Origin of the sequence: Agriterribacter humi, assembly GCF_009192765.1 — a bacterium.
GTDB lineage: Bacteria > Bacteroidota > Bacteroidia > Chitinophagales > Chitinophagaceae > Agriterribacter > Agriterribacter humi.
Genome location: NZ_VOHQ01000018.1, coordinates 1 through 57,671 on the forward strand (window position 1 = coordinate 1; position 57,671 = coordinate 57,671).

The window sequence follows — 57,671 nt, forward strand, 5'->3', positions numbered from 1 at the left end:
TGTTTTATTTCAAAACAAAACCTGAGCAAGCCTCCTATGCCCGGTCATACTTTTCCAAAGTCGTAGCACTTTCCTTATTCCTATCCGTTCTTTGCTTTTTTCATTTTAGATTTTGGTAATACCGGCTGATGTAATTCTTTCTTTTCTCCGGAGATTGAATCGGCCAGCTTTACCGCTTCATACGCGTTTACTATGCCGGCAGCCCTGCTAAGCTCCGACATGCTTACTTCTTCATCGGTTCCCGGCTTTTGTACTTTAATACCTTCCAGTTGGGTTGAAGACTTTTCAATAACAGACTTAATTTGCTGTACTGTAAGATCCGGATAATAGGACATCAGCAACGCCGCCAGGCCGGCAACTACAGGGCTGGCCATACTGGTTCCCTGTAAATTTCCATATTGATTTCCGCCCGGTAAGGTAGAATATATTTTTACGCCTGGTGCAAAAACATCCACTTTTTCCTTACCATAGTTCGAGAAAGAACCTATAATACCGCCTGCTGCCGGATCGCCGCTGGCGCCTACAGTAATCCAGTTGCTGGCGCTGGCTGTTGTATCGTTTTTGAAATCGGCGCTGGGAAAATTATCATTGTTATCAATATCTTTTGCATCATTTCCTGCAGCATGTACCAGCAGCACACCTTTAGATTCGGCATACCGCACCGCATCATCTACCCATTGTTTCTGGGGTGATATGCTTTTACCAAAGCTCATATTTATTACTTTGGCCCCATTGTCTACGGCATAGCGGATAGCATTCGCTACATCCTTGTCGTGTTCATCACCATCCGGTACGGCTCTTACCGTCATAATGCGCACATTATCAGCAATGCCATTCATTCCAATATTATTATTGCGCGATGCGGCAATAATACCTGATACATGGGTTCCATGCATGGGCGTTCCCGCCATCACATCATTGTTACCATAATCGCGGTCATTGATATCATCATAATTGTCCTGAACAATTTCTCCACGATAATCCTTTGGTTCTTTTACAATGGCTTCGGCCTTTGACTTTTCTCCATTATAAAATTCTTCCGTCATTTCAAGAAGCCTTTTATTGGTCATTTCACTGGCCTGGAAGCCAAGGAACAAAGCCATTATTGTGCTTTTTGCCTTGCTTTCGTCTGCTGATGCCGGTTTAAACGTTTGTAAATCATCGCCATTGTATTCACTCTTTTTTAAACTGATTTGAAGAATGCTGTCGGCCCAGGGCATTTTTTCTACTATATTTTTCAGGAACATTACATTCAGGGAAGCTTCTTTGGCATCGCCTTCTATCAGGTTTCTTACTTTTTTATACATCTTTATTTCATCCAATTCTTCCGGGCTTGCCGTAGCTTCATCGGGCTCTGTATCTCCAAATTTCTTTTTTAATTTATAGTATACCCTTGCAGCTTCATATGAATCCTTATTTACATTTTTCCCATCTTTTCCACCTAAAAAATTCCAGCCATATACATCGTCAATATATCCGTTGTTGTCATCATCAATGCCATTACCCGGAATTTCACCCGGGTTATGCCATAAAACAGGTTTTAAATCTTCGTGGGTGGTATCTACTCCTGAATCTATTACAGCTACTACTACCGGCACACTTTTTTTCCCTTTTAACAATTCGTTGTAAGCTTTTTCCACATCTATACCATAATAACCATCTTTTTGCTTGTCAAGCATATGCCATCCTTTTGGAACATCTTTTACAGCGGTTTGCGCCAATCCGGAATGATATACCATCAATCCCACGAATGCGAGTAAGAAAGTTTTCTTCATGTATTTTGTTTGTTTAGCAAATTTGGACAAAAAATATTAATTATTGCCCCAGTTAACATAATTTAAAAAGACAGAGACGATAAAAAAAAATGTCAGGGTTGCTTTTCCCTGACATTTTAAATGATTCTTAACGATTTAATATCTTATTTGAACTTCCACGCCGGCATTCATCGCATTTCCTCCTGTATCTCTTGCAGTAACATTCATCTGTGAATCCTTAACACCCAGGTCTCTCAAATAGCTTAAAATGGTATTAGCCTGTATTGTGGAACTATTATCAGTTGATTTGAACACATCAACTTTTGCCCCTGGATTATTTATTATTTTATCTGCCAACTGTAAAATGATATTGAAATCATTATTTGACAGAACCTCACTATCCTCTTTAAATTTTACTACCGTTAAATAATCTGCAGCATCCGGGCGGTCATTGCTGAAATTATCCGTAGCTGAAGTATTTACAATGCTTTCGGTTTCAGCACAGCCTCCGTTCAAATCACTGCCTTTCACAAAAGGACACCTGTCCTCTTCATCATTTACACCGTCTGCATCACTATCGGGAACCGGGCAGCCCTCAAAGCGTGCAACACCGCCAATACCAGGACATTTATCTTCAAAATTAAACATACCGTCAGCATCTGTATCGGCAAATTGCATATTACCCTCGTTCAACTGGTCTTTAACCTCAATATTCTCCGAGTTGCTTAATGCAACAAAGGAAGATGAGACACTTGCTACTGACAAAGTTAAAGTCGTTTCTTCATCAGGTGTGGATAAAAGCGTTTCAGAAATAGCAATGTCTGCGGCAAAAGGATCAGGCGTGCTGATGCGAACCGGCGCATTGATATTATTATAGTGTGACTCCGTTGCAACAGTTGCGGCAGCAGAATTGATTTTTGCTAACGCATGATACGAAATATTCTTTTTTACCGTTGCCGATGAAGTGTAGGGATTTAATTCCGTATTCTCCGCTGTAATCACATTTTCATTACTGGCAGGTAAAAACAAAGGATCAGCCAGTTCATCTTCCGCGAAATTATTTTCCTGCAAACCAACCCTTTCAATTACAGAGTTGCCCAGGCTTAAAATGTCACTATCTACCAGGGATTGGGCACTGTAATCATATAGTAGCAGCGCAGACAGAAGTACCGCATCTAACTTTCTCATAAAAATCATTTTTTAGTTTTATAAAGGGCGGATAGGATTTCTGAACTATATAACGAAAAAACACTTAGTCGGATTGTAAAACTACTTAGTTTTTCATCGGGGATATTGTGCGGCTCATCGAAAGTGATTATTGCTGTGTCGAAGGTGAGAAGTGAATCGCTTCTTTTACCCCGTCCGAACGGTGTTCAGCCGGGCGGGCTCTCATTTTTCAGGATAACATACAGACATAATTTGCTTGACTTAACACAAGAAAGAGCTTTTTAAAAAAAGGCCTGGTTTATAAAACATATACAACGAAGCCTGGAGGAAGATCACAGGAGCAATTGGCAATACAAAACTATAATAAGTTGCCGTTAAATGCAACTGGCACACGACGATATTATCACATGATAAAACGATATACTGCCTAAAAAATAAACACCTTTCCGGGATGGAAAGATGTTTATTAAAATAGGTTATATGTTACCGTTAGTATTTTACTTTAAATGCCACACGCCTGTTTTTAGACCTGCCTTTTTCGGTATTGTTATCGGCTATAGGATGCTCGGAACCAAAACCGGATGCAGTTAACCGTTCAGAAGCAATACCTTTTTTAACAAGGTAGGTTTTTATAGCAAGCGCACGGCGTCCTGAAAGCACCTGGTTATGCCGCACAGAGCCGGTATTGTCTGTATGTCCTTCAATATCTAATTTCAGTTCGGCATCGGTGCGCATAATTTCTGCCATCTTATCTAAAGCAGTAAATGAAGAGGTTTTAATATTGTCGCTGTTTACATCAAATAGAATACTGCGCGCGGCTTTATTAATATCGTCAAGCATATCTTTTGCAATATACGGACAGCCCTTGTTTTCTTTTGTTCCGGTTTTAAGCGGGCATTTGTCCGTATCATCATCAATACCATCGCGATCGGTGTCAGGCGCCGGGCAGCCATTGTATTTGACAGTGCCGGCAATACCAGGACAGTTATCGTTATCATCGTCTATGCCATCAGCGTCAGTATCAGGTACAGCACAGCCATTGTATTTGGCAGTTCCGGCTACATCGGGGCATTTATCTGTATCATCGGCAATACCGTCCTTATCCCTATCCGGGGCAGGACATCCTATGAGCTTACTCGTTCCTGCAACGCCAGGACATTTATCTTCATTATCAGGCACACTGTCACCATCTGTATCAGGGCAGCCATTTGTTGCCGCCGTGCCCATTTCAGTTGGGCATTTATCCAGCTGATCGGCTACGCCATCCCCATCACTATCTTTTTGATCTGCTTTAATTTTAGCGGTTTTGGATGGCGTGAGCCATATTACCACAGTACCACCCCAAAGCTCATGTTTGAATGATCCTGTGTATTGAGCAGTATAAAAATCAGACATGCTCCGGCTGTAGTTTGCAGTGAGCATGAGACGATCATTAAAATCAAACCCCGCCAATGCATTTATACCCCAATTTAGCTTTTGGTATTTGTTAACTGCATCGCCGGAAGCGAGCTTGTCGTTGAAACTATTGCGTTCGCCTGAAGCATTCGTAATTTCATATGTGGCTTTACCGTTCAGTTGCAAGGCAATGTATGGTCCGCCACCCACTATAAATCTAACTTTTTGGGTAATGGGCAGGCGGTAAATAAAATTTACCGGGAGTTCGAGGTAGTTGATTTTCCAGGAAGCATTGATAGCAGAAGTATCATTAAGAAAAGATTTTGCAGAATCATAGGATTTTGAAAACTTCCTTCCTTTGTTGGTATATAACAATGCCGGCTGAACAGCCCAGTTTCCATTTTTGTCTAAGTTTATCTCCGAAAAAACACCCGCATGAAAACCACTGAGCGGAGAAAAGTTCTCTTTATATTGTTGATTCCAGCTTTGGAGGTTATTTGTTTCAATAACGGAAACATTGTGCGGTCCGGCACCTACTCCCCATTTGATTTGAGCATACATAAAATTGAAAAACACAAGGTTAAAGGCTAACAGTAAATATGTCTTTTTCATACTGACGGGTTATTTCCAAAGGATGAATTGAATATATGATGATTATAACGTGCAATACACTATAATATTATTGGGATTCAGGCGGTTCCATTTTTTCATGAAGCGGGGGATGCCTGGTTACATTCATCTGTTTTTTCCCTGCGTATCTTAGTTTAAAGGAGAAATTCTAAAAAATGGTTTTGCCATCAGCTTATAAAGAGGATAAATAAAAGTTGTTGATCTTTTCCGCCGGTCAAACAATTTTAAAAATACAGGTAATCTGGTTAATGAATTTTGGCTCCATGATTGTTAACACCTGACCACTGGTCTTCAAATATCAACTAATAAAAAAAATATATTTTTCAAAAAAAAGATATGCACGTTTCACGGGAAACATGTGGATAAGTAGCTCATTTATAATATCTTTAACAGGAAAGCTTAAATATTAAATGTGATTCCCTGAGCCAAAGGAAGAGTTCCGGACCAATTGATGGTATTCGTTTGTCTGCGCATATAATTTTTCCATGCATCGCTGCCACTTTCCCTTCCACCGCCCGTTTCTTTTTCACCTCCAAAAGCTCCCCCAATCTCTGCGCCACTTGTGCCTATGTTTACATTCGCAATACCGCAATCACTACCTGCAACCGACAAAAACAATTCAGCTTCTCTCAGGTTGAGGGTCATAACCGATGATGACAATCCCTGGGGAACGCTGTTTTGAATAGCAATGGCTTCTTCGATGCTTTTGTATTTCATTAAATAAAGAATAGGAGCAAAGGTTTCATGATGAACGATTGCATAGTGGGCAAATACCTCGGCAATACAGGGTTTTACATAGCACCCGCTTTTGTATTCTATGCCTTCTAATACAGCTCCTTCGATAATAAAATTGCCTCCCTCTTTTTTGCAGCTTTCTATGGCTGCCAGGTAATTTTTTACGGCATCGGTATCAATCAGGGGCCCCACATGGTTTTCTTCGTTCATGGGGTCCCCAATTCTTAATTGCTGGTATGCGTTTACCAGTTTATCTTTAAAGATGTCGTAAATATCTTCCTGAACAATCAACCGCCTGCTGCTGGTGCAACGTTGTCCGGCAGTGCCTACCGCCCCAAATACGCTGGCTATTACAGCTATATCAATATCGGCGTCTTTTGATACAATTATAGCATTGTTGCCGCCTAATTCCAATAAGCTTTTCCCTAACCTGGAAGCTACCGCAGAAGCTACTGCTTTTCCCATACGGGTAGATCCGGTTGCGGAAATTAAAGGAATTCTCACATCGTTCGACATTTTTTCTCCTATGTATTTATCGCCAATTAAAATACAACTAACTCCTTCAGGAACATTATTTTGCAGTAGTACATCTGAAATTAAATTTTGACAGGCAATTGCACACAAGGGCGTTTTTTCGGAAGGCTTCCAGATACAGGCATTACCGCATACCCAGGAAAGCATTGCATTCCAGCTCCACACTGCCACGGGGAAATTAAAAGCGGATATAATACCAGTGATACCTAACGGATGCCATTGTTCGTACATGCGGTGACCGGGGCGTTCACTATGCATGGTTAATCCGTATAACTGGCGCGAAAGTCCCACAGCAAAATCGCAGATATCTATCATCTCCTGTACTTCACCCAAACCTTCCTGCAGGCTTTTGCCCATTTCGTAAGAAACCAGTTTTCCAAGAGGTTCTTTAAATTCCCGGAGCTTTTCGCCAATTTGTCTAACCACATCTCCCCTTTTTGGAGCGGGCCAGGTTCTCCATTCTAAAAATGCCTCATTTGCTTTTCTTACCACAGTTTCATAACCATTGTCATCTGCAAGGTATACGCTGGCTATCAGGGCCCCGTCAACCGGGGAATGCGAAGGAAGGATTGCGCCTGATGACCCAATATAGAATTGTCCCGTAGAAACGCCCTGGTTTACAGAACTGATCCGCAGTTTTTCAATAAAATTACTCATTGTCATTTTATTTTGCCACAATATACATATTGCAGACACAGTTTACATCCACTAATGTCAGGTTACAGGAAGTAACCATTTTAACTTTTTGAAAAATGCAGGAATAAGCAAAGCTATTCAAAGCCTGAACCATCCTGTGGCACTGACTTTCGTAAATTTTAAGTCATCCCATGCCATCAGGGCAGGTGATTATCCACTCTTTCCTTTGATCTATGTTATTAAATCGGGTATAGTTATTGATTTAATGGCTAAGAGTTATGAGGTTTCGAAATTATTGATCTTCTTTGCATACTGTTACGCTTTTTTGTATCCGCAATGAGAAACCTGTAAGTGCAGGTTTTTTTTATTTACTGCACTCCCATCCATCCCCATTATCACTTGAAAAGCCTCGCGATTTTAATCGGGTTCCAACTTGTGTGAAACCGTGTATTGTTAACTTGATTAAATCAAACAAAATGGCAAATTCATTCCGTACGCGGTTTGGCAGTTTATGTATTATTTTGACCATGGCAGCGTTATCTGCAAAAGCAAATGACGAATCTGTTCAACCTGAACAATTTAATCTGAACGCCTTTGTAAAAGCATCTGTTAGTATTTTAGACGGAAACGCTGCAAGAGTAGAAGCGTTTTTAAATAAGCTAAAGAATAAGGAGTCAACCAGTATTTGTGTTTGCGAAATACTGGAGCTTCAAAACAACAATTCGAAATATACCAATGTGGCCATCTTTGCCGAGAAAACAAATAAGGGAAACATTGGGAATGGGTATAAAGTTGCGGAGCGGACAATAGCGAAGGAAAAAAAGCAAATGCGGTCAATTTATTTTGACGCGGTAAAGATAAATACAAAGGTGGCGGTAGCGTCTAATTGTTTGAGCTTATATATGAAGTTAAAGGCGGAAGCACCCGGATTGAAACTCTATGATATTTTAGATGCAGATAAACACTATTAGTATACTAATGTATTGATAAAAAGATTATTGCAGCGGATATGTTATATTTTATTTCAACAGCTCGTTTTTAGTATTGCTCATTTTCATTAGGAAAGTCGCCCTCCTTTACATCAGTAATATAATGTTGAACAGCATGTGTTATAGCTTCATTAAGATTAAGATATTGCCGTAAAAAGCGAGGTTTAAATTCACTTGTAATACCCAACATATCATGCATTACCAGTACCTGCCCGTCACAATCCCCTCCCGCTCCAATGCCAATAGTAGGAATATGGAGGCTTGCGCTTACCTGCTTGGCCAGCGCAGCCGGAATTTTTTCCAGCACTATGGAAAAGCACCCGGTTTCTTCCAGAAGCCTGGCATCGCGCTGGAGCTTTTCGGCTTCCGCTTCCTCTTTTGCCCTTACAGTATAGGTGCCGAATTTATAAATAGACTGAGGCGTTAAACCCAAATGACCCATAACCGGAACACCTGCTGATATGATCCTTTTAACTGATTCTATCACTTCCTCGCCGCCTTCAAGCTTTACAGCATGCGCTCCCGTTTCTTTCATAATGCGGATTGTGGAGTTCAGTGCTTCTTTTGAATTACCCTGGTAAGCACCAAAAGGAAGGTCCACCACAACCAGGCAACGTTTAGCTCCTCTTACTACCGATGAGGCGTGATAGATCATTTGATCCAAAGTTACCGGGAGTGTCGTTTCATGTCCAGCCATTACATTGCTGGCAGAGTCGCCCACCAGTAAAATATCTATTCCTGCTGCGTCAAATGTTTTGGCAAACGAATAATCATACGCTGTAAGCATGGCTATTTTTTCACCATTGCTTTTCATTTTCTGGAGGGTATTGGTAGTAATTCTTTTGATTTCTTTATTGATACTCATAAAATGATTATGGGCGTTTAAACCGTTGTTACTTCTTTATATAAATGCTGAATTAATCCGTCTGCAAGTCCTATTCGTGGAACATAAATCTCCTTCGCGTCTGTCCATCGCATTACGTTGATATAAATCAATAGGGCCGGAACAATAACATCAGCCCTGTCTTCCCTGAATTTATATATACGCATGCGCTCCTCCAGCGTAAAAGCGCTCAGCTCTTTATAATAGTCTTTCAGCAATTCAAAAGGCAAAGGCTTGCCATCCTTTTTTTTGGATAATGAAAATATTTTATTAATATTTCCTCCCGAACCAATTGCAATAACAGAGCGGTAGTCTTTCGTTTTGAATTTTATGTAATCTTTCATACTATCCCAATGCGCTTCTGTTACCATATTTTTTAATAATCGTATGGTTCCAATATTAAAAGATTCCTTAAACACCAGTTTTTCGTTACTGAAAAAAGTAAGCTCTGTACTTCCACCGCCTACATCCGTATAAAGATAAGCATCGTCTTTAGACATATTTTCGGCGATATGGTTTTCATATATAAAACTGGCTTCCGCCTCGCCGCTGATTACTTCAATGGTAATACCTGTTTCCAGCTTTATTTTCCTGATAATATCCTGCGCATTCCTGGCATCCCGCATAGCCGAAGTAGCGCAGGCCTTAACGTGGGTAACTCCATAAGCATTTATAAGATGCTTATATGCTTTCATGGTTTGCATAACCATGCCTGTTTTTTCTTTGGATATTTCGTTGTTTTCAAACACATCAAAACCCAATCTTAGCGGTACTCTTATAAGGTTTAGCTTATTGAAAACCGGTTCGCCGTTAGTGTTTATTTTCACTTCACTAAGCAGCAACCGGGCAGCGTTACTTCCAATATCAATAGCGGCTAATCTCAATATGGTATAATTGTATGAATGATTTTAGGCCTCAATATTATTAAATAATTACGGGTGCATAATATATAAAAATCCACAATTGTCAATAATCGCATTTGATATGCTTTAAACGGATGCATGATATTCAGTAAACCCGTCTTTAAACGCACACCTTTACTTATGGGCCCTGTTAAAAAGATAATTGTAGGTTTCTATCTGGGATCTTACTTTTTTCCCCGGAATTTTCACGTAGGTATTGCTTAATTCATTGTCTAACCAGCGGGCCTTCACATTATCTTTTAACTGTATGAGCAAAATATCTTTGAGCTCATTACAAATGGCAGGATCTTTAATGTATACTGCCGCTTCCACCCGGTGATCGAGATTACGCACCATCAGATCGGCCGATGAAATAAGCACTTTTTGTTGGCCACCGTTATGAAATATCATTACCCTTGCATGTTCAAGATACTCATCTACAATGCTAATAGCCTGCACTGCAATTTTGAATCTTTTATTCTCGGTAAGCATACAGCATATGCCTCTTATAACCATACGTATTTCCACCCCGCTTTCCGCGGCTTCATATAATTTATTGATCAGTGCTTCATCTGAGAGTGAATTCAGCTTCAGCAATATGCCGGCCCGTTTACCGTTTTTTGCATTTTTAATTTCGTGGTCAATAAGCGTAGTTATTTGCTTTCGCATAAATAAAGGACTGATCAGTAAATTTTGGCAGGCTTTAAGAAAATGTAAGCCCGTTTTTGGCTGTAGCAAATAATTAAAGATCCGGTTGATATCTGCCATAATACCGCGATCAGAGGTGAGCAGGCAATGGTCGCCATAAAGAGTAGCTGTTTTTTCATTCAGATTGCCGGTGCTTACAAAGCCATATTGAATAGTTTTGTTTCCCTGTCTCTTCTTAATAACGCATAATTTGGCATGTACTTTCATATTGGGCACACCCAGCAACACCAGCACTCCTTCGTCTTCCAAGCGTTCCTTCCATTCTAAATTGGCTTCTTCGTCAAAACGGGCGCGCAGTTCAAGCATAACTGTAACTTTTTTACCATTTCGCTGTGCATTGATCAAAGCGTTGGCGATTTTGGAATTAGACGCCAGCCGGTATGCAGTAATTTTTATTTCAAGTACCTGGGGATCCATTGCTGCTTCTCTTAAGAGGTCAATTACGGCATTGAATGAATGGTACGGAAAATGCAGCATTACATCCCCTTGTATAATAGTGTCGGTAACACGGTTTACATTTTTAAATGCCGGGTGGATGATGGGTTTTTTGCGTAGACTTTTTTGCGCGAAAACAGATTCAGGAAAATCCATGAAATGCCTGAAGTTATGTATTCTTCCGCCCGGTATTATAGCATCTTTACTTTTAAGGTGTAGCCGGCGAATAAGATATTCCAGTAAACCCGCATCAATTTCCTTATCATACAAAAACCGAACGGGTTTTCCTTTTTTTCGTGTTTTTAAACCCTTTTTTATTTTTTGCGTGTAAGGAATACTCATATCAGTATCAAGGTCAAACTCCGCATCACGGGTAACCTTTATTATATGAGCTGAATACTGATCATATCCCAGGAAAGAAAAAATATGCGGAACACAAAAGCGTATCACGTCCTCCAGCAAAATAAGGTGATGCTCTCCGGGTTTTGAGGGAAGACGCACAAACCGGGGCACCACTCTTGTAGGTACTTCAATCAGGGCATATTTTTTTTTGTATGCTGAATCGCTTTTTGATAATACTACGGCAAGCAAAATGGCTTTTTCACGAAGGGAGGGAAAGTTTTCTATGCTTTCTATCATCAATGGAATAATAGAGGACGATACTTCTTCATCATAAAAAGTGCGTACAAATTTTTGCTGCTCCCTGTTCAATTGTTTTTCGGTAACTAAAAAAATTTTCTGTCTTTTCAACTCATTGAAAATTGTTTTCCAGATCCTGTCAAATTCACTCCGCTGTTCCAAAACAGTAAGGTGTATCTGGTCTAATATTTTCTGAGGTTCCTGTTCAAGATGCATGCGGGCCTTTTTCCCCAACTCCTGCATTCTTTTTAAGGCAGCAACCCGTATCCTGAAAAACTCATCCAGGTTATTGGAAAATATACCAAGAAATTTTATTCGCTCTTTAAGCGGAACGGTAGGATCGGCCGCTTCCTGTAATACTCTTGCATTAAATGCCAGCCAACTGATATCCCGGACAATCGTTTTGCCTTTCTCCTTAGTCATATACTTATTTAACTTATTGGTAAAAATAAGTAAACGGGGTATGTAGCATATATTAAGTTTTGCTAAAAATGGTTACAGCTCCTGAATTTTCTGTATGAGTGCGGTGGTGGAATATCCTTTTACCAGCGGGATGATCTTTACTTCGCCTCCATTTTTGATCACATCCTCCGCTCCTACTATTTGTTCTATGGCGTAATCACCTCCTTTAATAAGGGTGTCGGGCTCAATAATCCTGATCAGTTCAAGGGGAGTTTCTTCATCAAACAATACAACAGCGTCTATCATGGTTAATGAGGCAAGCATCTGCGCTCTGAAAGACTCATTATTAACCGGCCTGTTCTCTCCTTTTAGTTTTTTCACGGAGGCGTCTGTGTTAACGCCTACAACCAATATGTCGCCCAAAGCTGCAGCCTGTGATAATATTTCCAGGTGCCCCTGGTGCAAAATATCGAAACAGCCATTTGTAAACGCGACCTTTTTATCCAGGAGCCTCCAGCGTTTTACCTGGTGTTGCATACCATTAAACGTTAGAATTTTATTATTGGTTAACGCTGGGTATTTCATATTTGCTCCGGTTTATGATTGGTAATAAAAGTAAACAAAGTATTCCTGCAAAAATAACAATTCCTGTTTGCGCTATCCATAAAATCCACCCAAATCCAAGCGCCGGCCCTTCAGCAATTGCATACAGCGGCAATAATTTCTGGATAGTGTACTGGTATGCGCCAATGCCCCCCTGTGTGGCAAGCATGGCCAGGCTTCCAAAGCTTAATATGGAAAAGCATGCCTTAAATCCGAGATGGCTAACAGCTTCCATGGTATAAAACCCGATGCGGATACTCAGCAGGTAAAGCATCCATATAGAAAAAGTATAGAGCAAAAAAAGCCATTTATTTTTCAGGTGTTTGATACTGGTAATACCTGCCCATATACCTTTTAGTATCTTTTTTATAGTGCGGATAAATTTTGACGCAGCAAATATCCTGGCGAGCCAGGTTAAAACAATAATAATTGCAGCTAAAATGCCGAGGATTGTGGCTATCTTATATATTTCGAACCGACCCTGCCCATCGTATAATAAACTATTGAGCTGCATTGCTGCATATTGGTGAATGGTATCAAACTGGATGAAAACTGTAATAATAATGATAAGGATAAGACATATGAAATCACATATTCTTTCTGTTACCATAGTGCCAATGAGCTTATCGGCCGGAATTTTTTCGTGTTTGGCCAAAATAGTGCATTTCATCACTTCACCCAGACGGGGAACCAACAGGTTAAAAAAATATCCCAGTATGGTGGCGAAAAACGTATTAACGACAGATGGACTGTACCCAAGCGGACGAATCAGTATTTTCCACCGCAATGCCCTGATGTAATGACTGACCATCAATAGCAGCATTGCAGGTAAAACCAGCCAGTAGTTGGCATTATTCAATGCATCTGCTAAATGCCGCCTGTTTTCGAACGACAGATTGTGGGCACTTAACCACAACAGAAAAATACCCAACCCTAAAAAGAAAATATACTGAAGGGTATTTATCGCCTTTTTTTTCATATTGTGATGGAATACCGGTCAAAAGTAATGGAGAGCCTTTTTAGAAAAAGAAGCCCGAAAAGGTTGATCTCCTCTTCCACAATCAGTGGAGTAAATTTCCCTCTTTTGGAAAAACTATACTGGGCTTAAATTGCCTGGCTTCTTCAAAATCCATATTTGCGTAAGATATAATGATAACGGTATCGCCTACCGCACCCTGCCTGGCAGCGGGTCCGTTCAGGCAGCATACGCCGGATCCTCTTTTGCCTTTAATTAAATAGGTTTCAATACGGGAGCCATTGTTAACATTAACAATCTGTATCTTTTCATTTTCTATCAGGTTAGCTGCCTCCATCAGTGCTTCATCCAGAGTAAGGCTTCCCACATAGTTTAAATTGGCCTCTGTAATAACGGCTCTGTGTATTTTTGATTTCAGTATCTCAATTTCCATAGCTTGCAAAATTAAGCGGTAATAACATATTATCAATCAACCTTACTTCCCCCATAAAAGCGGCTATTAATGCTATTATTTTTGTTTGTCCGTCCCAAACATCAATGATCTGCAGATCTTCCGCCTTTGCTATTACCACGTAATCCGCTACCAGTTCTTTTTGAATGAGCAAATTACCGGCTCCTTCTATCATTTCTTTTACCGGGCCGGCTTTCATATGTTTGTTGATATATGATAATGCCTCAAATATTCCTCCTGCTTTCTGTTTTTCATCAGCACTAAGCCTCATGTTGCGGCTGCTCATGGCCAAGCCGTTTGGTTCACGCAGTGTTGGGCAGATGATAATTTTAGCAGGCGAATGAATGAGTGTTAAAAGTTTCCTGATCACCATGCATTGCTGGTAGTCTTTTTGTCCTATGTAAAGCTGGTTGGGCCGAACAATTTCTATTAACCGGTGTACTACCTGGCATACACCCTGAAAATGACCGGGGCGGTATTTCCCTTCGAGAACAGATTCAAGATAACCCAATTCATATACCTGGGTTTGAGTTATACCGGAAGGGTATATTTCGCCTGTATCAGGCAAAAAAAGCACATCGCATGCTTCTTTTTCCAGCAGGTAAATATCATTTTCCAGCGTTTTGGGATAAAGCTCAAAATCTTTTGGATCATTGAATTGTGTAGGATTTACGAATATACTGCATACCACTACGCCACTCTCCTCTCCTGCCTTTTTTACCAGTGAAAGATGTCCCTGGTGTAATGCACCCATAGTGGGCACAAATCCAATTGTTTTTTTTGCCGCTCGCTGCTTTTGCAGATACCTGAAGAGGTCTTTGGATTGCTTAATAATGAACATAATGGCATTAAAAGTAGTAATTGCAAGCGTTTCCACCGCAGTTTCGGCAAAAAAAGCCTACCTTTGCACACCTTACATATTTCCTTAATATTAACTTAACATAAAAACGGAAAATGTCTACAAAGAAACGAATCCTATTCATTGCCAATGAAATGTCACCATACCTGGAACTGACAGAATTTTCAGAAATCGTAAATCACCTGGCAATAAAATCAAATGATAGTGGTTTCGAAGTTCGTTGTATTATGCCCCGTTTTGGTATTATTAATGAAAGGAGGCACAGGCTGCATGAAGTAGTCCGGCTTTCCGGAATAAATGTGTCTGTAGATAATGAAGATTTTCCTTTACAAATAAAAGTGGCGTCCCTTCCTAATGCGCGTTTACAGATTTATTTTCTTGAAAATGAGGATCTTTTTAAAAGGAAGTTTGTATTTGCCGATGAAAAGGAAAACTGGTATGATGATAACTGGCTGCGCACTATTTTTTATTGTAAGGGCGCCCTGGAAACAGTAAAAAAATTCGGATGGCCTCCCGATATTATTCATTGCAGTGGCTGGATGACAGGTTTGATCCCTTTGTACCTCAAAACGGCATATAAAAAGGAACCGGTATTCAGCAATAGTAAAATTGTGTTTACTATCGGGCAGAATACTTTCAAAGAAAAAATTAGCCCCGATTTCGTTAAAAAAATTGCCATACATGCTTCTATAAAGGATAAGGACCTTGAGCCTTTCAAAGAAAATAACAATACGGCCATGTTCAGGGGAGGCGCTGCCTATGCAGATGCTATTACTTTTGGCGCTGCAAAAGTAGAGAAGAAACTATCGGATGAATTTTCAAAAGTAAAAGGTAAAAAAATCCTGCCATTTAAACCTGATTCAGATTTAACAGACTATTTACAATTGTATAACGACCTTGCGCAGAAGTAATGAAGGTGAAAGTGAAGGGTTAAAAAAATCATTTTCTCCTTTGGCTTTAGTACCTAAGTACCGTATCAAAATCCCTCTATTAAAAATTACATCAGGTGAAGTTTAAATTTCTGCTGTTTTCAATCGGACTGGGAACACTGGCCATTGTACTGAATACACATTGCACTAAAATTACACCAACTGATATTGGTACCGATCTTTTACCTGTGGTAGATAACGTACATACCTTTGAAACCTCTTTAAGGGTATATGCCAACAACTATTTGATGAATGATTCCTCAAGGGTAAATTTTGCAGAAGATCATGCATTGGGGATTATAGCCGACGATCCCGAGTTCGGTAAAACAGAAGCCCAGGTATACTTATCTGTCGTTCCTGCTTCCACCAGCCGTTATCCTTTTATAAACAGGGATAGCATTATAGGTATGGATTCTGTTGTATTGAGCCTTGCTTATACAGGTGTCTACGGAGACAGCAACGCTGTGCAGAAAATAAATGTATACGAGGTGAGCGACACCGCTTTTCAGGATTCCGTAGGGTACTTAGTCAGCCATCCCGAATTTAATATTGCAGGCACTGAATTGGGTAACACTACGGTAAGCATCAGCACAATAAAAGATCCTAAAACCATTATTGTAAAAAGCGACACGCAGGTAGTGAGCAACCTGCTCAGGATACCTTTAGACCCGGCTTTGGGCTTACGCTTTGCTGCATATGATACCAATACGGTTTATCTCTCTTCGGCCAGGGATTCAGCTTTCCAAAAAGTTTTTAATGGTTTGGCCTTAAAATCCGATGAAAGTTCTCCGCAAAAAAATGCATTGTCTTATTATAACCTGTACGATGAAAATACAAAGCTTACCTGCTACTTCAGGGTAACAAACAATGGCGTTATTGATACTGTAGCTACTGATTTTACATTGTATTTAACCAGCACAGCTACAGCCTATTCTGCTAACCTGATAAAACGTACTCCTATGTATGGTTATGCGGGTCTCGATCAAACCAACGGCATTGCTGATGCAGAAAAAGTATACCTTCAATCTTCTCCCGGATCCTATGCCATACTTAACATTCCTGGTTTGGATACACTGCCCAACAGTATTATTCACCGGGCTGAAATAGCTTTTGAACCTGTTTTGCTACCGGGTAATGAAATATATACTTCGCCCGATTTTCTTTTTTTAGATATGGTTGACAGCGCCAATAACAGGTTTGTAACTATAGCCGATGATTTTAATTATTCTTCTTCCACCCAAAGCTACGACTACCAGTCTTTTGGAGGTTTTTTAAAAGACGGAAAGTACTTTATTAACCTTACGCGTTACGTGCAAAAAAAGGTTACCACCCAAAGTAAAAATTATGCCTTAAGACTGTATGCCCCTAAAGATGCGTATGCCTATTATGGCTTTCCCAAAGAGGCCGGATATGGAATTACCACAGGCAGGGTCTTATTCAGGATCAATGCACAAATTGCAAAAGGGCGGGTTGTAGTTGGCGGCGGAAGCCATCCTTCTCAACCGATGAGGCTACGTATAATTTATTCAAAAATTTAATGATCAGCTTCTTATCTTTGCGCCACTCTGAAATATATAGTCTTATATTTTAGTGCCTTACAATTTATAAACATCGTTTAAAATGCCTTATTTATTTACTTCCGAAAGTGTATCTGAAGGACATCCAGACAAAGTTGCCGACCAGATCTCTGATGCTTTAATTGATCATTTTTTAGCCTTCGATCCCAATAGCAAAGTGGCATGCGAAACGCTGGTAACCACCGGGCAGGTAGTACTGGCAGGTGAAGTAAAATCCAAAGCTTACTTAGACGTGCAGGAGATTGCCCGTGCTGTGATCCGTAAAATTGGCTACACCAAAAGCGAGTATATGTTTGAAGCGCATTCCTGCGGTGTATTATCAGCCATACATGAGCAATCTGCCGACATTAACCAGGGCGTTGACAGGAAAAAGAAAGAAGAGCAGGGCGCCGGCGACCAGGGAATGATGTTTGGATACGCCACTAATGAAACAGAAAACTATATGCCGCTGGCTTTAGATCTGGCGCATAAGATACTGATTGAGCTATCCGCGTTAAGAAAAGAAAACAAGCAGATCAAATACCTGCGTCCCGATGCAAAAAGCCAGGTAACATTAGAGTACGATGACAATAATAAGCCTGTTCGGATAGACGCTATCGTTGTTTCTACCCAGCATGATGATTTTGATACCGAGCCCAAAATGCTGGATAAGATCAAAAAAGATATCATCAACATTCTTATACCCCGTGTAAAAACGAAATATAAAAAGTATTCCAAGCTTTTCAATAACAATATCAAATATCACATTAACCCTACAGGCAAATTTGTAATAGGCGGACCGCATGGCGATACCGGCTTAACCGGGCGAAAAATTATTGTAGATACCTATGGCGGCAAGGGAGCGCATGGCGGTGGCGCATTCAGTGGTAAAGATCCTTCAAAGGTAGACCGTTCGGCGGCCTATGCCACACGTCACATCGCTAAAAACCTGGTTGCTGCCGGCGTGGCAGATGAAGTGCTGGTGCAGGTGTCGTACGCGATAGGCGTGGCCAAACCTACCAGTATTAATGTAAAGACTTTTGGTACAGCCAAAGTAGATTTGACGGATGGCGAAATGGGCAAAATTGTAGAACGGATTTTTGATATGCGGCCTTATTTTATTGAAAAACGTTTAAAGTTGCGCAATCCTATTTACAGTGAAACTGCAGCATATGGCCACATGGGACGTAAGCCCGAAACCGTTACCAAAACCTTCGATTCGCCGGATGGTAAAGTAAAGAAAGTTAATGTAGAATTGTTTACCTGGGAAAAATTAGATAAAGTGAAAGAAGTAAAAAAAGCATTTGGATTATAATACAGCAATGCTGTTTAATTAATAAGTTAATTGCAAATTATCTTAGCCCGCAGGTTTCAATACAATCTGCGGGTTTTGTTTTTTTGTATAATTTCACCCGGTTTTCTGTTTATAATTTTTTATTGTTTATGAATGACCAGCACAATCCATGGCAAATCATTGATCAGAGGAATATTTATGATAATCCATGGATACAGGTAATAGAATATAATGTGATCAATCCGGGTGGCGGAAAAGGTATTTACGGCAAAGTGCATTTTAAGAACAATGCTATAGGCATTGTGCCCCTTGATGCAGAAGGCAATACCTGGCTGGTTGGCCAATATCGCTTTCCGCTTGATGCTTATAGCTGGGAAATTCCCGAAGGCGGCGGAGATTTACAAACAGACCCATTGGTTTCGGCAAACCGTGAATTACTGGAGGAAACAGGAATAAAAGCCCAAAAATGGACGAAGATCATGGATATGCATTTATCTAATTCTGTAACGAATGAAACAGCAGTTGTATATCTTGCACAGGAATTATCTTTTCATGCAGCAACTCCGGAAGAATCGGAACAACTGGCAATAAAAAAATTGCCTTTTAAAAAAGCTTTTGATATGGTTAATGCCGGAGAGATAACAGATTCGATATCTGTTGCTGCATTGCTTAAAGTAAATTACCTGTTAGCCAACAAACTGATATAATAATTTCAATTTTGAAAAAATCATCTTTTATTATAGGCCGCCAGCCCCTCATTGAAGCTTTTGAAAGCGGTAAAGCCATTGATAAGATATTCATGTATAAAAATATCAATGGTGAAAATATCCAGCATATCCGTCAACTGGCAAAAGATAACCATGTACCCATACAAATGGTGCCGGTTGAAAAGCTGAACAGCTTTACAAAAGCCAATCACCAGGGGGTTGTAGCTATTGCTGCCGTGGTACAGTATACCGGGCTGCAGCAGGTCATTGATCATACTGTAAGCAAAGGAGAACATCCTTTATTTATTATGCTGGATGGCGTAACCGATGTAAGAAATATCGGCGCCATTGCCCGCACTGCAGTATGCTGCGGCGCCCAGTGCATTATTATACCCGATAAGGGTGTGGGAGCGTTGAATGAAGAAACGATGAAATCATCGGCCGGCGCTTTGGAACTGGTATACATATCAAGGGTAACCAGCCTGGCGCATGCCGTTGACACCCTGCACTTAAATGGCATAAGGGTACTGGCCGCTGAAATGCAAACAGCCAAAAAGGTCTATGAAGTTGATTTTGTAACACCATGCTGTATAATTATGGGCAATGAAGAAAAAGGGATACAGCATTTTTTAAGTAAGGCTTCCGATGAGCATTTTACCATACCCATAGCCGGTAATTTCGATTCCTATAATGTGTCTGTGGCAGCAGGGATTATTTTGTATGAAGCGATGAAGCAAAGAATGAGTTACCCTCTTCCCCAGGGGTAAATCCGAAGAGAATACAAAGCACCAAGAACCAAATAACAAGAACCAAATAAAATACAAATTCGAGCAAAAGAGAAAGGTGAGAAGTGAAAGAAGGAGTATCCGTTCTATTGGTAGTTACGCTCCCGATAGCCTATACCTGATCGCTGATTATCCGAAATCCGGAGCGAAATGCAACCACAAACTATAAACGATAAACTACAAATTAAATCAGCCACAATCTCAAATCTTAAATCTCAAATTTCAAATCCTGCAACCTGTAACCAGCAACTTGTAGCCTATCTCAAATCCAATTGCTCCCGGCAAAAGCCATTGAATTCGCTTTCGTTTATATCATGCCTGATGATCTCTCTCTGGAGCATCTTGTTATTTTTAAAATCTAATGTCAGTAAACCGTCTTTAAGCACTACGTTTGAAAATGCATTCCATTCGTATCGTTTCCTGAAAAACGTATTGATCACTATTTTTTCGTCTGACACGCCTATTTCCAGCGGGTGGCGGGCCTGGTGGTCAAATAAAATAAATAAAATAAACAGAAGGGCGATCCATCGCATACCGGGAACCAATAGCCACAGGCAGCCTGTAACAAACAACGGATGTTTATAGGTTATAGCTTTATTGATCTTTCTTTTTACCCCGATCATCCATACCAGCCCAACCGGAATGAGCCAGTTTACCCAGAACAATACAGAGGAAAAACTTCCATAGGCATAGGTATAATACAAAAAAAATATCCAGGAAATAAAACAAAGCAGGAAACTGATATAATTAATATTCTCCGGCTTCTCTTTTTTCATGATCAGTATATACTGGAATAATTCACTTTTCTTTTTTGACATAAACATCAGTTGCTTGCTACCATGAGGTTACATAATTTGAACAGCACTCGTGCACCCACATTTTCATCCCACTCATTGCTGCTAATGCCAACCTCGCATAAATCAAAGCCAATAAGCTGGCGACCACTTTCTAATATTTTCCGGAAAAGATAAAATAGCTGTTCTGTTTCAAATCCTCCCGGAACAGGCGTTCCTGTATGCGGGCATAAGGTTCTGTTCAACCCGTCAATATCGAAACTAATGTATACTTTCTGGGGAAGATGATTAATGATTTCATCTGCAAGATATTGCCAGCTCAATCCTTCAAACTGGCGTTCCTTTATTTGCTTATCGAAATAAGTAACTACCCTGTTGCTGCTGTTGCAAATATAATCCCATTCACTCTGGCTGTAATCACGAACGCCCACCTGCACCAGGCGGGTGAGCTGGGGTATTTCATTCAATGCATTGTACATAATGGAAGCATGCGAATAGGTAAATTGCTGGTAAGCTTCGCGAAGATCACAATGGGCATCAATTTGTAAAATGCCGAAATCGTTGTATTTTTCGGAAATGGCCTTATAAAATCCTAAAGGTGTGCTATGATCGCCGCCTAATAATCCAACCAGCTTGCCTTTATCCAGTAAAGCTTTGGTTTGATCGTAAACCCATGCATTCAAAAAACCACTCCCCTCATTTACTTCTTTAAGCGCCTTGCACATGAACCGGTTCTCATCTATTTTTTGACCCTGTGAAATGTAGTCAATAAAAAGCTCGGATTCTTTACGGAGGTAATCGTTTTTAAACAGTATTTTCTTATCGGGCTCGCGCAAAAAGAAACCCTGCTTCCAGCCATTATTAACATCAGAATCAAAAAGATCAACATGCAAACTCGCTTTTTGTATGCGCTCAGGGGCTCTTGCCGTACCAGCCAGGTAACTAACGGTAACTTCCCAGGGCACAGACAGCACTACCAGCCTTGCTTCTTCTTCAGAAAAAGGCAAACCAAAAATATTGTAATTGGGATTACCAGAACTATTGGGGTCAAACTTTGAAAGGTCCATGATTAAACAAAAATGAATACATCAAAAAGCGGTGCAAGTTATGGCAGTTTTTTACAACAGCGAACTTAATAACGTTATAATTACAAATAAGGTTGCACGGGAGAATTTGAAAATGTGGGAATTTGAAAATTTGAGAATGCCCGCCCCGTTCGGCTGGTGTCGTCCCCGCCTGAATGGCTCAGTCGGGCAGGCAGGCGGGCGGCTGCATAGACGAGGGAAAAATATGGAAACCTGCCTTGCCGGCAGGCAGGTATGGGAATGAGAGCGGTCGGTACGCAAAGCGCAGACCGAGGTTAATTGCAGGGAATGCAGAAATAGAATTGTTTATGAAAAGTTAAATACAATATAATAACCCGCAGTAGTCGCAAATAGCTTGTTATCTAAAAAACAATTAACAACCACGTTGTTTTTTGACCTAATTTTGCCCCGTGATAATACGTGTTTTATTATGAAAAAAATTCATATCGTTACATTGGTCGTTATAGCTGCAGTAATCGCATATATGCTGATCACTTTATCCAAAGACCTTACTACTTATGATACCATCGCTTCTGCAAGGCAGAAGCAGGGGAAATTCATCCATCTCATTGCCAAATTAGACAGATCAAAAGAAATAGAATATAATCCTGTAACAGATCCTAATTTCCTTGCATTTTATGCGGTTGATTCTTTGGGCGGACAAACCAAAGTAGTTTACCACAATACCAAGCCCCCTGAACTGGAAATGAGCGAAAGAATTGTAATGAAAGGTAAAATGAACGGTGAAGTATTTGAATGTAAAGAAATTTTGCTTAAATGTCCCTCTAAATACAAAGACGATCCGTTACAACAGGAAAAGGCTTTAGAACAAAAAATGCAGGATTAATTTAACATGCTTTACCAGGGTGAACATTTATTCGTAGGACAACTCGGCCACTTTTGTGTATTGTTGTCTTTTGTGGCTTCTATTGTTGCAACCTTTGCATATTTTAAGGCAACCCAAACGTCTACGGTGCTTAACGAGCATGTGGCCTGGAAAAAACTGGCCCGTACTGCTTTTATTATTGAAACCATTGCGGTAATAGCCCTTTTCGCTACCTTGTATACCATTATTTATAATCACTACTTTGAATATAAGTATGCACATCAGCACTCCAAGCGCAGCCTACCTACCAAATATTTATTGAGCTGCCTTTGGGAAGGACAGGAAGGTAGCTTTATGTTGTGGAGTTTCTGGCATAGCATACTGGGACTGGCCATCATGCTCAAAACGAAGAAGTGGGAAGCGCCGGTAATGACCATCATTTCCTTAGTGCAAATATTTCTGGCTACATTTTTATTGGGCATTTATTTTTTCGACCTTAAAATAGGCAGCAACCCCTTTGTTTTGATGCGGAATGAGTTTCCCGGCGCTCCTGTATTTCAGGACCCGCTGTATCTGCAAAAATACCTGCGCGATGGAAACGGGCTGAACGTATTGCTTCAAAACTACTGGATGGTCATTCATCCTCCCATACTATTCTTAGGATTCGCTTCCACCATTGTGCCTTTTGCTTTTGCTGTAGCTGGTCTTTGGAAGAAGAATTATACCGGCTGGATCAAAGCTGCGCTTCCATGGACTTTATTCAGTGCGGCAATGCTGGGGATCGGCATTATGATGGGCGCCGCCTGGGCTTATGAATCACTTACTTTTGGAGGTTACTGGGCATGGGACCCTGTGGAAAATGCTTCTCTTGTACCATGGCTGCTAATGGTGGCCGGGCTTCATACGATGCTCATCAATAAATCAACCGGGTACTCATCCAAATCGGCATACTGGTTTTTGTTTCTTTCTTATTTACTGTTATTGTATTCAACTTTTTTAACGCGCACCGGTGTTTTGGGTGATACTTCCGTGCATTCTTTTACAGGAGAAGGCAGTTCCCTGTTCTGGCACCTGATCATAATGATGGGCGTATTTTCTGCTGTATTTATAACTGCTTATTTCAAAAACAGCAGGAAAATTCCTGTAATTCATAAAGAGGAAGATATTTCTTCCAGGGAATTCTGGATGTTTGTTGGGGCATTGGTATTGCTTATTTCCGCAGCTTATATTTCGTTCTTTACTTCCTTACCGGTTTTTAATAAGATTTTTGGAACACATAAAGCCATTGGGGAAGATCCTGAATATGTGTATAACCGGGTAATGATTTTAATAGCGGTGGTAATAGGATTACTCACCGCTATTACACAATACCTGAAATATAAAAAAACATCCCGTTCTTTCTGGGTAAAGAAAATCATTACACCAACTATTGTCGCGCTTATTATTTCGGTATTGATCAGTGTTTTTGGAAATATAGATTATAATAAATACGGAATCGGCTACTTGGGCGCCATTCACCTGGCTATTTTTGCGGCTACCTATGCTGTTATTGCCAATGCCATGTATATATGGACAGGAGCAAAAGGAAAACTAAGCCTGGCAGGAGGATCTGTTGCGCATTTGGGTTTTGGGATGGTGCTGGTGGGCATTTTAATTTCCTCCTCAAAAAAGGAAGTCATTTCCATTAACCGCACCGGCATTATGATACCGGGATTAAAAGATACCAAGGGCCGGGACGACAGTGGATTAGAGAATGTTACCCTTATTATGGGTGTGCCCACTCCCATGGGTAAATACATGGTAACATATGAAGGTGATTCTACTCACCCGGCCGATGAAAAAATGTATTTCAAAGTAAATTATGTTCGCAAGGATACGGCTACCGGTAAAGTGCTTGAAGCTTTTAACTTATATCCCAATGCTTTTTTGATGAAAGCGGAGGAGGGGAAAACCGCCTTATCGGCCAATCCGGATTCGAGGCACTACTGGTATAAAGATGTGTTTACTTTTATAACCTCCATGCCTGATCCGGAAAGCATAAAAGACACGGCAACATTCAGGGATCATCCTGTACAACAGGGAGATACGGTTTTTTATTCAAATGGCTATATTATTGTTGACCAGGTAATTGAAGCCAATAAAAATACAAACAAAGACCTTCCCCTTGTAGACAGCGCCTGGTTGACCGATGTAACTGTATATAGCAATAACGGCATGACCTACAAAGCGCAGCCTGCTTTGTTCTCTAAAGACAATGCACCCATTGCAAAAAGAGATACTGTAATATCGCAAAACCTTGTGTTGCAGGTAAATAAAATTGGTAATGCCATCGCTTTGGGCGTAAAGGAATCCAATGCAGTGATGAAATACATCACTTTAAAGGCGTTTCAGTTCCCTTTTATCAATATCCTTTGGCTGGGAATACTTATCATGTCGGCAGGTTTTTTCATAAGCATGTGGCACCGGTTTAAAAAAGACAGTTAATCCTCAACAATTTTTTAACTTACTGGCAGCGGTTGTGTTGGGTTTTCTGTCTACACGTATTAAATGTGACGCAAAATCCGTTAATATAGTAATTTGCAGCTTATGGCTGGCCGCAAGCAACCATATCATTCATTAATTCTTTCCGTACTCTGCTGGGCGTTATTGAGTTCAATTGCTCAATCGCAAACCCGGTTCGGTATCAATGACACCATTGTTGTGCCGGCCATCATTTACAATGGCGATACCCTGTCGTATAAAGAGATGCCTGAAGTATATGTTTATCTGGAGTTATCTGCTGCGGGAAGACGGGCGCATCGGGAATGGACGAGACTGCGCAATGCGGTATATGTTACTTATCCTTACGCAAAAAAAGCCGGCGCCGTGTTTAATGATATTAATGCGCACCTGCTGAATATGCCGGATAAAGAAAAGAGAAAGGCTTATGTTAAAAGCCGTGAAAAGGATTTGCGTGATGAATTTACAAAACCACTTACGAACTTGTCCGTTTACCAGGGAAGAGTGTTAATGAAACTGATTGCAAGGGAAACGGGTAATACCTGTTATGATATCATCCATGATTACAAAGGAAGCTTTTCCGCAGGGTTCTGGCAAAGCGTGGCCTGGATTTTCGGCAGCAGCCTGAAGCAAACCTATAATGCACGGACTGATGATGCCCAAATTGAAGACATTGTAATAGAAGTAAGGCGGATGTACGGGCTGTATTAGTTTGGAAGTTTAGGGTTTGGGGTTTGATCGTAGCGAAGACAGATTCTTCCTGCGTTATAATGACAAATAGCTGTGCTTTATCATTTATAGTTTACCGTTTGGTCAAAATCTTAAATCTCAAATCATCATATCCACAAACTCATTGACCGGTAAAGCAGCTAAGGTTTTATAATCTAACGATACCTGCAAAACGGTTTGCTGCTGCTTAACTGAAAATTTCCGGGCCAGGTTGGTTTTGAATTTCTCTACCAGTACCGGTATACCTTCTTCGCGGCGACGCTTGTGCCCTATCGGGTATTCTACTATCACCTCGGGCAAAACCGTTCCATCATTCAGCTCCACCGTTAAGGCGTTGGCAATAGAACGCTTTTCCGGATCGTGGTAATCTTTGGTAAATTGAATATCTTCTACTATCACCATTTTATCGCGCAATATGTCAATACGTGGATCAGCAGCAATATTATCTTCATAATCCGCCGCGGTAAGGCGCCCGAAAATTAAAGGAACGGCTATCATATATTGAATACAGTGATCGCGGTCGGCGGGATTGTGTAACGGCCCTTTTTTATCAATAATGCGTATAGCCGCTTCATGTGTGCGGATGCTTATTTTTTTTATATCGTTTGTAGTTTTGCCAGCCGATTGCAATTGTTTATGCAAACTCATTGCTGCCTCTACCGCTGTTTGAGAATGAAACTCGGCCGGGAAGGATATCTTGAACAATACATTTTCCATTACATAAGAACCATAATTCCGTTGGAACTTAAACGCATTGCCTTTAAACAGTACATCATAAAATCCCCAGGTTTTGGCAGTGAGTACGGACGGATAGCCCATTTCGCCGGTTTTGGCGATCAGTGCCAGGCGTACAGCCCGTGAAGTGGCATCACCCGCCGCCCATGATTTGCGGCTACCTGTGTTGGGTGAATGACGATAGGTGCGCAGGGAATGTCCGTCTACAAAAGCGAGGGAAATGGCGTTGATCAACTCATCGCGGGTTAAGCCGATAAGCTTACCCACCACTGCTGTGGAAGCTAATTTTACCAGCAGCACATGATCGAGCCCTACCCTGTTGAACGAATTTTCCAGCGCCATTACACCCTGTATTTCGTGTGCACGGATCATCGCATCTAATACGGATTTCATAGTTAAAGGCGATTTGCCATTGGCGATGGCTGTACGGGAAAGCCAGTCGGCAGTTGCCAATATACCACCTAAATTATCGGAAGGATGTCCCCATTCGGCTGCCAGCCAGGTATCATTAAAATCAAGCCACCTGATAATGGTGCCGATATTAAATGCGGCCTGTACGGGATCCAATTGAAAAGAGGTGCCGGGAACTTTAGCGCCGTTGGGCACAATGGTACCGGGCACAATGGGGCCCAGCAATTTTGCACATGCTGGATAAGTTAGCGCTTCCAGTCCGCAACCAAGTGTATCCAATAAACAATAATGTGCTGTTTTCCAGGCTACCTCATTTTTTATTTCATAGTTCAGCACATAGTCTGCAATGTCGGTAATTACTTTATCGGTTGGCGGACGTTCATTGGAGATGGAATACATAATGAATTTATGATTTCTGATTTGTTGATTTGTGATTTACTAATATGCTTTTATAGCAACAGTATCCGTATAAGAGACCAGAAAATTAAATGCTTATTTATTTTTGTTCTTTTTTGCCGTAATATCTGTCGCGTTAAAAATACTTACCAATTCGTTTGCTTCTTTCATTAAGACATCAATGCCAGACCCTGCCGGGACCAACACCGCTTCTTTTGCTACCTCCAGCCAATATAAAGACTCATCCGCTTCTTCAACAACAATTTCAATTTTATAAATAAAATCTGCTTTTGACTTCCCTCTGCAGGCAGCACGGTAATTAGCGCCTACTGACCCGGCCGATCTTATCAATTGTTTTGCTGTTTCAAAGCCCGCTGCATTTCTCGGAAAAACCCCGCACAATTTAATAACTGCAATGTGAAAATTTTTGGTGCGCAATTGAAGGTCTTGCTTATTCATAGCTTAGTTTTAGGTTAAAAGGAGATAAATCAATACATCTTCAAAGGTATAATACCTCCAGACTCTAATCAACCTAAAATTCTTTGATTGTTGACTGATGCTTTTTAAATTTATAAATCAGATATCAACAAATCAGAAATCAGCAATTACTTATCTTTTTTCTATCGGCACAAACTTCCTGTTCTCCGGGCCAATATAATTGGCGCCGGGACGTATGATCTTTCCATCCTGGCGCTGTTCAATAACATGTGCACTCCACCCGGTAACCCGGGCCACAACAAACAGTGGGGTAAAGAATAAAGTGGGCACACCCATTAAATGATAGGACACTGCGGAAAACCAATCCAGGTTAGGAAACATTTTCTTTTCATTCCACATCAGCGTTTCCAAACGCTCAGCAATATTAAATAGCTGCAAATCGTCTTCTTCTTCCGACAATTGGCGTGCAACTTTTTTTATCACCTGGTTTCTTGGATCAGACACGGTATATACAGGATGCCCGAATCCGATAATCACTTCTTTTTTCTCCAGCCTTGATTTAATATCAGCTTCCGCAGCTTCCGGTGATGCATACCTGCTTTGAATATCAAAGGCTACCTCATTGGCGCCGCCATGTTTGGGTCCGCGCAAAGCGCCTATAGCGCCGGTAATGGCAGAGTACATATCAGAGCCGGTTCCTGCAATTACCCTGCCGGCGAAAGTAGAGGCATTAAATTCATGCTCAGCATATAAATTCAATGATATCTGCATCGCTTTCTGCCATGATTCCCTTGCTTTTTTTCCGTGAAGCAGGTGCAGGAAATGAGCGCCCACAGTTTCATCATCGGTTTCTACTTCAATACGGCGGCCGTTGTGCGAGAAATGATACCAGTACAACAGGGCAGAGCTGAAAGATGCCAGTAATTTATCGGCAATATCTCTTGCCCCGGTAAAATTGTGGTCATCTTTTTCAGGATGAACAGCGCCAGATACCGAAGCATAAGTACGTAAAACATCCATGGGATGTGCCGCAGCGGGCATCTGCTCCAATATATTCTTTGCAACGGAAGAAAGGCCGCGCAAGTTGATTAATTTTGTTTTATAGGCAGCCAGTTGAGCTGCATTTGGCAATTGCTCATGAATTAATAAATGGGCCACCTCCTCAAATTCCGCGTCTTCGGCAAGATCAAGAATATCATAGCCACGGTAATGCAGGTCATTGCCGCTTTTTCCAACGGTGCATAAGGCAGTATTGCCTGCGGCTACACCAGAAAGTGCTACGCTTTTCTTCGGCTTAAAGCCCTGTACCATATTATCCGCCATAGCCCTTATTTATTTTTTGAAAAAAGTTTATCTAATTTTTGCTCGTATCCGAAATAGCCGATGCTTTCATACAGTTCAGCACGTGTTTGCATGCTGCCGATCGTATTCTTTTGTGTGCCTTCGGTACGGATGCTGTGAAAAACATGCTGCGCCGCTTTATTGGCTGCGCGAAAGGCAGACAGGGGATATAAGATCATCTGCACCCCTGCATTTTTCAATTCTTCAACGGTCCATAATGGCGTCATACCAAATTCAGTAATATTTGCCAGAACCGGTATGCCGGCTGCATCTGCAAATTTTTGATATTGTGGTAATTCATTCACAGCTTCCGCAAAAATAAAATCAGCGCCAGCTTCCTTATAAGCCACAGCACGTTCCAGCGCTTTATCTAATCCTTCATTGGCTAAAGCATCTGTTCTGGCGCCTAATACAAATTGATCATCGGTACGTGCATCGGCTGCGGCCTTGATCCTGTCTGCCATTTCCTCCAGGCTTACAATTTCTTTACCCGGGCGATGACCGCAGCGTTTGGCCCCCACCTGGTCTTCTATATGTAAAGCACCTGCACCTGCTTTTATTAACGACTTTACGGTACGCGCTACATTAAATGCCGATGGTCCAAAACCTGTATCCACATCTACCAGTAAAGGTGTATCGGTAACATTGGTAATACGATAAATATCGGTAAGCACATCATCGAGTGTTGTAATACCCAGGTCGGGAATGCCCAGTGAACCTGCAGCTACGCCCCCACCCGATAAATAGATCGCTTTAAAACCTTCCTGTGTAGCCAATAAAGCATGATTGGCGTTAATGGCGCCAACAATCTGCAAGGGATTTTCTGCTTCCATTGCCTGCCGGAAACGGCTTCCGGCCGATACAGTATTGGATGTCATCATCATATTGATCTTTATAACAATGTGCAAACCTACATGAAAATTCGCATTTTATTTCTCGGGGATTTGTTCCAAATGGAGCATTCGTTTATCTGTTAATCACATAGTCATAGGTACATAGGCGCACATAGGAATTTATTTCTTCTATTGTGTGCCTATGTGTGTATTGTACCTATGTGTTTTAGGTCTTAAGGTGCAGCCGGAAAATGTAAAAATGTGAACTGCCATTCTTCTTTACATTATTTTTGCATAATATGAAATTAGATATACTTGCTATTGCTGTGCATCCAGATGACGCAGAGCTTGGATGTGCCGGCACTTTGATGATGGAAAAATTGCAAAACAAAAAAACAGGAGTAATAGACCTTACCCGTGGTGAGCTGGGTACAAGGGGCACTGTAGCATTAAGAGCGGAAGAAGCAGCCAGGGCCGCTGCCATTATGCAATTGGATGTGCGTGAAAACCTTGGTATGGCGGATGGCTTTTTTCAAAATGATGAAATGCACCAGCGCATACTTATTAAAGCATTGCGCAAATACCGTCCTGAAATTGTTTTGGCCAATGCATTAGATGACAGGCACCCCGATCATGGAAGAGCAGGACATTTGATTAAGGACGCTTGTTTTTTAAGCGGGTTAAGAAAGATAGAAACCCTGGATGACAACAGTCAGGCACAAGCACACTGGCGCCCCAAATATATTTTCCATTATATACAGGACAGGTATTATGAGCCCGATTTTGTGTATGATGTTAGTTCGGTTTTTGAAAGAAAGCTGGAGTCTGTAAAAGCATATTCATCACAATTTCATTCCAATGAATATGCTATGGATGAACCGCAAACCTATATTTCAACACCTGGGTTTTTAAATTCAATTATAGGCCGGCATGCCATGTTCGGCAAAATGATAGGCGTGCCCTATGCAGAAGGATTTATTACTGAAAAAATGATTGGCATAAATAGTTTTGATGCGTTTATACAAAAGGATACGTGAGGAAAGGATGATGTAGTTACAGGTTACATGTGGCAGGGAAAGGCTGATTCCGAGTTTACCGTTTTTGGTTTGTGGTTGCATTTCGCTTCGGATTTGAACGTCATTGCGAGACCCTGAACATATCTGAATGATGTGTACTACTTTTTAGGGGTCGAAGCAATCCCCTTTAGCGGAGGCGGATCATATTATTGGTTGATGGTTTTTTCCAATTTCGTCCCGCACGTGCGGGATCGGGCTTCGAGCTTGTATTTTACCTGGTTCTTGTTATTTGTTTTTTGATGCTTTATATTCTCCCGATTTGAGGGTTTGAAAGAAAATATTCCTGTCCTCATCTTAAAAGAAGCAGGGTTCCTTTTTTAGATATTATTCTTCCCAGATAATCAGTTCCCCTTACCATCCATACAAAGGTATCGCTGGCTTGCTCCTTTCCTTTAAAAGTGCCATCCCATCCCTCTTCCGATGTGTTTGAAGAGAACATGAGTTGCCCCCACCGGTTAAAAATTTTGATATAGTCAAACTGTTTTATGCCAACAGGCATGGCTCTGAAAAAATCGTTCAAGCCATCATTGTTAGGTGTAAAAGCATCAGCTACAAATATATCCGGAGCTGTTCTGAATACTTTTATATTAATGGTATCATAAGCAAAACAGCCTTCTTTGGTACTTACTTTTACCGAGAAGTTAACTTTATCATTTACTTCTGATACAAAGGTTGCCACCGGATCGGGAATATCAGCATTACTTAAATAGCTGGCGGGAGACCATTTATAAATTTCGGCGCCTGTTGCCTGCAATTGTAAAGGTTGCTCCAGCACAACAGCGGTATCATTTCCCGCAAATGCCGGAACCGGCGGTATAACGGTTATAACCACATCTTTGAAAGATGGTTTTGGACAGCCTACAGTATCTGTTACGCTAACAGTATATGTGGTGGTTACCGGGGGCGAAACAAAGGGGTCGGGCACATTAAAATTGCTTACCGAAAGTGCAGGTGACCAGCGATAGAAGGCCCCTCCTTCTGCAAATAATTGTATACGTTCACCATAGCAGATGGAAGAATCATTGATTACCCGAACATCCGGGTAAGGCACGGTTCTAACGCGGATATTATCGGAAGCGGAGCATTTGCCTATATGCGCTGTAATGTTATAAACAGTAAATGCTGCATCGGGTGTTGCCACCGGTTGTTTTGCGTTGGGGTCGTTCAGGGTTTCAGCCGGCGCCCAGGTATAGGTTAGCCCATCGCTGAATGGATTGAACTGCACACCATCGGTGAGGCAAATGGTTGTATCACGCCCGGCTTCAAGCGTAACAAAATTCACCACTTTTACCCGAATAGTATCTGTGGAAGTACAGCCCGGCACTGTAGTTAAACTTACCGTATAGGAGGTGGTAACGTCAGGGCTCAATAATGCGGTGGCGCCGGTAGCGCGTATATTATAATCAGGCGCCCATACATAGGTTCCCGGGGGGCCTGTGGCGGAAACGGCAATGGTATCAATATTGCACATTAAAGTATCGTGCGGAACACTCAAAAGTGGCTTATCTCTTATCACGAGGTCGGTTCTAACCGTACTCATACAGCCTTTACTGCTACTAACGGTAAGGGCTACCTGGTAAGTGCCTGACTCCGTGAAAGTAAATGGCGGTTGTTTGCTGCGCGAAGTATCATTAGAGGCGGAAGGCACTCCAAAATCCCACAGCCAGGAATCTACAATGCCATAGTTTGCTTTAGTAGTATCCCGGAAATGGATGGGTACTTCCTTACAGCCTTCACTGAATGTAAACCCCGGGAAAAAACCAGGATACACTTTAACCACACTAAATGCCGTATCAGAACAATTATCATTCCGGTTGGTGATGAGCATAATCCGGTAAATACCGGTATCGGGAAATGTGAATGACGGGCGTGCCAGCGTTGATGTGTCATCGGTTCTGCCGGCTACGCCAAAATCCCAGAATTGTGTTCTGATCAGGGGACTGGTGCTCCTGTTGCGAAAATCAACCGTAAATCCATCACAGCTTACATATTCCGGCTCAAGGGATGCGGCAGCCATTGAGCAGGAAGCTACTTTTATCTGGATGTCCTTTCTGTGTATATTAAACAATACGCCTTTTCTGTATTCACTTACACATACGGTTACCACATATACACCTGATGCGGGTGCAACACCTGAAACAAGTCCTGTTTTTGTATTTAAACTTACATTGGCGCCCATGGGTGAAGAGGCGCCGAATCCAAAAGCATAAGGAACATTCGCATATGGAGGGGCAACTGCAGGATTGGGTTGGGGATTTCCCGGTGAACCACCTGTATAAGCCGCGCAAAAACTATACGATAAGGAATCACCATCTTTATCAGTGGCTCCGAAGTCGTACTGAAAAAAATTATCCTCGCATACGATAACTGTATCTTTAGTGGCAAAAACAGGGCTGCTGTTTTTAGGCGCATCCTGTAAAATAAGCGTACCCGGTATATCGGCTGTGTAGGTTGCTCCAACCTGTCCTGAAGCGGCAACGTTTGACATATTCTCAATACGGCAGCATCTTTGAAAAGAAATGGTATAACCATAGGGCGATGCAGGCAACACAACCGTAAAAATATATACACCCACTTCATAGCATACCGTGGGCGGGTTATCAATGCATTCGCCGGGGCTACGCAGTGTAAGCACATCTTTTCGGGTCATGCTGATGTCATAATTCTGAAAGTATGCCGATCCTGCTGCGTTTTTCTGGTAAACGGTAATGGGTACAACGGGATCTAACTGCGCGCCGGTAGAAAAACAATCACGGTATAATTTGAGGGTAACCTGGTAAGTAAAATCATTGCCCGACACGCCTGTATTAACATAAGATAATTCTCCTCCGGTTATATGCCTTGCTGTTAAAGCAGAACAAAAACTCAGACAAAGGATTGTTGCAAAAAAGTATTTTCTTACCTCAGGCATCGCTTACGTAATTAAGGAAATTCATAACGGTGTCATTGGTTTGGTCTTTCCGTTCCCACATTCCCATATGAGCTACGCCGGGCAGGATATTAATCTGAGTATTACCGGGGAGATAGCACTGTTTAAGGCTATCTTGTAAATATACACTTTTATCTTCCTCCCCTATAATAAATAGAACCGGATTTGTAGCCTTTTTTAGGGTTTCTGTTCTGTCCGGCCTTTCTGTCATGGCTTCGTAATATTGTACGAGTGCCGGCGCTGTAAAGTTGCATGCACCGGCAATAAGCGCTTCAATTTGATCAGGATGTTCACGGGTAAATTGCTCCGCAAACAAATTAGGAATTGATTGTTTCAAAAACTCCCGGGCTCCATACTGTTGTATGAATGCTATTCCTTTTTTCCGGGTAGTTTTTTTATCCTCACTGTCTGCATAGGCTGTTGAATGAACAAGCCCCAGTCCGTTTAACCGTTCAGGATTGTACTGTGCAAACACCAAAGCTATATAACCGCCCATGCTGTGGCCGAGCAAGGTACATTTTTGAATACTTTCCTGGTCAAGAATTTGTTTTATGCAAGTTGCGTACAGGTCAATAATAAAAGAAGAGTAGTCCCCCGGGATGGAAAGCAATTCCGATTTGCCACTACCGGGAAGGTCGGGAATGATCAGGCGGAAATGATCTTTTAAAAATGCACGCTGGTAACGCCATACCGTGCCATCTTCTCCAAACCCATGAATCAATATAACCGGCAGACCTTCACCTTCCGTTTCATAATAAATGCGGCTTCCATTATATGTGAGTAACTTTCCGGGCATTTTCCGATTGTTTAAATTGTCTCCAGCTTCGCCAGCCTAACAAAACAATTAAGGGAAGCAGGTCTTTATTCAAATCCTGGGGTAAAACAACCCATAAAGCTAACAATAACGCATATGCTAAAACACATAAAGCCCAGTATTGATTCGTTTTTTTTGTTTTCCGGTTTAAAAAAAACGCTGCAACTGCATGAAATGGCAGCGCCCATAGCAGGTTGTAATTATTACGGCATAACATATGATCAGTGCCTGTCCACATAAATACAAGTAGTATGCCTAATAAGCCTGCACAGAAAAAAAGTAAAAAATCAAGAAAACCCAACACCTTTTTGCTCCACTGCCGGCGCAGCAAAGTGAGTGCTATAAAGAGTATCAATATTGCTGTAAAGGCAATAAAAGGGGTAAAAAAAGATTTTGGTGATGTTGTTGCAGATGAGGCGGTATAAACAGGACGCCTTTCCACCACCAAAGGTTTATTACCAATAGAAGCGCTGTCGAAGCCTTTAAAAAGATAATCCGGCAAAAACATCGTTTGCTCATTCCCGGCGGACTTGTCGAGTCCGCTGCCCAGCAAAATATCTATTCCCAGTTTACTCCAGTACATCCCGCTCCTGTTGAGGCTATTATGAATAAGCTCGCGAAATGAAACCTCCGGGTAGGGTAAGATATTTTTTATTGTCATTGCTTTCCCTGCGTTGCTGTTCACTATGTCGCGGATGCGCGTAGCGCAGTTATCAAATAAAAAATCGTATTTATAAAATTTATTCTCCGGCCTCGCATTGCTTTGTAAAGCCTGCTGCAATTGTAATTTTTCTTTGGATGAAAGATTCAATTCCTGCTCAATGATGCTTCGTTGTTCCTGCTGATAGCCATATATGAAATCCGGATATGTTTCTACGGAAAGATAATAGAGCAGTTTCCCTCTTATAAATTTGGGATAAAAATCGGGATTGAAATCAAAGGTGCCATAATTGTATACCTTATCTGTAAACGTTACACTGTCGGTAACCCGTAGCGCACTATGTCCGAACGTTGAATATAATTCTTCACCGGGGCTGCAGGTAAGCAGCGTAATGCGTAAGCGTGAAGAATCGGTTTGGGAAAAAGCAGTAATGAAAGAGAAAAAGGCAATGAAGAAAGTAAAATATATTTTTTTCACTCAATAAAATTTCCGACAAGTTCGGGAATTAAGTGTGAAATCCGATGTAAAAGCACCAAGAACCAAATAACAAGAAGCAAATCTGTCCGCCGTGGCGGATCAAATACAAATGGTTCGTGCCTCACCATGTCAAAAAATCCAAAGCGAAATGCAACCACAAACCATAAACCACAAATAATGAACGGCAAACTCAGATTAAAACGGATTTCCCTGTACCCTGAAACCTGTAACCCGCATAAACCTCAAATCACCTCATCTTATCCTTCTTACAAACGGCTCTTTGGTAACCACTCTTTTTACAGGATCAAAGAATTTGATCAATAAAAATCCTGCAATAAACCCACCTATATGTGCAGCATACGCTACGCCGCCGCTCTCCTCTCCTCCCAGCATGCCCAAACCGCTGATCACCTGGAAGGCAATCCATAAGCCCAATGCCAGTAAGGCCGGGATGGATACCATATACCACAGCAGGATGGCATGTACTTTTCGGGTAGGATATAATAAAAGATAGCCACCCAAAACGCCGGAAATAGCACCGGAAGCACCCAGACTGGGTACAAGCGAACTTTGGTTAAGCATTAATGTTGAAAACACATGGCTCAGGGATGCAATTATTCCACATATAAAATAAAACAACAGGTAACGGCTGTGTCCCACCCTGTTTTCAATATTATCTCCAAAAATCCACAGATACAGCATGTTGCCACCCAGATGCGCCCAGCCTCCATGCATGAACATAGAAGTAATGAGCGTAAAATACACAGGTACCGGCGTGGCCTGCAAACCAGGCAACTCAAATTGTTGCCCCGTATTGGGATCAAGAATAATTTGTGATGGGGTAATGAAATCCCTTCCTGTAATAATTTCTGCAGGAACAGTAGAGAAGGCATAGGTAAATGTAAGGTCATTGCCTGCACCCTGTAAAAAGATAAATACCAGGATATTGACAGCGATCAGCAGGTAGTTAATATAGGGCGTAATGGTGCGGTCCGAATTATCGTCTCCAACAGGTAGTAGCATAGAGGATGGTTTGTTGTTTCAAGATATGAAATATCTGAGCAAAGACTATAATAATTTAAATCCGAAGCCGGGAATTCGAAATTCGAATGGAATACAAAAGCCCTAAGACTGAAATATGAAATCAGAGGTAAAAGCATCAAGAATCAAATGACAAGAACCAAACCTGTCCGCCGTGGCGGATAAAATTCAAATTTCAAATCCGCGACCGATGCTCATGACTGACACCTCACCATTCAAATCACAAATAATGAACGATAAGCTCAGATTAAAACGGATTTCCCTGTACCCTGAAACCTGCAACCTGTAACTTACAAAATCGTCTTCGTATCTGTCATAAATACTCTTGTGCTTACCGTATACGTTCCGCCATTTACATCCTTATATTTAAGATCTACATAAAACGCACGATAACCCGATGCCGGTAATGCTTCTGTAATTTTAAGTTTTTTCTTTGCGGTAATATGGAGGTTGTTGCTTGTCCATTTGTCATTGCGGAAATCGGTGTCGGGCGAATCGGCATGCCATACGATCACGTCTGCCAGTTTATCTTTGGTAGCTTTAATATTTACCTTCACGCCTTTTTTGCTTACAGAGGTTGTCCATGAACAATCCGGATAGCCGGTATTTGTGAGGGTAGCGCCAAAAAAAGAACCCAATGCTTCAATAGCCTGTTTACCACCTCCCAGGTCATGCCCGGCATTCGGCACATAATGAAGCAAATTCTTGCCTGGTATGCTGTCGAGATAGTTTTTTATATTATCCACTACCCAATATTCATCGTTGGTACCCATGAAAATCAGTTTGGGCATTGTAAGTGTTTTGCGGTACGAATAAGGATCAACCATGGTTGTAACCGCCGCCCCGCTTTCTGTTTTCGCGCCCTGCGGGATACCCAGCTTCACATAATCTTCAATCTGTACGCTGTAATCGCCCAGGGCTTTGATCTGGTAGTCTAAGCTCACAGGCATATTTAAAACATCAATAACCATTGGTGCTATCGCCTGGGCACGGCTGTCGGTGGCGCCGGTAAGCCATGTCGTCCAGCCTCGTTTGGAAGCACCGGAAATTACAAAACGGTTAACGGGATGATTAAGCTGCTGTTTGGAAAACTCCTGTACGGCATCCATTGCCCTTACCGCACTTTTTACCATAGGAAATAATAACGGCCACGTATAATCGCCATCTTTTTTAAAATTGTGCAGGGTAAATGATATCAATGCATCTTCTGTCAGATCATTATAGAGCGGTTGATTGGGCGTTTGTCTTAATACAGCAACGATAGCGTGATTTGTTGCCGCCACATCAGCCATACCGATGTTGAATTTATCATCACGTCCGTTCCAGTTGGGCAAACCATTTTTTATGGAACCACCGGTAATAAACAAAAGGGCGCCATCGTATTTATTTTCTTTTGGAACCAGCACGGTCAACTGGTGCGTCCATACATGCTCACGCCATTGCTGCGAGGTAAGCAATAATGCATAGGCTTTTACATCTCCAATATCATAAGTATCTTTTACTTCCCATTTGAATGTTTTATCGCCATTATGCAAATAACTTTGTAAAGCGGTTGATGGTGTAACCTGGGCCTGAACAAGCGTAAGGAATGAAACAAGCAATGCGAATACGCTTAAATAAATTTTCTTCATATTAATTTACCGGTTTATAATTTAAATTGTACCGCCGCTCACCTATTCTCTCTGGCGAAAAGAAGCAGTCTTTTTAGATTTCTATTTTCTTGATCTAGTTCCTGCCTGCCCGAAAGCAGGGTAACAGTATTGTGGTTTATTTCGAATTTCGGATTTTATTCTTCGAATTTATTTGGAGCTTTTTCTTTGGTACTTTGTTTTTTATTTTCATTTTCGGACTGTCTAAATGTATTTCACTTGGCCGGCGCCGGACTTTCCTTAATCCACTTTAACACTTCGTTTATATATATATCACCTGTCATTTCGCCAAGGCTGGTGCGGCTCACGTAATCATATCTTTTAAAGCTGTTGAAATCAACTTTAGTAAGGATATAGCCAAATGCGTCATTGGTTAAGCCAAAAAGAAACGGTTGTTTGGTAGGCATATGACGTTTTACATAATAACCGATATTGGGCAGGGCTTCGCCCGGTATAGTAAGTACCTGCGCTGTTCCAATGTTAAGCAGGTTGATTTGTGTGGTAGCCGAATTGACATCAGCATTTTCACCCGCCAGTTTCAACGGCGAGTGGCTGAGAATATATTTCATAATATCCGAATCAATGGGAAACTTTATCTTCTTTGATGCGCAATAGATATCCGGATTGGATTGCATAGGGGCGTCAGCAACAATACGCAAGGCTTCATCTGCCAGTAGTTCGCCAATGCGTATGCATTCCTGCCAGTCATTGGCTTCGCCTTTTTCCAAACGGTTATCTGCTGTAACCATCCCACCCTGCGCACTGTTCATAAAGAGTGCAACGCCACCAGCCTTAGATTCAATCCGATGATACAATGGTCCGCATAAATCAGGGCTTAAAATGCCCTGTGATGAGCCTATTATTTCAGGATGAACTGCATAATTAATCAATGTGGCAATGGGGCTGTTTTTATTTTTACCGGTAGTTGCTATTGCCTGTATAACGCCACAACGCGGATCATACAACTGGGGAGCGTAATAATTGTAAGCGATCTTTCCTTTGGCTTCATCTACGGCTATTTTTAATGAAGCCGGCTCAAGTTTGCTTACCGCTTCATTTACCGCATCGGCAATTTGCTGCACACACCAGTCCAAATATTTCAGGTCGGCATGCGACGTGCCTTTTTCATCAGGAAAACCATAAGCATCGGGAGCGCTGTGGGTATGGGTAACGCCTATAAGAATATTTTCGGGTGCAATGCCTTTGATCAATGCACGTGATTTGTTGCCTAACACCGAAGGCCAACCTAAATTATCAATGTTAACAATTGCAATTCTTGTGGGTCCCTTTTCAAACACCAATGCCCTTGCGTACAAATCGCCCTGCTTTACGGTTGCCGGCTTTGGTGTACCAACTCCGCCGGATACCGGTAGTAAAGGATTGGGTGTAATAACCCTTACTGCAGCGCCGGCTTTGAATGTTTGGGTGTAGGAACCAGGTATAAAACCAATGATACACAGAAAAAAAATAAATACTCTTACATACATCTTATAAACAATTATCTCTCTGACAAAATATCTGCAACAATATTTGGACTTTTGTGAGGAAAAAAGGTGGAAGGTGTAGGGTGGAACAGTTTTTTGCCCTATACCCAATGCCTTTAGGCCTTACACCCTACCCCTACCATGGCTTGCCAGTTCCCTGAATAACCCAGGGTCTTGACCACGGACTGTTTTTGGTACCATTACCACCAAAATTCGATAATGGTGTACTTTCAAGGTTTTCATTTGCTGCCTCCACATTGGTACCATTAAGATTCCGTTCTTCAACGGGATAGTAGAATCTTAGAGGTAATTCTTTTGCTACAGTTCTAAGTTCCACGCCATGCAATTCAGGGTAACCCGTTCTGCGCCAGTCAAACCACGCCTCTGTAGCAACAGACCAGGTAGATATCCATTTTTGGGTAATGATTTGTTCCTGCGAGCCATCAAAAGCAACTTCAGGCTGTGCAACATAATCCGCGGCTTGTGAAGCGCTGAGTCCCCATGCTTCAAATGATGCCTGAATAGCCTGGTTGTAGTGCGTTTCAGCATCACCCGCATTCCACCCTTTTACGGCTGATGCTTCTGCAAGGATAAAATGAACTTCTGCGGCCGACATTAGCCTTACTTTGGAGCCACCAGCATTACCCTTGGCAAACCTGGCATTCACCCAGGAGACATGAGGATTGTGGGCGGACTGCTGCGGATCCGGGCTAAGGTTGTATAATTGAGGAGCATTTAAAGCAACAGGAAGGCCAACGTAATGGGGATCCTGGTTTATATCATTCAGCGTGAGCTGTCTGGAAGCCAGGTAATCAGGAGAAACTATCCGCACTGCGTTTCTTGTTACGCCATTTATAGTAGTATCATATACCGTTTTACTGATACTGCCGGTAAGGCTGGCATCAACATAGATTGAAACCTCCACAGGATTAGCCCAAACTGCTATCCTTGGATCATTTCTTTCCAGCAAAGCTTTTACCAGCGTATTAGCCATTTTTATGCGCCTGTAATTGCTACTATCCGATTGTGGTATTGCATACGAAGGCCATGAATCGCCATCACTATTGCCCGGAAAGCCCATTGCTGCATCTTCGGATGCATTCTTAATGATGGGATATTGATCAGGAGTATTGACTATTTTTTCAATTCCTGCCTGCGCTACCGAAGGCAACTTATCTGATATGCGCATATAATACCGGAGGGCTAATGAATTGGCAAACTTCCTCCATTTGGCGGCATCACCACCATAATATATATCTGCAGATCCTACAGTACTGTTGAACTGCGATTCAGAAAGTAAAGTATTTGCTTTCTCCAGATCTGCCAAAATACCTTCATAAATGCTTTGCTGGCTATCGAAGGCGGGGAATGTATATTCGGCTCCGCCTGTCTCGCCTTTTAATGCCTGGGTATAAGGAGCATCGCCATATAAATCGGTTATCAATCCAAACATCAGGCTTTTCATTACCAGTGTTATACCCTGTTGCAAAGGATAATCTAATTCTACCGCCTTGTCATACACAAACTGGTTGTTTCTTAAAATATCATAATATCCTGTCCAACTATTGCTGTTGCCCCAGTCATAGTTATTATGTCCGCCTCCCCATCCATCTTTTTGCGTATGCTGCATCACTCCTGCAATATCCTGGTAACCGAGTCCAACAAAGGCTCTTCCGGCTTCTGATAATACAGTTGATAATACCAGGTTAGGATTTGTTGAAGAAGGGTCTGCACCATTAGGATTTTCATTCAACTCTACAAGGTGTTTGGTACAGGAAAAACCAATGGCTGAAAACACCACTAATATTGTAATATATATCTTTTTCATATCTGCTATGTTGAATAGTTTAGGAATAGCTTAAAATGTAATATTCAGTTTAACGCCTATTGGTATTGACCATGGTGTAACATTGTATCTTTCTATCCCTTGTTTAAATTGAATTCCTCCCTGCACACCTGTTGTTGGCTGGAAAGCATTTTCAGGATCAATGCCAATTTTTGCTTCTGTCCATAAGATAATATTTCTGCTGTAAACAGAAAAGCTGATATCCTGCATTTTGAAAGATTGAACCAATGAAGCTGGCAGGGCATATGAAAGAGACAGCTCCCTAAGTTTAATGTAAGAAGCAGAAAATAATGTCGGTTCCATGAATTCCCATGGATTACTTACAGCATACAACATAGGTATGGTTTTATTGGGGTTACCGGGATCATCCAGCCCCAGTATATTTTCTCCCAGGTTTTCTGCATATCCTGTTGGGTTTCCATCAGCATCCCAGCCGGTTGCGTAAACACCAGGGGCAAACATTCCTCCATAAGGCAGGTTAAAACCGGAGATAATTACCGGATAGCTCGCCCGTTCCGGTGTAGGCCATCCTACACGCAAAAATCTTCCATTATGTACTTTTATTAATTCATCTTCATGGGCAACTAAGTAATCGCGCAATTCCTTGCCCGTCATCGTACCCGGATCAATAAAATTGTCAAACTGAAGCCCCGCTCTGCCGTCTTCGATACCATACCTGTAGGTTTGTGATACAAACTGACCGCCATTCCTCCAGTCAAAAGTCATATTCAGCGTCCAGTTTTTCCAGCTAACAGAAGTTTGAGCGCCCATTATAAAACGCGGATTAAAGTTTCCTATTTTATTCCTGGTTGCCAAAGCATCCAGTTGCACCCATTTAGCGCCGTCTTCATTTCCATTGTCTAATAGCGGGTATCCATAATAGGGAGATCCTTTATCTTCGACTACACGAAGTTTATTTCCATAAATATCACCTACTTCCTCTCCCAGGAAAGTATAAGCACCCCCTTTGGCATCTGACCAGTAGGTGAAGTAAGGCATTTCATCGGCCAGTTCCATTACTTTAGTACGGTTACGGGTAAGGTTCACACTTACATCCCATCTCCAGTTCCTTGTTTGAACAGGTGTGCCGCCTAATGTAAGTTCAATACCTGAACTTCTCAACAGCCCGGCATTGATATTCTTTGAAGAAAATCCAGTAGAGGGAGCCAAGCCTGTACTGAATATCTGGTTTTTGTTATCAACCGTGTAGTAGGTGCCCGCAAAACGTAAACGATTTTGAAATAAGTTGATATCAATGCCCGCTTCATAGGATACAGCCAGTTCGGGTTTAAGATCGGGATTGAGCAATGTACCCGATGTAGCAAGCCGGGGCACATCATTCCATGTTCCGGCATTACCCAAAACCGATATCAGTTGATAAACACCGGCATCATTACCAGCCTGTGCATAGCCACCTCTTAATTTAATAAGATTAATGTCGGGAGACCTGATACCGAGAATTTCATTCACCAATACGCTTAAAGAAGCCGATGGGTAAAAATAAGCTTTTGCCCCCGGCAATGTACTCGACCAGTCGGTCCGGCCACTGAGATCAAGATAGACCATATCCTTAAAGCCCAGCGTGGCCATTTCATACACACTGTTAACCTGCTTCTCATAAAGGTAGCTGCTGTAATCAAGATTTGCAGGAAGGATATTTTGAATGGTGAACACATTTGGAACGACCAGGCCTGTTCCGTTTTTAGTTGCTGTTCTTTCAGAACTTCCGGTTTGATAGCGTGTGTTGCCACCTACAGAAGCCGAAAGGCTGAAACCACCGAAATCTTTTTTATAGGTTGCCAGGAAATCTGCGTTTCCCTCAAAACTCCTGATATTGGTTATGCCGTATGCGCCACGGGGGTCTTCGGTATAGCCATTCGCCATTTTGGTTTCTCTTTTTTCACTAAAATTATCCAGTCCGTAACGAAACATCAGGCTTATGTCTCTTGTAACCTGCCAGTCGGCTTTAATATTTCCATATACCCTGTCTCGCACAAATGAATTATTTACTTCGTATGCCAGGAAATATGGATTATTGAAATCAGGATGCTGTGAACGTTGTACCAGCCCTTCCTGCCCGGGAACCCAGTAATCTTTTAAATCAAGCATATCTGTATTGGGTGAAACGGCATACGCCCATTGCAGCGGATTTGCACCTCTTTCACCAGCAGGGCGATTATTGGAATTATTACGGCTTAGGTCTACATTGGTGCTCAACCTGAATTTACTACTTACTTTAACCGTTGAATTAAGATTAAGGGTGTTGCGGAACAGATCTGAATTAGGAATGATACCCTTGTTTCTCATATTGGCATATGAAATACGGTAGTTCATGGATTCGGTACTATTGGCTACGGAAACCCCATTGGTAGTTGTAAGCCCGGTTTGCACGAAATTTTTGACATTGTTGGGATGAGAAACCAGCGGAATAGGAATTTGATTACCATTTTCATCGAGCGGGCTATTCCATTGTATAGCATAATAGCCTCTATCCAGTTCAGGGCCGCCGGCGCCACCTGATTCATCCACAATTACATAATCGGGATTGAACCTTGGATCGGAAACACCCAGTGGATCAGATAATATATTCCCTGAAATAGAAACTGGTGTGGCAGGGAAAACACCGCTTGCAAACCTTGTTTGCCAGTTCAGGAATTTATAGGGCTTCTCAAAAACAGTGTTCGATGTAAAATTAACTGTCATTTTTTTAACGCCCTTCCCACTCTTGGTGGTAATCAGTACTACGCCATTGCCTGCTCTTGAACCATACAGTGCAGCCGCGCTCGGCCCCTTAAGAATAGACACGTTTTCAATATCATCAGGATTAATACCAGCTATCGCATTTCCATAATCTACCCTGTTATCATTACCTACCTGGCTAACATTATTCAACGTGTTGGCAATAGGAACGCCATCTATTACGAACAAAGGCTGGTTATCGCTGCTCAATGAAGTAGCGCCACGGATAATCATACTTACCGAAGAGCCGGCCCCACCCGTTTGATTGATCGTAACCCCTGCTACTTTGCCCGACATCGCGTTTAATACATTTTCCTGTGCCACACGATTCATTTCCTTGCCGGCTACCTGTTCTACAGAATAACCCAGAGATTTTTTTTCCCTTGTAATACCAAGTGCAGTTACCACTACACCCGACAGTTCCTGTGCTGTATTTTCAATTGTTACGGTAAGATTGGAACGACCCGCTATTGCCGTTTCAATCGTTTTATAACTCACGGCGCTAAACACTAAAGTGCTATTGCCATTTTTAACATTCAGTGAAAACAATCCGTTCTCGTCTGTTGTAGTGGCGTTATTTGTTCCTTTCTCTGTAACAGTTACACCTGCTACAGGGCCGTTCTCATCTTTAACCGTACCCTTTACAACAAAATCGGCATGAGTGGATTTTGCGGTTTGCAGAAGGGCGGGCACTTTGTTGTGTGCAAATAATTTACTCTTGTTATTTTGGGGTGAGCCGGATAATAATGCCATATCCTGCGCCGCCACCGGATGTAAAAAGATTACCAGGCTAAACAGGGATAGCAGCCTGATGGTAAAGCAGCAATTTCTCATAACAGTTCGATTGATTGTGTAAATAAATGATGACTTAAAATTCGGATTATTGTTTTTCAAAGATGAAATACACGGGTATATCTGCATCCACTTCAGCAACATAAATGGTATTGCTCAGCGAACCCAGCTTCATATTGGTAGCATTAATGTCTTCAATCCATAACGGCGTATCCTTACCATCGGATGAAATGAGATGCAGGGCTGAGCCGTATACCTGCAAATTCCAGGTGCCGGTATTACCGGCATTGGGCATCATAAAATCAGTACTTCCGGTAATGCTGAAAGTTCCTTTGGAATCAAAAGTAAAAATGTTACCCTGTGTTGCTGTAATCTGTGGTCCGGTTAAGGGTAAAAATGACGCTAAAATATGCAGGCTGGTTCCAACAGGCAGGTCATCGCCACCAAACGGGTTCGGAATGGGATAGGCTAATGTAATATCCGTTTGTTTCCAGGTACCGGTTACCCAGCCTTTTTTAATCGAAGCCAGGTCTTCTTTTTTTGGCTCTTCCTTTTTGCAGGACACCATTAAAAATACCGGAGCAATAAGCAGTAGTAAAGCAAATGCTTTGAAAATTCTTTTCATGAGCAAACGGTTGATGTGATGAATTGTGATAATTGTTTTGGTTTTACAAAGTTGTAGTTTTTTTAGCCAGGGATATGCATCTGTTTTATAGTTTTTGAAAAATTAATAGTGGTTTAAAGAAATCATATTCATGTATCCTCAATAAGTAGGTGTATACCTATAGTTGAAATAAAGATCAATTTTATCCAAATTATGCAGACTAACAAATGTTAATTATTATAAAAAAAATAGCTTAAATTATTGTGAGGAGTTTTACTTCCCCGCAAGTTTTAAACCCGCGGGGGTAGTAAAATTTGTGAAATTTGGGATAAGGGGCCGGGGGAAAGAGGTATAACATATTAATCACATTAAGTCCTTAGCACATTTGCTTCCGCAGATTGATCATAGCCCGGAAGGCAAGATTGTTAACAGACTGATAGTTCATGCTGAGTTTTATGGCGATCTGTTCGTAAGTAAGACCTTCAAAAAACCGAAGCCTCACTACCTGCTTTTGACGGGATGTGAGCTGTGCCAATGCAATATTTAAACGACTTTTTTGTTCGGTAATCCTTTCAGATGAAATGATGATCTCTTCTATATTCTCATCTTCCTGCAACCGTTGTTCATTATCATGCAGTTCATTTACAACCACTTTACGTTTAACTTTTTTCAGAATAATGCTTTTCAGCACTTTTACAAGATAGCTGTAAGAATGATTAACATCCCCGATACTGGCCCTGTAATGCCATATTTCAATGAAAATTTCCTGTAAGGCGTCTTTTGCCAATTCCCGGTTGTCTGTCATTTTTAAAGCTGCATGAAATAACCTGTCAATATAAGTATCATACAGGTATCCCAGGGCTTCTGTATTCCCCTGCTTCAACTGTCGCCAGCAGGCAGCGTCGTTCTGGTAAATACATTCAGGCATAAGAGATAAAATAAGCAATCAAAAAATTAATAACACGCTCAGGCATACTCATAAAAATGCCTTTTTTCAGAGTTCAATTTTATCTCTATTTTAAAAAATGGCCAATGTTAATTCTTATGAAAAAAATAGCAGAAATTATGATGGGTGTCTGGGGGAAGGTGTGAGGAATGAGGTATGAGGTTTAGGTATGGGGTGCGGAGCATCTTCTGTATAAATAAAAACCGTGGTTCGAAATGATTTCAAACTCACGGTTTATCGGAATGCTGTTTTATTGGGTATTAAAAAGTATAACGAGCAGAGATGCCCACATTGCCGGCGTAAAAACTACTGTAATAGCTATAGGGCTTAATCAGTGCTATTGTAGGACGGAAATCGGCGCTTACGTTCAATGGGATATTTCCGAATTTATAATCTGCGCCGCCTGTAGGAAACACGCCTAAACCAAATCCTTTGTAATCTTCGTATTTAGAAAAAGTATTAAAAGCGGTTAAACCTCCGCCAACAAACCATTTCAGTCCTTCCACGGAACCAATTGGAAAATGATGCTGGTAGGAAACCGAGCCAGAAAGATTAACCCAATTATACCCTGTATATCCATAAGGTCTGAACCCAATATTTATTTCAATAGCCCCCGGATCAGTAACAAAGGTTTTAAATGAAGCGGCGATAATATCATAATACCCGCCGCCAACACGCAACCCGATCCCGCTTTTATAGCTGCTCCCATCCTGTGCCTTCAGCGACACTGCAGAGAAGCTCAAAACAAATACAATATTGAAGGCGATCAGAAACTTTTTCATTGTGTTCATTTTTAATAATAAATAATACAAGCGCAAAAAGATTCCGCAAAAATAGAGGAGCAGCACCGATTTTAGCGACTGATTTATTTTTCTTGCCTTATGCTAAACTATCCTGCCTGCCAATTGCGCTCGTTCAGTTATACCGGCGGGCATAAAATTCCCCGTCTGTAACATTGAGTTTTGTAGTGTAGTTCTCATTATATAGCGCGCCTGAAAAACTACCTTTAATATAATCTGATGCTGCCTCCGTAATTTTTATTGTCGCTTTCGTCTCTGCTCCGGGGGGCAGGGCTGGCGCAAATTCTTCCATCCACGAGAGATAATTTTTTCCGTTTTCATCAATATACACCAGGTTTACAAGCTTGGCTTTTTGCGTACCGGATGTGCCGGCAGTATAACTTGTATAGGTAAGGCCTGGCTGGGTTTCATTTTCGGTAGCCAGCAATAAAGTCATATTATTTTTAGTGGCCGCACCCGCATCTTTCAGTCCCGCAAGAGAAGTATTATGCTGCAATGCCGTTACTTTATCAAAAGTGCCTTCTACCTGTCCTTTATGCTCTACCTGCGTTCCGTTAATTTTAAAACGCATATAATAGCCGGTCCCCGAACCTATGTCGTTATTGTCTTTTTTGCAGGAATACACCATGATCATAGTAGCCGGCAACAGAACATACTGGAAAAGCCTGAAAAGAAAACGCTTTTTCATATACAATGCTTTAAAATTAAAGAACAAAAAGAAACTTCATTTTGTCGCTGTCTGAGGTTTTACATTGACTGCCATTCAAGAGTAGCCAGTTTCTTTTATGCCACAAAATACCATTTATTAGCCTGCTTTCATTTATTATTGAACTATTATCCAAATATTTTTGCCTCCCTGTAAAATGCGCATTCCGCTTTATGGCCAGGATATTACTTGGTACTTTTCCTGCTGCTGCGGCCTGTTGTGGAAAACAGCATAGGACACGAACTTGTCAATAAAATAACCCGGGCTAGAATTGAAGTGACCAATGAAACCAAATATGTAAACGCATGTGTAACTTCGTATGATCATACCCGGGGAGTAAGGAGGGAGTTGAAATTGCTATCAGCAACGGCGTTTAGCAGAAAATTTACCCGAATTTTGCAGGCATGATCCATTTCAGAAAAGCAGTACCAGCGGATATACCACTGATCCGGAAATTAACACTTGCCGTTTGGCCCCAAACCTATTCGGATATTTTAAGCAGAGAACAAGTAGAATATATGCTGGAGATGATGTACAGCGAATCTTCATTGCAACATCAGATCAATACACAACAGCACCGGTTTATTATTGCCTGTGACGATGATGAACCAGTGGGTTTTGCTTCCTGGTCATCTACGCCTGATAAACAAGTATGCAGGCTCCATAAAATTTATGTGCTGCAAAATCAGCAGGGCAAAGGAACCGGTAAAAAACTAATTGAACATATCATTCAATCTATCCGGTCTGCAGGCGCTATAATACTTGAATTAAATGTGAACCGGCATAATAAGGCAGGAGCGTTTTACTCCGGGCTGGGTTTTACAGTTGTGCGGGAGGAAGATACTGATATAGGCAATGGATATTTTATGAATGATTATGTAATGCAAAAATCAATTGTGGAATAATTTAAACACAGCAGTACATATTACGGCACAAACCTGCACTATAATTTCAGCAATCTGATCAAACCGCTCACCTTCTTTTTAAAGTCCTTTAATTCCGTTTGCTGCATGGCAATAAAACTGTTATCTTCCAATTTCCCCCAAACATTATCCATCTCTTCTTTGTTGTCGAAAATCATGGTACGGAAAGGATTGGTATAATCTTTCGCCCTGGATTCGTAAATACCATCTGTTAACCATGTTTTGGTTTGTACAGACTGAAGTAATATTTGCTTAAAAATTTCCGGGGTAAATCCTGTAACGGAAATGCCAAGCACTTCTAATAATGCCGCGAAAGCATGCTCAAATTTGTCGGCATCATATGCCTGGCCCTGCATGGTATAAAAGGCATGTACATCATCCCAGCTTTTTATTTTACCTGCACGAACGTGCTTTCTGAACTTTTCTACTTCTTCTTCAGGTATAAGCTGCCCGCCAACATTAATCCATTGATTTCGTTTGGGAACGGGGGGCAGTTGCTTGATAAGCGCAGCAAAATTTTTAAGATCGTTTTCCAGAAACTGTGCAATACATTGCACGGTTCCATAGTATATTACCAGTTGCCTGAATATTGTATACGCCTGCTGTACCTTAATAATAACGGTTTTCCGGTCACTATTCTCCAATCCATCCGCCACAATCTCCAGTTCATTAATAATCTTATCATTTTCTTCTAAAAGCTTTTTCCCGATTTTAATATATTCTTTATCCGTTATTTTTTTCCCGGGGCTTTTCTTTTGCGAAAAGGCTTTCCCTGTGTACAGGGCCAACAATTGGAGGGCATCTATCAATTCATTAATGGTATCGGGCGCCAAAGCCTCAAATTCGATACGTTGTTCTTTTTCAATGCGTGCATCCCGGTCACGGTATTTCCATTCGTTGCGTGCAATGGCATACAAATTATACATGAACCAGTAAGCAGGCATCACAATCAACTGGTCATCGGAAAGATCGTTGCTGATTAATGCAAAGGGGAAGGGGATGTTCAATTCATATGGATAGTCGCCTTTGGCCAGGATATTAAAAGAAGCAAATTTGGAATTGTGTTTAAGGCTTACGCACAGCCCTGGCCAAAAGCCACGGCCGGCGACCAGTTCGCCATCTGCACTGCGTGAATTATGATTAGACCCTATGGTTGCCCCGGCAGCCATATTACTTTGTCCCATTACCGTGGCTGCGCAAAGAAAGGAATTGTTGTGGTGCTGTTCGTGCGATGGAAAGATCAGTGAGTTTAATACTTCGCAACAGGAAATAGTAGAGTTGTTGCCGAGATATGAGTTGATCAGCCGCGCTCCGTATTTTAGCTGCGAATGTGAAGCCATGATAAAACGAATGGCTTTAACGCCATAAAACGCTTTACATCCCAATCCTATAATGCCATTCACCATTTCACAACCCTCTCCTATTTGCGATGGTGCTTCGGAAGAAGAATTGACGGTGAGATTTTTTAATTTATTGGCGCCTTTAATATAAGCATCAGAGCCAATCCACACATCTTTGATTATGCTTGTATTTTTAATGATGGTACGATCGCCTATTTTGCCATAGTACCCTCTTTGTACATCATATTCTTTTTGCGTAAACCATTTGAATTTTTCAAGCATCGCTTCATCATCCCGGTATTTAGACCACAGCCAGGCATCGCCGGGAAGCATCCGGGTAAAAGGGATCACCTTTCTTCCCCCGTTTTCATTGCATATTTCCAGCCAGATGCGGATATTCTCATTTTCCCCTTCTTTAATAATGCCATTGCCGAATTTAGCCGCGCTGGTGGTAGCCAGTTCATGGATATTCACCAATATTACCTCGCTGCCTATAATATAATGAGAAAGATAATTCACATTATCCACTACTACATTATCACCAAAATCGCAACTGATGATCGTACTGTTGTATAAGCCCACGGGCATACGGAGGTTATGATACTCAAGGTAATACGCTTCTAATTTGCCAATGCGCACCAATCCGAAGAATTTGCAATTTTTTACCAGCTCAGGATTGAAAGCATCTGATACCAGTATCTTATTCCAGTCGTCGGAAGCATTGCGGTTGCGTACCAGCACCTCAATTTCCCATGCCGTTAATCCCCTGTATTGAATACCGTTCCTGTTTTGAATATTGCGCAGATGGTATTCGTCTTTTCCTTCCGGGAGGTATTCGGAAACAATAAAATTGTACCCTAATGAATCAATGGCTTTTTTGTTGATCTGGTTCATACACGGATTTGAAATTTTAAATTTGAGATTGGTTCCAGGTATGAGGTGTCAGGTATCAGTCAATTCACTCACCGCCGACTACTCACAACTCACTACTGCATCTTATTCTACCGTTACACTCTTGGCCAGGTTCCTCGGTTTGTCCACATCAAATCCCCTGGCTACGCCTATATAATAGGAAAGCAATTGTAAAGGAATGGTACTGATGATGGGGGCTATTAATTCATCTGCTTCCGGGATGGGCAGCACATCATCCGCCATTTCTGTAATGGTTTCGTCTCCTTCCGTAATTACAGCGATCACCTTTCCCTTGCGGGCCTTTATTTCCTGTATATTGCTGATGATTTTTTGGTGATACGTATCTTTTGTAGCTACAAATACCACCGGCAAAGATTCATCTACCAGTGCAATAGGACCATGTTTCATTTCTGCAGCGGGATAGCCTTCGGCATGTATATAAGATATTTCCTTAAGCTTCAACGCACCTTCCAACGCTATCGGAAAATTGTACCCGCGGCCTAAAAACAGCGCATCCGATACGTCTTTATATTTTAAGGCCACCGCCTTTATATGATCTGCATTTTCAAGCGCATGTTTTACTTTTTCAGGTACTTCATTTAATTCGTTGAGCAGATGTATATACCGATCGTGGCTGATGGTGTTTCTTTCTTTAGCGATCATCAGCGCAACCATGGTAAGCACAGTTAACTGTGCGGTAAATGCTTTGGTGCTGGCCACACCAATTTCTGGCCCCGCGTGAGTGTATGCGCCGGCGTGCGAGATGCGTGAAATAGATGACCCTACCACATTTACAATGCCCAGGATAACAGCGCCCTGTTCTTTGGCTCTTTCTATAGCCACCAGCGTATCTGCAGTTTCTCCGCTTTGCGAAATGGCAATGATCATATCTCCTTTGTGTATGATGGGATTCCTGTACCTGAATTCAGAAGCATACTCTACCTCTACGGGAATGCGGCATAATTCTTCAATAACATATTCAGCCACCAATCCCGCATGCCACGAAGTGCCGCAGGCTATGATGAGTATACGGTTCGCGTTTTTAATCAGTTCCATATTGTTTTGAATGCCCGACATGGTGATGGTTCCCTGCGCCGCATCCAGCCTTCCTCTTAAACAATCATAAATGGTGTGGGGTTGTTCAAAAATTTCCTTCAGCATAAAATGATCGTATCCGCCTTTTTCTATAGCAGCCAGTTCAAGGTCTAATTTTTGAATGAAAGGTGTTTGTCTTTCATTGCCCAGGTTTTTTAATATCAGTTCATCCGCTTTAATGATGGCAATTTCATAATCATTAACATATACCACTTCCTTTGTGTATTCTATGATAGGTGAAGCGTCACTGGCTAAAAAATGTTCTCCTTTTCCAATGCCTATTACCAGCGGACTGCCTTTTCTTGCAGCAATGAGCGTATCCGGGTTGTCCTCATCTATCAGCACAATTACATAAGCACCCACAACACGTTTCAAAGCGATACGCAATGCTTCCTCCAGTGTGCTGCTGTTATTTTTCTGAATGTCTTCTATAAAATAAAGCAGTACTTCTGTATCTGTATCGCTATGAAATTGATATCCCTTTTTAATTAACTCCTGCTTAAGCGAAGCGTAATTTTCAATGATGCCGTTATGTATCATGGCCAGTTTACCATTAGCGGAGCGATGCGGATGCGCATTTCTGTCGCTGGGTTCACCGTGCGTGGCCCAACGGGTATGGCCGATCCCGATATGTCCTTCGAGATCCTGACCTAAAGTTGATTCTTCAAGATTAGCTACTTTACCTTTCTTTTTATACAATTTTAAGCCGTGATTTACCAGTGCTATTCCCGCACTGTCGTAGCCCCGGTATTCTAATCTCTTCAATCCTTTAACGATTACGGGGTAAGCCTGACGGTGTCCGATGTAAGCAACAATTCCACACATAATTAACTTTTGAAATATTTTAATGAATTGATAAGTATGCTATTAACGCAAACGATTGCGCAATATTATAAAAAAAAAACCAGCTATTTGTATTGCTTCAGGTATTTCACAATGGGATAATAACGGGTTATGTCCTTTTGAAAAATATTGTACGGGCTTCAGTATTCAAAAAATTGTACTTCTAAATCAACCGCAGCACTCTCCGGTTATTTTCTATAGTATGCTTTTATGCTGTGAAAAAGTTCCCTCTTCTAATATTTGCTCCGGCTTTTTCTTATAAAAAATCATGCCGGCCGTCATAATTAAACTGGTAGTGAGAATAATGAAAAACAGTATGCCTTCATTAAAAGCCGACAGTTTTAAATGATCGGGAATTTTATAAAAAAGAACAATAGTTACAAGTCCGCGCGGCAGAAAAAAAGATTCGGGAAAAACATTGGTCTGCACAAAAAAACGAAGGTATAAAAGCCGTATTGCAAACAACGCGGCAACAATCATACCTCCAACAATTAACACGCCTTCTTCATTTAAAAATTTAAGGCTGATAGAATACCCAAATAAAATAAAAAAAAAGGTTCTTATAAGGAAAGATGATTCCGCGGTTATGGAATGGAGAAGGGTTCTTATTGGCTCTATCTGTTTAACAGGAAAAAGTTTTTTAAGCCATCCCCACCGGATCATTTCCCAGTTATTGATCATCATACCAAAAATTAAAATAATCAGCAATGAAGGCAGGTGAAGTAGTTTTCCTGAAGTATATATAAGGATCAGCAGTGCAAAAATCAGGAAGAATTTGATATTCAGTTTTGTTTTTGCCATGATCATAAACAGCACAAACGATAGCACAAACGAAAGAATAACTGATGCCAGGATATTTCCACCGAAAACGCCAAAAGATTTTAAGGTAAGCACTTCCGGTGCTGTAAAATAATTAAAGGCGAGTATCCCTATAATGTCTGAAAATGAAGCTTCATATACCAGAAATTCTTTTTTCCTTTCCGTAAGGGCGTGTATGCTGGGGATAACAATTGTACTGCTGATAATAGATAGCGGAATGGCATATACAAGGCAATTAATCACAGGTTCTTTTAACCAGTAATTAAGAATAGCAGTAAGCAATACAGCCGACAGGATAAATATGAAGAGCGCTGAAAAAAAAGAATTCCTGATCAACACCAGTTTGTCTTTACCCAGCTTTAAATCGAGCCCTGCTTCGAGTACAATCATGATGAGCCCTATTACACCTAAAATTTCCACCATTTTATCAGGAATGTTCAGGGTAATGTTGTTAAGGTCGCCAAACCAGCGAAAAAGAATGCCGCCAAAAAGCAATAGTAATACGGAAGGCACTTTAATATAACGGCTGATAATAGAAAACAGGTAAGATAAAATAACAACGCTGCAAATAACGATCAGCAGATAATCGGTGTTCATGCCCATCAGGCAAGTTACATTTTTATTGAAATACTACCTTGCATAATTTTATCTTTCAATACGCCTTTTAAGTAGTTGTGAACGCAGAAATTGTTTCCAGGTTATTTTGCCGTCAGCATGTTCCGGACAAAGATTTACACCGGAACGAAAGAGATCATATCTTGCTGCCCGGAGCGGCTTAACCTGAATAATATTATTTCGTCCGAAAATTTGCAAATACATTTCCACCATTTCTTCGAAACAAATCACTTCGGGACCTCCCATTGTTGGTAAAAGTGCCAGTGGACCTTCTTTGATCAGTTCTGTGAGACGGCCGGCAACTTCTGCAATATCAACAGACTGAAACCTCATTCCTTCCGGAATGATTATTGGTTGTTCTTTATTGTTATCGAATGATTCAATGAATTTGAGGACGAAAGAATGAAACTGGGTGGTACGCAAAACCGACCACGGCAGGCCATACTCCCTGATCAGATCCTCTGTTTCCTTCTTGGTTTTATAATAAGAGTAATCGCTCTTCTCAATGCCTGCAATGGATATGTAAATAAAATGAATGTCCCGGTTTTTTCCAATAGCATCAAGTAAGTACCGGGTGCCTGCTACGTCCACCTGCCAGTGATTTGCAGGATCACTGGCACAATGAATAATCACATCATTGTTATGTACCGCTTCTATTAAGCCGCTATTGGTAACCAGGTCGCCCCTATATATTTTAACTTCCGGGGGAAGCAACGGATTTTGCCGGGAGCTTAAGGCATTCACCTGGAAGTGCTGTTTTAATAATTGTTTTATGAGCGCCCGTCCTAAAGTACCGGTAGCGCCGGTAACTAAAATATTTTTCATAACCCAAATACTATACGTTGCTGATTTGAAGTTTGTGATTATGATTGCCGGAGTGCATCTTTCGACTGCTTTAACAGGAAATGATCCAGGAGCCGGTACATTCTTTCATTATTGTCTTTTACAAAAGTCCGGCGGGAAGTAATTTCCTGTGCAGATTGAACGAAAGTACCGGGATTCAATTCGTGGGCGCCGTTTTTGATCATTTCACTTAAGCCACTCTCTGTTATTTCTAAATGAAACTGAATACCCAATACGTTATCGTTTAGCATAAATAACTGGTTATCGTTCGCCTCTGAAAAGGCTAAATTCTCTGCGCCATCCGGTATCCGGAACCGGTCGCCATGCCAGTGAAATACTACAGGTTCATCTTTAATGATTTCAAATAACCAGGGTATTTTTTCAAGCTGCTTTGCCGGACTTATTTTATACCAGCCTATTTCTTTATGGGGGGCTGTATTTACCGCAGCGCCGGCACTGGCAGCAATGAGCTGGGCGCCCAAACAAATACCCAGTATTTTTTTATCTTCCTGCAATGCTGCTGTTATATAATTTTTTTCTATAGTCAGCCATTCGAATAGATGATCGTCATAAACGCCCATTGGGCCTCCCAGTACAATTAATACATCTATACCTCCCATATCGGGCAGGCTATAAGACGATTCATAAAATTTGGTTGTCGTTAGGGCATAGCCATGCTGTATAGCCCAGTTCTCAATACAACCAGGGGTTTCAAAAGGTACGTGCTGAAAATAGTGAATATTCAAATTTTTCATATCACGAGCTTCTATTTATATTGACAATTACCGGAGCATTCTCCTTAGTATCACTTCAGTACTTCTTCAAATAACTTAAATATGCGTTTATATTCATCCGTCCAGCTTGATGGTTCCACAAAGCCATGATCTTCGACGGGATATAATGCTACCTGCCAATTGTTTTTTCCCAATTCTACTAAGCGCTGGTTGAGGCGTACCACATCCTGGAAATGTACGTTAACGTCTACCACGCCATGGCAAATCAGCAAATGATCCTGCAGGCCTTCTGCAAAATATATAGGCGAGCTGTTGCGGTAGGCGATACTGTCTTCCGATGGTGTATTTAAAATATTGGAAGTATAGCCCTGATTGTAATGCGCCCAGTCGGTTACCGGTCGTAATGCGGCGCCTGCCGCAAATGTACCGGGTGATGTAAACAGCGCCATGAGCGTGATAAACCCACCATAGGAACCACCATATATACCTATGCGTTTCGGATCAACACCGCATTTTTCCGTAAGATATTTTGCGCCGTCAATATTATCGGTTAAATCCTTTCCCCCCATGTGGCGGTATATGCCTGTACGCCAGTCGCGGCCATAACCCGCACTGGCCCGGTAATCCATGTCAAGCACATAATAGCCGTTATCGGCTAACAGGTTATGAAACATGTATTCGCGGAAGTAACTGCTCCACCATTTGTGTGCATTCTGCAGGTAGCCTGCACCGTGTACAAATATTACGGCTGGCCTGGAAGGGTGAGGATGAGCGGGGCGGTATAATCTTGCCGGCACCTGCTTTCCGTCCCGCGCTGTAATGCTCACCAGTTCCGGTTCGCGCCAGGGATAGGTTTTGAATTCATCGCTTTGCGCCTTAAAAGTAACCTGTTCCGTTTTTCCACGGGGACTGTTGTCCTGCAAAAAT

At 41.5% G+C, this 57,671-nt stretch carries 46 protein-coding genes (1 of these 46 running past the window's edge); 11 read left to right on the plus strand and 35 right to left on the minus strand.

Annotated features, from left to right (window positions below):
* Positions 1-80: 80 nt before the first annotated feature.
* The 4 genes from FRX45_RS21115 to amaB all read right to left on the minus strand — a co-directional run bounded on the left by FRX45_RS21115 (position 81) and on the right by amaB (position 6,872).
* Positions 81-1,775, minus strand: a complete 1,695-nt coding sequence (locus FRX45_RS21115; RefSeq protein WP_226805500.1) for a S8 family peptidase — start codon at positions 1,773-1,775, stop codon at positions 81-83.
* A 135-nt stretch (positions 1,776-1,910) separates the two neighbouring features.
* Positions 1,911-2,942 (minus strand): hypothetical protein, encoded by a 1,032-nt coding sequence (locus tag FRX45_RS21120; RefSeq protein ID WP_152270476.1) that lies wholly within the window; start codon positions 2,940-2,942, stop codon positions 1,911-1,913.
* 468 nt (positions 2,943-3,410) lie between these two features.
* Positions 3,411-4,928: an OmpA family protein gene (locus FRX45_RS21125; protein ID WP_152270477.1), complete on the minus strand. Its 1,518-nt coding sequence runs from the start codon at positions 4,926-4,928 to the stop codon at positions 3,411-3,413.
* 417 nt (positions 4,929-5,345) lie between these two features.
* Positions 5,346-6,872, minus strand: a complete 1,527-nt coding sequence (gene amaB / locus FRX45_RS21130) for an L-piperidine-6-carboxylate dehydrogenase (RefSeq protein ID WP_226805501.1) — start codon at positions 6,870-6,872, stop codon at positions 5,346-5,348.
* Between the two features lie 455 nt (positions 6,873-7,327).
* Here amaB and FRX45_RS21135 point away from each other — a divergent pair, with 455 nt between their 5' ends.
* Positions 7,328-7,822, plus strand: coding sequence for a hypothetical protein (locus tag FRX45_RS21135; RefSeq protein ID WP_152270479.1), 495 nt, complete (start codon positions 7,328-7,330; stop codon positions 7,820-7,822).
* Between the two features lie 67 nt (positions 7,823-7,889).
* Here FRX45_RS21135 and panB read toward each other — a convergent pair whose 3' ends face one another.
* From panB to panC, 7 genes are all read right to left on the minus strand, one after another.
* The gene (gene panB / locus FRX45_RS21140; RefSeq protein WP_152270480.1) at positions 7,890-8,705 is read right to left on the minus strand and encodes a 3-methyl-2-oxobutanoate hydroxymethyltransferase; all 816 of its coding nucleotides are present in this window, start codon (positions 8,703-8,705) and stop codon (positions 7,890-7,892) included.
* Between the two features lie 17 nt (positions 8,706-8,722).
* The gene (locus FRX45_RS21145; RefSeq protein ID WP_152270481.1) at positions 8,723-9,607 is read right to left on the minus strand and encodes a Ppx/GppA phosphatase family protein; all 885 of its coding nucleotides are present in this window, start codon (positions 9,605-9,607) and stop codon (positions 8,723-8,725) included.
* 153 nt (positions 9,608-9,760) lie between these two features.
* Complete coding sequence (ppk1, locus tag FRX45_RS21150; RefSeq protein WP_152270482.1) at positions 9,761-11,830, minus strand: polyphosphate kinase 1; 2,070 nt, start codon at positions 11,828-11,830, stop codon at positions 9,761-9,763.
* Between the two features lie 72 nt (positions 11,831-11,902).
* Positions 11,903-12,394, minus strand: a complete 492-nt coding sequence (rfaE2, locus tag FRX45_RS21155) for a D-glycero-beta-D-manno-heptose 1-phosphate adenylyltransferase (protein WP_152270483.1) — start codon at positions 12,392-12,394, stop codon at positions 11,903-11,905.
* Positions 12,369-13,391, minus strand: a complete 1,023-nt coding sequence (locus FRX45_RS21160) for a lysylphosphatidylglycerol synthase transmembrane domain-containing protein (protein WP_152270484.1) — start codon at positions 13,389-13,391, stop codon at positions 12,369-12,371. Before FRX45_RS21160 ends, rfaE2 begins: the two co-directional genes overlap by 26 nt.
* Positions 13,392-13,473: 82 nt before the next feature.
* A complete protein-coding gene (gene panD, locus FRX45_RS21165) occupies positions 13,474-13,821 on the minus strand; it encodes an aspartate 1-decarboxylase (RefSeq protein WP_152270485.1) in 348 nt (115 codons plus the stop codon).
* Positions 13,811-14,680: a pantoate--beta-alanine ligase gene (gene panC / locus FRX45_RS21170; protein WP_152270486.1), complete on the minus strand. Its 870-nt coding sequence runs from the start codon at positions 14,678-14,680 to the stop codon at positions 13,811-13,813. The genes panD and panC overlap by 11 nt, the downstream gene beginning before the upstream one ends.
* A gap of 113 nt (positions 14,681-14,793) precedes the next feature.
* Between panC and FRX45_RS21175 the strand changes: the two genes are divergently transcribed.
* From FRX45_RS21175 to rlmB, 5 genes are all read left to right on the plus strand, one after another.
* Positions 14,794-15,609 carry a glycogen/starch synthase gene (locus tag FRX45_RS21175; RefSeq protein WP_152270487.1) on the plus strand — a complete coding sequence of 272 codons (816 nt, stop codon included), beginning with the start codon at positions 14,794-14,796 and terminating at the stop codon, positions 15,607-15,609.
* Positions 15,610-15,704: 95 nt separating this feature from the next.
* The gene (locus FRX45_RS21180; RefSeq protein ID WP_152270488.1) at positions 15,705-17,165 is read left to right on the plus strand and encodes a DUF4270 family protein; all 1,461 of its coding nucleotides are present in this window, start codon (positions 15,705-15,707) and stop codon (positions 17,163-17,165) included.
* 82 nt (positions 17,166-17,247) lie between these two features.
* On the plus strand, positions 17,248-18,498 hold the full coding sequence (metK, locus tag FRX45_RS21185; protein ID WP_152270489.1) for a methionine adenosyltransferase: 1,251 nt from the start codon (positions 17,248-17,250) through the stop codon (positions 18,496-18,498).
* 128 nt (positions 18,499-18,626) lie between these two features.
* On the plus strand, positions 18,627-19,184 hold the full coding sequence (locus tag FRX45_RS21190) for an NUDIX domain-containing protein (RefSeq protein WP_152270490.1): 558 nt from the start codon (positions 18,627-18,629) through the stop codon (positions 19,182-19,184).
* An 11-nt stretch (positions 19,185-19,195) separates the two neighbouring features.
* Positions 19,196-19,951: a 23S rRNA (guanosine(2251)-2'-O)-methyltransferase RlmB gene (gene rlmB, locus FRX45_RS21195; RefSeq protein ID WP_226805502.1), complete on the plus strand. Its 756-nt coding sequence runs from the start codon at positions 19,196-19,198 to the stop codon at positions 19,949-19,951.
* 275 nt (positions 19,952-20,226) lie between these two features.
* Here rlmB and FRX45_RS21200 read toward each other — a convergent pair whose 3' ends face one another.
* Together FRX45_RS21200 and FRX45_RS21205 are read right to left on the minus strand one after the other, a co-directional pair.
* Positions 20,227-20,787, minus strand: coding sequence for an MFS transporter (locus FRX45_RS21200; protein WP_152270492.1), 561 nt, complete (start codon positions 20,785-20,787; stop codon positions 20,227-20,229).
* 5 nt (positions 20,788-20,792) lie between these two features.
* Positions 20,793-21,830 carry an agmatinase family protein gene (locus tag FRX45_RS21205; RefSeq protein ID WP_152270493.1) on the minus strand — a complete coding sequence of 346 codons (1,038 nt, stop codon included), beginning with the start codon at positions 21,828-21,830 and terminating at the stop codon, positions 20,793-20,795.
* A 448-nt stretch (positions 21,831-22,278) separates the two neighbouring features.
* Here FRX45_RS21205 and FRX45_RS21210 point away from each other — a divergent pair, with 448 nt between their 5' ends.
* The 3 genes from FRX45_RS21210 to FRX45_RS21220 all read left to right on the plus strand — a co-directional run bounded on the left by FRX45_RS21210 (position 22,279) and on the right by FRX45_RS21220 (position 25,884).
* Positions 22,279-22,695 carry a cytochrome c maturation protein CcmE domain-containing protein gene (locus tag FRX45_RS21210; protein ID WP_152270494.1) on the plus strand — a complete coding sequence of 139 codons (417 nt, stop codon included), beginning with the start codon at positions 22,279-22,281 and terminating at the stop codon, positions 22,693-22,695.
* A 6-nt stretch (positions 22,696-22,701) separates the two neighbouring features.
* The gene (gene ccsA / locus FRX45_RS21215; RefSeq protein WP_152270495.1) at positions 22,702-25,158 is read left to right on the plus strand and encodes a cytochrome c biogenesis protein CcsA; all 2,457 of its coding nucleotides are present in this window, start codon (positions 22,702-22,704) and stop codon (positions 25,156-25,158) included.
* A gap of 102 nt (positions 25,159-25,260) precedes the next feature.
* On the plus strand, positions 25,261-25,884 hold the full coding sequence (locus FRX45_RS21220; protein ID WP_152270496.1) for a DUF4294 domain-containing protein: 624 nt from the start codon (positions 25,261-25,263) through the stop codon (positions 25,882-25,884).
* A gap of 117 nt (positions 25,885-26,001) precedes the next feature.
* Here the strand turns inward: FRX45_RS21220 and FRX45_RS21225 are convergent, their stop codons facing one another.
* From FRX45_RS21225 to prpB, 4 genes are all read right to left on the minus strand, one after another.
* Positions 26,002-27,450 (minus strand): bifunctional 2-methylcitrate dehydratase/aconitate hydratase, encoded by a 1,449-nt coding sequence (locus FRX45_RS21225; RefSeq protein WP_152270497.1) that lies wholly within the window; start codon positions 27,448-27,450, stop codon positions 26,002-26,004.
* Positions 27,451-27,540: 90 nt separating this feature from the next.
* The gene (locus FRX45_RS21230) at positions 27,541-27,903 is read right to left on the minus strand and encodes a four helix bundle protein (protein ID WP_152270498.1); all 363 of its coding nucleotides are present in this window, start codon (positions 27,901-27,903) and stop codon (positions 27,541-27,543) included.
* A gap of 150 nt (positions 27,904-28,053) precedes the next feature.
* The gene (gene prpC, locus FRX45_RS21235; RefSeq protein WP_152270499.1) at positions 28,054-29,205 is read right to left on the minus strand and encodes a bifunctional 2-methylcitrate synthase/citrate synthase; all 1,152 of its coding nucleotides are present in this window, start codon (positions 29,203-29,205) and stop codon (positions 28,054-28,056) included.
* 5 nt (positions 29,206-29,210) lie between these two features.
* Positions 29,211-30,107 (minus strand): methylisocitrate lyase, encoded by an 897-nt coding sequence (prpB, locus tag FRX45_RS21240; protein ID WP_152270500.1) that lies wholly within the window; start codon positions 30,105-30,107, stop codon positions 29,211-29,213.
* A gap of 248 nt (positions 30,108-30,355) precedes the next feature.
* Here prpB and bshB1 point away from each other — a divergent pair, with 248 nt between their 5' ends.
* The gene (bshB1, locus tag FRX45_RS21245) at positions 30,356-31,093 is read left to right on the plus strand and encodes a bacillithiol biosynthesis deacetylase BshB1 (protein ID WP_152270501.1); all 738 of its coding nucleotides are present in this window, start codon (positions 30,356-30,358) and stop codon (positions 31,091-31,093) included.
* Positions 31,094-31,421: 328 nt separating this feature from the next.
* Here bshB1 and FRX45_RS21250 read toward each other — a convergent pair whose 3' ends face one another.
* From FRX45_RS21250 to FRX45_RS21305, 12 genes are all read right to left on the minus strand, one after another.
* Positions 31,422-34,043, minus strand: a complete 2,622-nt coding sequence (locus FRX45_RS21250) for a T9SS type B sorting domain-containing protein (RefSeq protein ID WP_152270502.1) — start codon at positions 34,041-34,043, stop codon at positions 31,422-31,424.
* Positions 34,036-34,857: an alpha/beta fold hydrolase gene (locus tag FRX45_RS21255; protein ID WP_152270503.1), complete on the minus strand. Its 822-nt coding sequence runs from the start codon at positions 34,855-34,857 to the stop codon at positions 34,036-34,038. The genes FRX45_RS21250 and FRX45_RS21255 overlap by 8 nt, the downstream gene beginning before the upstream one ends.
* A complete protein-coding gene (locus FRX45_RS21260; RefSeq protein ID WP_152270504.1) occupies positions 34,832-36,013 on the minus strand; it encodes an Lnb N-terminal periplasmic domain-containing protein in 1,182 nt (393 codons plus the stop codon). Before FRX45_RS21260 ends, FRX45_RS21255 begins: the two co-directional genes overlap by 26 nt.
* 252 nt (positions 36,014-36,265) lie before the next feature.
* The gene (locus tag FRX45_RS21265) at positions 36,266-37,036 is read right to left on the minus strand and encodes a rhomboid family intramembrane serine protease (RefSeq protein ID WP_152270505.1); all 771 of its coding nucleotides are present in this window, start codon (positions 37,034-37,036) and stop codon (positions 36,266-36,268) included.
* Positions 37,037-37,344: 308 nt separating this feature from the next.
* Positions 37,345-38,685, minus strand: a complete 1,341-nt coding sequence (locus FRX45_RS21270; RefSeq protein WP_152270506.1) for a PhoPQ-activated pathogenicity-related family protein — start codon at positions 38,683-38,685, stop codon at positions 37,345-37,347.
* A 233-nt stretch (positions 38,686-38,918) separates the two neighbouring features.
* Positions 38,919-40,190 carry a hypothetical protein gene (locus FRX45_RS21275; protein WP_226805503.1) on the minus strand — a complete coding sequence of 424 codons (1,272 nt, stop codon included), beginning with the start codon at positions 40,188-40,190 and terminating at the stop codon, positions 38,919-38,921.
* A 133-nt stretch (positions 40,191-40,323) separates the two neighbouring features.
* A complete protein-coding gene (locus tag FRX45_RS21280) occupies positions 40,324-42,015 on the minus strand; it encodes a SusD/RagB family nutrient-binding outer membrane lipoprotein (RefSeq protein ID WP_152270507.1) in 1,692 nt (563 codons plus the stop codon).
* A gap of 30 nt (positions 42,016-42,045) precedes the next feature.
* On the minus strand, positions 42,046-45,606 hold the full coding sequence (locus FRX45_RS21285; protein ID WP_226805504.1) for a SusC/RagA family TonB-linked outer membrane protein: 3,561 nt from the start codon (positions 45,604-45,606) through the stop codon (positions 42,046-42,048).
* A 46-nt stretch (positions 45,607-45,652) separates the two neighbouring features.
* On the minus strand, positions 45,653-46,189 hold the full coding sequence (locus tag FRX45_RS21290) for a hypothetical protein (protein ID WP_152270508.1): 537 nt from the start codon (positions 46,187-46,189) through the stop codon (positions 45,653-45,655).
* 355 nt (positions 46,190-46,544) lie between these two features.
* Positions 46,545-47,096, minus strand: coding sequence for an RNA polymerase sigma factor (locus tag FRX45_RS21295; RefSeq protein WP_152270509.1), 552 nt, complete (start codon positions 47,094-47,096; stop codon positions 46,545-46,547).
* A gap of 278 nt (positions 47,097-47,374) precedes the next feature.
* A complete protein-coding gene (locus FRX45_RS21300; RefSeq protein ID WP_152270510.1) occupies positions 47,375-47,896 on the minus strand; it encodes a hypothetical protein in 522 nt (173 codons plus the stop codon).
* Positions 47,897-48,029: 133 nt separating this feature from the next.
* Entirely contained in the window at positions 48,030-48,602 is a 573-nt protein-coding gene (locus tag FRX45_RS21305) for a hypothetical protein (protein ID WP_152270511.1), read from the minus strand.
* A 422-nt stretch (positions 48,603-49,024) separates the two neighbouring features.
* On the opposite strand from FRX45_RS21305, the gene FRX45_RS21310 reads away from it, so the two are divergent.
* Positions 49,025-49,525 (plus strand): GNAT family N-acetyltransferase, encoded by a 501-nt coding sequence (locus FRX45_RS21310; RefSeq protein ID WP_152270512.1) that lies wholly within the window; start codon positions 49,025-49,027, stop codon positions 49,523-49,525.
* A gap of 38 nt (positions 49,526-49,563) precedes the next feature.
* Here FRX45_RS21310 and FRX45_RS21315 read toward each other — a convergent pair whose 3' ends face one another.
* From FRX45_RS21315 to FRX45_RS21340, 6 genes are all read right to left on the minus strand, one after another.
* Positions 49,564-51,777: a DUF4954 family protein gene (locus FRX45_RS21315; RefSeq protein ID WP_152270513.1), complete on the minus strand. Its 2,214-nt coding sequence runs from the start codon at positions 51,775-51,777 to the stop codon at positions 49,564-49,566.
* Between the two features lie 102 nt (positions 51,778-51,879).
* Entirely contained in the window at positions 51,880-53,715 is a 1,836-nt protein-coding gene (glmS, locus tag FRX45_RS21320; protein WP_152270514.1) for a glutamine--fructose-6-phosphate transaminase (isomerizing), read from the minus strand.
* 213 nt (positions 53,716-53,928) lie between these two features.
* The gene (locus tag FRX45_RS21325) at positions 53,929-55,149 is read right to left on the minus strand and encodes a cation:proton antiporter domain-containing protein (protein ID WP_193311803.1); all 1,221 of its coding nucleotides are present in this window, start codon (positions 55,147-55,149) and stop codon (positions 53,929-53,931) included.
* 48 nt (positions 55,150-55,197) lie between these two features.
* Positions 55,198-55,992, minus strand: a complete 795-nt coding sequence (locus FRX45_RS21330; protein ID WP_152270516.1) for an SDR family oxidoreductase — start codon at positions 55,990-55,992, stop codon at positions 55,198-55,200.
* Between the two features lie 38 nt (positions 55,993-56,030).
* Positions 56,031-56,765 (minus strand): type 1 glutamine amidotransferase, encoded by a 735-nt coding sequence (locus tag FRX45_RS21335; protein WP_152270517.1) that lies wholly within the window; start codon positions 56,763-56,765, stop codon positions 56,031-56,033.
* 50 nt (positions 56,766-56,815) lie between these two features.
* Positions 56,816-57,671: the end of a prolyl oligopeptidase family serine peptidase gene (locus tag FRX45_RS21340; protein ID WP_152270518.1), read on the minus strand. Its footprint extends 1,514 nt past the window's final position; the window shows 856 of its 2,370 coding nt (coding positions 1,515-2,370); the start codon falls outside the window, past its right edge; its stop codon occupies positions 56,816-56,818.

Excerpts from the sequence above, each read along its gene's own strand:
- FRX45_RS21115 (WP_226805500.1), bottom strand. The coding sequence starts at position 1,775 with ATGAAGAAAACTTTCTTACTCGCATTCGTGGGATTGATGGTATATCAT.
- FRX45_RS21120 (WP_152270476.1), bottom strand. The coding sequence starts at position 2,942 with ATGAGAAAGTTAGATGCGGTACTTCTGTCTGCGCTGCTACTATATGAT.
- FRX45_RS21125 (WP_152270477.1), bottom strand. The coding sequence starts at position 4,928 with ATGAAAAAGACATATTTACTGTTAGCCTTTAACCTTGTGTTTTTCAAT.
- amaB (WP_226805501.1), bottom strand. The coding sequence starts at position 6,872 with ATGAGTAATTTTATTGAAAAACTGCGGATCAGTTCTGTAAACCAGGGC.
- FRX45_RS21135 (WP_152270479.1), top strand. The coding sequence starts at position 7,328 with ATGGCAAATTCATTCCGTACGCGGTTTGGCAGTTTATGTATTATTTTG.
- panB (WP_152270480.1), bottom strand. The coding sequence starts at position 8,705 with ATGAGTATCAATAAAGAAATCAAAAGAATTACTACCAATACCCTCCAG.
- ppk1 (WP_152270482.1), bottom strand. The coding sequence starts at position 11,830 with ATGACTAAGGAGAAAGGCAAAACGATTGTCCGGGATATCAGTTGGCTG.
- rfaE2 (WP_152270483.1), bottom strand. The coding sequence starts at position 12,394 with ATGAAATACCCAGCGTTAACCAATAATAAAATTCTAACGTTTAATGGT.
- FRX45_RS21160 (WP_152270484.1), bottom strand. The coding sequence starts at position 13,391 with ATGAAAAAAAAGGCGATAAATACCCTTCAGTATATTTTCTTTTTAGGG.
- panD (WP_152270485.1), bottom strand. The coding sequence starts at position 13,821 with ATGGAAATTGAGATACTGAAATCAAAAATACACAGAGCCGTTATTACA.
- panC (WP_152270486.1), bottom strand. The coding sequence starts at position 14,680 with ATGTTCATTATTAAGCAATCCAAAGACCTCTTCAGGTATCTGCAAAAG.
- FRX45_RS21175 (WP_152270487.1), top strand. The coding sequence starts at position 14,794 with ATGTCTACAAAGAAACGAATCCTATTCATTGCCAATGAAATGTCACCA.
- metK (WP_152270489.1), top strand. The coding sequence starts at position 17,248 with ATGCCTTATTTATTTACTTCCGAAAGTGTATCTGAAGGACATCCAGAC.
- FRX45_RS21190 (WP_152270490.1), top strand. The coding sequence starts at position 18,627 with ATGAATGACCAGCACAATCCATGGCAAATCATTGATCAGAGGAATATT.
- FRX45_RS21200 (WP_152270492.1), bottom strand. The coding sequence starts at position 20,787 with ATGTCAAAAAAGAAAAGTGAATTATTCCAGTATATACTGATCATGAAA.
- FRX45_RS21205 (WP_152270493.1), bottom strand. The coding sequence starts at position 21,830 with ATGGACCTTTCAAAGTTTGACCCCAATAGTTCTGGTAATCCCAATTAC.
- FRX45_RS21210 (WP_152270494.1), top strand. The coding sequence starts at position 22,279 with ATGAAAAAAATTCATATCGTTACATTGGTCGTTATAGCTGCAGTAATC.
- ccsA (WP_152270495.1), top strand. The coding sequence starts at position 22,702 with ATGCTTTACCAGGGTGAACATTTATTCGTAGGACAACTCGGCCACTTT.
- FRX45_RS21220 (WP_152270496.1), top strand. The coding sequence starts at position 25,261 with ATGGCTGGCCGCAAGCAACCATATCATTCATTAATTCTTTCCGTACTC.
- FRX45_RS21230 (WP_152270498.1), bottom strand. The coding sequence starts at position 27,903 with ATGAATAAGCAAGACCTTCAATTGCGCACCAAAAATTTTCACATTGCA.
- prpC (WP_152270499.1), bottom strand. The coding sequence starts at position 29,205 with ATGGCGGATAATATGGTACAGGGCTTTAAGCCGAAGAAAAGCGTAGCA.
- prpB (WP_152270500.1), bottom strand. The coding sequence starts at position 30,107 with ATGATGATGACATCCAATACTGTATCGGCCGGAAGCCGTTTCCGGCAG.
- bshB1 (WP_152270501.1), top strand. The coding sequence starts at position 30,356 with ATGAAATTAGATATACTTGCTATTGCTGTGCATCCAGATGACGCAGAG.
- FRX45_RS21250 (WP_152270502.1), bottom strand. The coding sequence starts at position 34,043 with ATGCCTGAGGTAAGAAAATACTTTTTTGCAACAATCCTTTGTCTGAGT.
- FRX45_RS21255 (WP_152270503.1), bottom strand. The coding sequence starts at position 34,857 with ATGCCCGGAAAGTTACTCACATATAATGGAAGCCGCATTTATTATGAA.
- FRX45_RS21265 (WP_152270505.1), bottom strand. The coding sequence starts at position 37,036 with ATGCTACTACCTGTTGGAGACGATAATTCGGACCGCACCATTACGCCC.
- FRX45_RS21270 (WP_152270506.1), bottom strand. The coding sequence starts at position 38,685 with ATGAAGAAAATTTATTTAAGCGTATTCGCATTGCTTGTTTCATTCCTT.
- FRX45_RS21275 (WP_226805503.1), bottom strand. The coding sequence starts at position 40,190 with ATGTATGTAAGAGTATTTATTTTTTTTCTGTGTATCATTGGTTTTATA.
- FRX45_RS21280 (WP_152270507.1), bottom strand. The coding sequence starts at position 42,015 with ATGAAAAAGATATATATTACAATATTAGTGGTGTTTTCAGCCATTGGT.
- FRX45_RS21285 (WP_226805504.1), bottom strand. The coding sequence starts at position 45,606 with ATGAGAAATTGCTGCTTTACCATCAGGCTGCTATCCCTGTTTAGCCTG.
- FRX45_RS21290 (WP_152270508.1), bottom strand. The coding sequence starts at position 46,189 with ATGAAAAGAATTTTCAAAGCATTTGCTTTACTACTGCTTATTGCTCCG.
- FRX45_RS21295 (WP_152270509.1), bottom strand. The coding sequence starts at position 47,096 with ATGCCTGAATGTATTTACCAGAACGACGCTGCCTGCTGGCGACAGTTG.
- FRX45_RS21300 (WP_152270510.1), bottom strand. The coding sequence starts at position 47,896 with ATGAAAAAGTTTCTGATCGCCTTCAATATTGTATTTGTTTTGAGCTTC.
- FRX45_RS21305 (WP_152270511.1), bottom strand. The coding sequence starts at position 48,602 with ATGAAAAAGCGTTTTCTTTTCAGGCTTTTCCAGTATGTTCTGTTGCCG.
- FRX45_RS21310 (WP_152270512.1), top strand. The coding sequence starts at position 49,025 with ATGATCCATTTCAGAAAAGCAGTACCAGCGGATATACCACTGATCCGG.
- FRX45_RS21315 (WP_152270513.1), bottom strand. The coding sequence starts at position 51,777 with ATGAACCAGATCAACAAAAAAGCCATTGATTCATTAGGGTACAATTTT.
- glmS (WP_152270514.1), bottom strand. The coding sequence starts at position 53,715 with ATGTGTGGAATTGTTGCTTACATCGGACACCGTCAGGCTTACCCCGTA.
- FRX45_RS21325 (WP_193311803.1), bottom strand. The coding sequence starts at position 55,149 with ATGAACACCGATTATCTGCTGATCGTTATTTGCAGCGTTGTTATTTTA.
- FRX45_RS21330 (WP_152270516.1), bottom strand. The coding sequence starts at position 55,992 with ATGAAAAATATTTTAGTTACCGGCGCTACCGGTACTTTAGGACGGGCG.
- FRX45_RS21335 (WP_152270517.1), bottom strand. The coding sequence starts at position 56,765 with ATGAAAAATTTGAATATTCACTATTTTCAGCACGTACCTTTTGAAACC.